Annotated in this window: 51 protein-coding genes, 2 pseudogenes and 1 riboswitch; of the genes and pseudogenes, 50 read left to right on the forward strand and 3 right to left on the reverse strand. The window is 40.8% G+C overall.

Annotated features, from left to right (window positions below; translation table 11 throughout):
• Positions 1-177 precede the first annotated feature (177 nt).
• Together ADI76_RS00465 and ADI76_RS00470 are read left to right on the forward strand one after the other, a co-directional pair.
• Positions 178-642, forward strand: a complete 465-nt coding sequence (locus ADI76_RS00465; RefSeq protein WP_049513898.1) for a MarR family winged helix-turn-helix transcriptional regulator — start codon at positions 178-180, stop codon at positions 640-642.
• A complete protein-coding gene (locus tag ADI76_RS00470) occupies positions 639-1,346 on the forward strand; it encodes a B3/B4 domain-containing protein (protein ID WP_049513900.1) in 708 nt (235 codons plus the stop codon). The genes ADI76_RS00465 and ADI76_RS00470 overlap by 4 nt, the downstream gene beginning before the upstream one ends.
• A 25-nt stretch (positions 1,347-1,371) precedes the next feature.
• Here the strand turns inward: ADI76_RS00470 and ADI76_RS00475 are convergent, their stop codons facing one another.
• Positions 1,372-1,815 carry a GtrA family protein gene (locus tag ADI76_RS00475; RefSeq protein WP_049513904.1) on the reverse strand — a complete coding sequence of 148 codons (444 nt, stop codon included), beginning with the start codon at positions 1,813-1,815 and terminating at the stop codon, positions 1,372-1,374.
• A gap of 28 nt (positions 1,816-1,843) precedes the next feature.
• A riboswitch (PreQ1 riboswitch) is annotated at positions 1,844-1,950 on the forward strand.
• On the opposite strand from ADI76_RS00475, the gene ADI76_RS00480 reads away from it, so the two are divergent.
• From ADI76_RS00480 to pulA, 4 genes are all read left to right on the forward strand, one after another.
• Positions 1,948-2,457: a QueT transporter family protein gene (locus tag ADI76_RS00480; protein WP_003006740.1), complete on the forward strand. Its 510-nt coding sequence runs from the start codon at positions 1,948-1,950 to the stop codon at positions 2,455-2,457. (Overlaps the previous riboswitch by 3 nt.)
• 85 nt (positions 2,458-2,542) lie before the next feature.
• Positions 2,543-4,501, forward strand: a complete 1,959-nt coding sequence (gene ligA, locus ADI76_RS00485; protein ID WP_049513906.1) for an NAD-dependent DNA ligase LigA — start codon at positions 2,543-2,545, stop codon at positions 4,499-4,501.
• Between the two features lie 9 nt (positions 4,502-4,510).
• A complete protein-coding gene (locus ADI76_RS00490; protein ID WP_045759326.1) occupies positions 4,511-5,473 on the forward strand; it encodes a diacylglycerol kinase family lipid kinase in 963 nt (320 codons plus the stop codon).
• A 78-nt stretch (positions 5,474-5,551) separates the two neighbouring features.
• Positions 5,552-7,849: a type I pullulanase gene (pulA, locus tag ADI76_RS00495; RefSeq protein WP_049513908.1), complete on the forward strand. Its 2,298-nt coding sequence runs from the start codon at positions 5,552-5,554 to the stop codon at positions 7,847-7,849.
• 54 nt (positions 7,850-7,903) lie between these two features.
• Here the strand turns inward: pulA and ADI76_RS00500 are convergent, their stop codons facing one another.
• Positions 7,904-10,063, reverse strand: a complete 2,160-nt coding sequence (locus tag ADI76_RS00500) for an LTA synthase family protein (protein ID WP_049474753.1) — start codon at positions 10,061-10,063, stop codon at positions 7,904-7,906.
• A gap of 230 nt (positions 10,064-10,293) precedes the next feature.
• Here ADI76_RS00500 and ADI76_RS00505 point away from each other — a divergent pair, with 230 nt between their 5' ends.
• The 40 genes and pseudogenes from ADI76_RS00505 (at position 10,294) to ADI76_RS00695 (ending at position 42,869) form a co-directional block, all read left to right on the forward strand.
• Entirely contained in the window at positions 10,294-11,457 is a 1,164-nt protein-coding gene (locus ADI76_RS00505; protein ID WP_049513911.1) for a class I SAM-dependent rRNA methyltransferase, read from the forward strand.
• On the forward strand, positions 11,454-12,131 hold the full coding sequence (aroD, locus tag ADI76_RS00510) for a type I 3-dehydroquinate dehydratase (protein ID WP_049513914.1): 678 nt from the start codon (positions 11,454-11,456) through the stop codon (positions 12,129-12,131). The genes ADI76_RS00505 and aroD overlap by 4 nt, the downstream gene beginning before the upstream one ends.
• Positions 12,121-12,993 (forward strand): shikimate dehydrogenase, encoded by an 873-nt coding sequence (gene aroE, locus ADI76_RS00515; RefSeq protein ID WP_049513915.1) that lies wholly within the window; start codon positions 12,121-12,123, stop codon positions 12,991-12,993. Before aroD ends, aroE begins: the two co-directional genes overlap by 11 nt.
• Positions 12,994-13,155: 162 nt before the next feature.
• Positions 13,156-14,229, forward strand: coding sequence for a 3-dehydroquinate synthase (aroB, locus tag ADI76_RS00520; RefSeq protein WP_049513917.1), 1,074 nt, complete (start codon positions 13,156-13,158; stop codon positions 14,227-14,229).
• A gap of 6 nt (positions 14,230-14,235) precedes the next feature.
• Positions 14,236-15,402: a chorismate synthase gene (gene aroC / locus ADI76_RS00525; protein ID WP_049513919.1), complete on the forward strand. Its 1,167-nt coding sequence runs from the start codon at positions 14,236-14,238 to the stop codon at positions 15,400-15,402.
• Between the two features lie 16 nt (positions 15,403-15,418).
• Entirely contained in the window at positions 15,419-16,525 is a 1,107-nt protein-coding gene (locus ADI76_RS00530) for a prephenate dehydrogenase (RefSeq protein ID WP_049513921.1), read from the forward strand.
• A gap of 100 nt (positions 16,526-16,625) precedes the next feature.
• On the forward strand, positions 16,626-16,964 hold the full coding sequence (locus ADI76_RS00535) for a YlbF/YmcA family competence regulator (RefSeq protein WP_003014453.1): 339 nt from the start codon (positions 16,626-16,628) through the stop codon (positions 16,962-16,964).
• Positions 16,965-17,134: 170 nt separating this feature from the next.
• Entirely contained in the window at positions 17,135-18,418 is a 1,284-nt protein-coding gene (aroA, locus tag ADI76_RS00540) for a 3-phosphoshikimate 1-carboxyvinyltransferase (RefSeq protein ID WP_049513924.1), read from the forward strand.
• Positions 18,411-18,896 carry a shikimate kinase gene (locus tag ADI76_RS00545; protein ID WP_049513927.1) on the forward strand — a complete coding sequence of 162 codons (486 nt, stop codon included), beginning with the start codon at positions 18,411-18,413 and terminating at the stop codon, positions 18,894-18,896. Before aroA ends, ADI76_RS00545 begins: the two co-directional genes overlap by 8 nt.
• A complete protein-coding gene (gene pheA, locus ADI76_RS00550) occupies positions 18,887-19,741 on the forward strand; it encodes a prephenate dehydratase (RefSeq protein WP_049513929.1) in 855 nt (284 codons plus the stop codon). Before ADI76_RS00545 ends, pheA begins: the two co-directional genes overlap by 10 nt.
• Positions 19,738-21,054 (forward strand): LCP family protein, encoded by a 1,317-nt coding sequence (locus tag ADI76_RS00555; RefSeq protein WP_049513932.1) that lies wholly within the window; start codon positions 19,738-19,740, stop codon positions 21,052-21,054. The genes pheA and ADI76_RS00555 overlap by 4 nt, the downstream gene beginning before the upstream one ends.
• Positions 21,055-21,116: 62 nt before the next feature.
• A complete protein-coding gene (gene rlmD / locus ADI76_RS00560; protein WP_049513935.1) occupies positions 21,117-22,475 on the forward strand; it encodes a 23S rRNA (uracil(1939)-C(5))-methyltransferase RlmD in 1,359 nt (452 codons plus the stop codon).
• Positions 22,476-22,862: 387 nt separating this feature from the next.
• Complete coding sequence (aac(6'), locus tag ADI76_RS00565; RefSeq protein ID WP_002912789.1) at positions 22,863-23,291, forward strand: aminoglycoside 6'-N-acetyltransferase; 429 nt, start codon at positions 22,863-22,865, stop codon at positions 23,289-23,291.
• A gap of 69 nt (positions 23,292-23,360) precedes the next feature.
• The gene (locus ADI76_RS00570) at positions 23,361-23,948 is read left to right on the forward strand and encodes a Type 1 glutamine amidotransferase-like domain-containing protein (protein ID WP_049513938.1); all 588 of its coding nucleotides are present in this window, start codon (positions 23,361-23,363) and stop codon (positions 23,946-23,948) included.
• Between the two features lie 73 nt (positions 23,949-24,021).
• Positions 24,022-24,513: pseudogene (locus ADI76_RS00575) on the forward strand (phosphoribosylanthranilate isomerase).
• 42 nt (positions 24,514-24,555) lie between these two features.
• Positions 24,556-24,648: pseudogene (locus ADI76_RS11860) on the forward strand (CPBP family intramembrane glutamate endopeptidase); the annotation flags it as partial.
• Between the two features lie 146 nt (positions 24,649-24,794).
• Positions 24,795-25,115 (forward strand): TfoX/Sxy family protein, encoded by a 321-nt coding sequence (locus ADI76_RS00580; protein ID WP_049513941.1) that lies wholly within the window; start codon positions 24,795-24,797, stop codon positions 25,113-25,115.
• Between the two features lie 304 nt (positions 25,116-25,419).
• A complete protein-coding gene (locus tag ADI76_RS00585) occupies positions 25,420-26,463 on the forward strand; it encodes a DMT family transporter (RefSeq protein WP_006596099.1) in 1,044 nt (347 codons plus the stop codon).
• A 176-nt stretch (positions 26,464-26,639) separates the two neighbouring features.
• A complete protein-coding gene (locus ADI76_RS00590; protein ID WP_049513986.1) occupies positions 26,640-27,248 on the forward strand; it encodes a Type 1 glutamine amidotransferase-like domain-containing protein in 609 nt (202 codons plus the stop codon).
• 106 nt (positions 27,249-27,354) lie between these two features.
• Positions 27,355-28,233 (forward strand): aminoglycoside phosphotransferase family protein, encoded by an 879-nt coding sequence (locus tag ADI76_RS00595; protein WP_049513944.1) that lies wholly within the window; start codon positions 27,355-27,357, stop codon positions 28,231-28,233.
• Positions 28,234-28,362: 129 nt separating this feature from the next.
• Positions 28,363-29,139, forward strand: coding sequence for an alpha/beta fold hydrolase (locus tag ADI76_RS00600; protein WP_049513946.1), 777 nt, complete (start codon positions 28,363-28,365; stop codon positions 29,137-29,139).
• 32 nt (positions 29,140-29,171) lie between these two features.
• Positions 29,172-29,909, forward strand: coding sequence for a DUF4336 domain-containing protein (locus tag ADI76_RS00605; protein WP_049513949.1), 738 nt, complete (start codon positions 29,172-29,174; stop codon positions 29,907-29,909).
• Between the two features lie 259 nt (positions 29,910-30,168).
• A complete protein-coding gene (locus tag ADI76_RS00610; RefSeq protein WP_048716237.1) occupies positions 30,169-30,462 on the forward strand; it encodes a hypothetical protein in 294 nt (97 codons plus the stop codon).
• Positions 30,455-30,793, forward strand: a complete 339-nt coding sequence (locus ADI76_RS00615) for a type II toxin-antitoxin system RelE/ParE family toxin (RefSeq protein WP_049513954.1) — start codon at positions 30,455-30,457, stop codon at positions 30,791-30,793. The genes ADI76_RS00610 and ADI76_RS00615 overlap by 8 nt, the downstream gene beginning before the upstream one ends.
• Positions 30,794-30,806: 13 nt before the next feature.
• Positions 30,807-31,244, forward strand: a complete 438-nt coding sequence (locus tag ADI76_RS00620) for a hypothetical protein (RefSeq protein ID WP_049513956.1) — start codon at positions 30,807-30,809, stop codon at positions 31,242-31,244.
• A 172-nt stretch (positions 31,245-31,416) separates the two neighbouring features.
• Complete coding sequence (locus ADI76_RS00625) at positions 31,417-31,617, forward strand: helix-turn-helix transcriptional regulator (RefSeq protein WP_003003382.1); 201 nt, start codon at positions 31,417-31,419, stop codon at positions 31,615-31,617.
• Positions 31,604-32,122, forward strand: coding sequence for a DUF3278 domain-containing protein (locus tag ADI76_RS00630; protein ID WP_037615666.1), 519 nt, complete (start codon positions 31,604-31,606; stop codon positions 32,120-32,122). The genes ADI76_RS00625 and ADI76_RS00630 overlap by 14 nt, the downstream gene beginning before the upstream one ends.
• Positions 32,123-32,209: 87 nt before the next feature.
• The gene (locus ADI76_RS00635) at positions 32,210-32,650 is read left to right on the forward strand and encodes a GNAT family N-acetyltransferase (RefSeq protein WP_049513988.1); all 441 of its coding nucleotides are present in this window, start codon (positions 32,210-32,212) and stop codon (positions 32,648-32,650) included.
• A 185-nt stretch (positions 32,651-32,835) separates the two neighbouring features.
• Positions 32,836-33,855: a DNA/RNA non-specific endonuclease gene (locus tag ADI76_RS00640; RefSeq protein ID WP_049513959.1), complete on the forward strand. Its 1,020-nt coding sequence runs from the start codon at positions 32,836-32,838 to the stop codon at positions 33,853-33,855.
• A gap of 119 nt (positions 33,856-33,974) precedes the next feature.
• Complete coding sequence (locus tag ADI76_RS11520; protein ID WP_193390712.1) at positions 33,975-34,151, forward strand: hypothetical protein; 177 nt, start codon at positions 33,975-33,977, stop codon at positions 34,149-34,151.
• Between the two features lie 396 nt (positions 34,152-34,547).
• Positions 34,548-36,296 (forward strand): glycoside hydrolase family 13 protein, encoded by a 1,749-nt coding sequence (locus ADI76_RS00645; RefSeq protein ID WP_049513961.1) that lies wholly within the window; start codon positions 34,548-34,550, stop codon positions 36,294-36,296.
• Positions 36,297-36,379: 83 nt separating this feature from the next.
• Entirely contained in the window at positions 36,380-36,919 is a 540-nt protein-coding gene (locus ADI76_RS00650) for an RDD family protein (RefSeq protein ID WP_049513963.1), read from the forward strand.
• A 391-nt stretch (positions 36,920-37,310) separates the two neighbouring features.
• Positions 37,311-37,898 (forward strand): Ltp family lipoprotein, encoded by a 588-nt coding sequence (locus ADI76_RS00660; protein WP_003006840.1) that lies wholly within the window; start codon positions 37,311-37,313, stop codon positions 37,896-37,898.
• Positions 37,886-38,221: a hypothetical protein gene (locus tag ADI76_RS00665; protein WP_003006842.1), complete on the forward strand. Its 336-nt coding sequence runs from the start codon at positions 37,886-37,888 to the stop codon at positions 38,219-38,221. The genes ADI76_RS00660 and ADI76_RS00665 overlap by 13 nt, the downstream gene beginning before the upstream one ends.
• A 159-nt stretch (positions 38,222-38,380) precedes the next feature.
• Positions 38,381-38,692 carry a hypothetical protein gene (locus tag ADI76_RS00670; RefSeq protein WP_049513965.1) on the forward strand — a complete coding sequence of 104 codons (312 nt, stop codon included), beginning with the start codon at positions 38,381-38,383 and terminating at the stop codon, positions 38,690-38,692.
• A gap of 160 nt (positions 38,693-38,852) precedes the next feature.
• Complete coding sequence (locus tag ADI76_RS00675; protein WP_239683602.1) at positions 38,853-39,626, forward strand: Ltp family lipoprotein; 774 nt, start codon at positions 38,853-38,855, stop codon at positions 39,624-39,626.
• Between the two features lie 208 nt (positions 39,627-39,834).
• Positions 39,835-40,722 (forward strand): DUF4300 family protein, encoded by an 888-nt coding sequence (locus ADI76_RS00680; RefSeq protein WP_049513968.1) that lies wholly within the window; start codon positions 39,835-39,837, stop codon positions 40,720-40,722.
• 3 nt (positions 40,723-40,725) lie between these two features.
• Entirely contained in the window at positions 40,726-41,139 is a 414-nt protein-coding gene (locus tag ADI76_RS11615) for a hypothetical protein (protein WP_049513970.1), read from the forward strand.
• Between the two features lie 67 nt (positions 41,140-41,206).
• On the forward strand, positions 41,207-42,058 hold the full coding sequence (locus ADI76_RS00690; RefSeq protein ID WP_049513972.1) for a CbrC family protein: 852 nt from the start codon (positions 41,207-41,209) through the stop codon (positions 42,056-42,058).
• Between the two features lie 61 nt (positions 42,059-42,119).
• Positions 42,120-42,869: a CPBP family intramembrane glutamic endopeptidase gene (locus tag ADI76_RS00695; RefSeq protein WP_049513974.1), complete on the forward strand. Its 750-nt coding sequence runs from the start codon at positions 42,120-42,122 to the stop codon at positions 42,867-42,869.
• Between the two features lie 171 nt (positions 42,870-43,040).
• Here the strand turns inward: ADI76_RS00695 and ADI76_RS00700 are convergent, their stop codons facing one another.
• Positions 43,041-43,661 carry a class I SAM-dependent methyltransferase gene (locus ADI76_RS00700; RefSeq protein WP_049513976.1) on the reverse strand — a complete coding sequence of 207 codons (621 nt, stop codon included), beginning with the start codon at positions 43,659-43,661 and terminating at the stop codon, positions 43,041-43,043.
• Positions 43,662-43,817: 156 nt separating this feature from the next.
• Here ADI76_RS00700 and ADI76_RS00705 point away from each other — a divergent pair, with 156 nt between their 5' ends.
• The 4 genes from ADI76_RS00705 (at position 43,818) to glpK (ending at position 47,843) form a co-directional block, all read left to right on the forward strand.
• A complete protein-coding gene (locus ADI76_RS00705) occupies positions 43,818-44,405 on the forward strand; it encodes a TetR/AcrR family transcriptional regulator (protein WP_049513978.1) in 588 nt (195 codons plus the stop codon).
• Between the two features lie 161 nt (positions 44,406-44,566).
• Positions 44,567-45,328, forward strand: coding sequence for a CPBP family intramembrane glutamic endopeptidase (locus ADI76_RS00710; protein WP_049513994.1), 762 nt, complete (start codon positions 44,567-44,569; stop codon positions 45,326-45,328).
• A gap of 151 nt (positions 45,329-45,479) precedes the next feature.
• The gene (locus ADI76_RS00715) at positions 45,480-46,139 is read left to right on the forward strand and encodes an ankyrin repeat domain-containing protein (protein ID WP_049513981.1); all 660 of its coding nucleotides are present in this window, start codon (positions 45,480-45,482) and stop codon (positions 46,137-46,139) included.
• Positions 46,140-46,334: 195 nt separating this feature from the next.
• Positions 46,335-47,843: a glycerol kinase GlpK gene (gene glpK, locus ADI76_RS00720; protein WP_049513983.1), complete on the forward strand. Its 1,509-nt coding sequence runs from the start codon at positions 46,335-46,337 to the stop codon at positions 47,841-47,843.
• Positions 47,844-47,954: the final 111 nt, after the last annotated feature.

Below are 47,954 nucleotides of genomic sequence, written 5' to 3' on the forward strand. Positions count from 1 at the left end.
CTGTAAAAGCTGATGAAATCAGCGTAGTAGAGCCCACTCAACCACTGCGTCTTGCTCGATAATTCAAAAATAATTGAGAGGCTAGGACTTTTGTCCCAGCCTCTTTTTTTTTATCCATTTTGTTGCATTTGCAATAAAAATGTGTTATGCTATTGTCAATAGGAAAGGAGGAGTGAGATGAGTATTTTGCGTGAGATTGGCATCATTGCGCGAGCACTGGATTCTATAGCAAATATTGAATTTCGAGATTTGGATCTGGCGCGTGGTCAATACCTCTACCTGGTGCGAATTGCGGAGCAACCTGGAATGATTCAGGAAGAACTCTCTGAGCTCTTAAAAGTAGATCGCTCAACTGTTGCCCGATCCGTAAAAAGACTAGAAGAACGAGGAATGATTCAACAGCGCCCAAAGGGTGAAAACCTTAAAACAAAGGAATGGGAATTAACTGAAAAAGGTAAGCAGATTTACCCCTTCATTTTAGGGGAGCATCTTTACTCTGAGACAACTGCCTTAAAAGGATTTTCCAAAGAAGAAGTCGCACAGTTAGAAGAGTATCTGATCCGAGTTCGTGAGAATATCACCTTGGATTGGGAACTAGTCAAAAAAGGTCAAAAAAGAAATTATAGTGAGGTAAAGCAATGAAAGTGACAGTCGATCAAGCATTTTGGGATTTATTTCCAACAGCTAGAATTACAGTAATGTCCTTGTATGGTATTGATAATACAGTAGATGAAGCCAAGGATCCTTATTTCAAAGAATTGTTGGACAAGGGTGCCAAGCGAGCATGGGAATTTATCGATGAAGAAAACTATACCCAGAGTGAGTTCGTTCAAGAGTGGCGCCAAGCTTTTAGCAAGTTTAAAACAAAAAAAGGAGCCCGATCTTCAATCGAAGCACTCTTAAAACGGGTTCACCAGGGACGTGAATTCTATCCGATTAATCCTTTGGTGGATCTTTACAATAGCGTTTCTATGGCTTATGCCCTTCCTTGTGGGGGAGAAGATATGGATAAATTGGTGGGTGGACTCTCTCTAGGCCAAGCGAAAGGGGGCGAACCTTTCTTTCCATTAGGAGCTGACGAAGATGCGCCAGCTTTGGAAGGGGAGATCATCTACTACGACCAAGAAGGCGCCGTTTGCCGTTGTTTGAATTGGCGTGAGGCTCAAAGAACCATGCTAACTGAAGATACCAAGGACGCTATTTTGGTCATTGAAGCCATCAACGAGGAGGAGGCCAAACGGGCACAAACAGCCATGCAGGAATTGAAAGATCTAGCTAAGGATTATTTTGGGGTTGAAGGCACCATCTATCAATTAAGTGCAGAGCATGCAAGTATAGAAGTTTAAAAGAATAAGGCTTGAAACAATCGTTTCAAGCCTTGTTTTTATTTTTAAAGACAAAGAGTTTACTAAAGACGTAATTGAGGACCACAATGGCCACTTGTGCAAAGAGGGTTTCGATCAGATTGATCTGGCTCTTGTTATTGTGGACGAATTGACCGATAATTCCTGGGAACTGCTTGACAAAAATCTCGGTCAAGGCCATGTCCAGTACAAAGGTCCCAGAGCGCGCAATTGCAAATCGGATCAAGCGCTGAAACCAGCCCTTTCTTTCTTGTTTAAAGACAATGGTATCATTGGTTGCAAAGGCAAAGAGGATCCCAGCAATGTTTCCAATCGCGGTCGCTAATCGTTCATCACGAGACACTTGATAGATGAAGAGGCGGGTTCCGACGGAAACAATGGTTGTGGCAACCCCAAAAAAGAGATAGGATAAAATCTCATTATCAAAAAATTTTTTAATTAGTGTTTTCATAAATTCAGTCTACCATAAAAGCTCAAAATATGCTATACTTGAAAGGTTGAAGAAATCAAACCTTCAACCCTTGGTGCTTAAGATCCTTTCGCCAAGCATATTACACGCGGGAAAACCGCTAAAGGAGAATAAATGAAACAGTTAACTGCTCGTGATATGGCACAAATTGCCATTGTTGCTGCGATTTATATCGTATTGACCATTACCCCACCTCTCAACGCTATGGCCTACTATGGCTATCAATTCCGTGTTTCGGAAATGATGAATTTCTTAGCTTTTTACAATAAGAAGTACTTGATTGCAGTGACGCTTGGTTGTATGATTGCTAACTTATTTAGTTTTGGATGGATCGATGTCTTTGTCGGTGGAGGTTCAACCTTTGTCTTCTTAGGACTTGGACTCATTCTATTTGGTCGATTCAAAAACAAGTTCTTGTTTGACGGTCTTATTCGCTTGGACCATTTCTTGTTTGCGATTTTCTTTTCCATCTCCATGTTTACGATTGCCTTGGAACTATACTACCTTCAAGGCCAACCATTCTTCTATAACTGGTTGACTATGGGATTGGGTGAATTCGCATCTTTGATTTTTGGAGCGATTGTGATCAATCAACTTTCTAAACGGATCGATTTTACAAAATAGGAAAAGGGAGCTTTGGCTCCTTTTTTTAATGCTAAGAATGCAGTAAATTCAAGGCTAAATTAAGATTTTATGATAAAATAAGAACATGAAAACCAGAATGAAAGAATTAGTGGAATTACTCAATCGATATGCTTACGAGTATTACACAAAAGACGCTCCATCTGTTTCAGATAGTGAATATGATCAATTATATCGGGAGTTGGTGGAACTAGAAACCGCTCATCCTGATGAGATCTTACCAGAGAGTCCAACTCACCGTGTAGGTGGGGTGGTTTTAAAAGGCTTTACCAAATACCAGCACCAGTATCCCCTTTATAGTTTGCAGGATGCTTTTTCGCGTGAAGAATTAGAAGCCTTTGATCAGCGTGTCCGTAAGGAATTTCCTTCTATCAGCTATGTATGTGAGCTGAAAATCGATGGCTTGTCCATTTCCCTCACCTATGAAAATGGAGTCCTCGTAACGGGGGCGACACGTGGGGATGGTTCTGTCGGTGAGGATATTACAGAGAACCTCAAGCGGGTCAAGGACATTCCTTTGGTGTTACCAGAGCCAGTGAACATTACAGTTCGAGGCGAGTGCTATATGCCACGGGCTTCCTTTGATCGGGTCAATCAGATCCGTCAAGAAAACGGCGAGCCGGAGTTTGCTAATCCACGAAATGCTGCTGCAGGAACACTTCGCCAATTGGATACGAAAATCGTGGCCAAGCGAAATCTTGCGACCTTCTTGTATCAAGAAGTGAGTCCCACTGATCAAATCAGTCAGGAAGGCGTGCTTGAGAAACTAGCTCGCTTAGGGTTTGTCGTGAACCAAGAGCGAGTGCTAGCTGAGGATATGGAGCAAATTTGGGACTTTATCCAAAAAGTAGCTCAGTTTCGAGAGGATCTTCCCTATGATATCGATGGGATCGTCATCAAGGTCAATGACCTAGCTGTTCAAGAAGAACTAGGCTTTACCGTAAAAGCTCCTAAATGGGCTGTCGCGTATAAGTTTCCAGCTGAAGAAAAAGAAGCGAAAATCCTATCGGTGGATTGGACAGTTGGACGGACCGGCGTCGTGACGCCAACTGCCAACCTAACTCCAGTCCAGCTAGCAGGAACCACTGTTAGTCGGGCAACCTTACACAATGTGGACTATATTGCTGAAAAAGATATTCATCAGGAAGATACCGTCATTGTCTACAAGGCTGGTGATATCATTCCTGCGGTCTTACGTGTCGTCAAAGATAAACGGGTATCTGATCAAGCATTAGCTATTCCAAGTCATTGTCCGAGCTGCCAGAGTGAGTTGCTTCATTTTGAGGATGAGGTGGCCCTTCGCTGTATCAATCCGCTCTGTCCAGCACAGATTAAGGAGGGATTGAACCACTTTGCAAGTCGAGATGCTATGAATATCACAGGCTTGGGTCCAGCTGTTGTAGAGAAACTCTTCGCAGCTCAGTTGGTAGAGGATGTAGCAGGGATCTATCGTCTGACAGTCGAGGATCTATTGACCTTGGAAGGCTTTAAAGAAAAATCTGCTGAAAAACTCTATGAAGCCATTCAAGCTTCAAAAGAAAATTCAGCTGAGAAGTTGCTCTTTGGTTTGGGGATCCGCCATGTCGGTAGCAAGGTTAGTCAAATCTTGCTCCAAGAATTCCATGACCTCGATCAATTGGCTACAGCTGATCCAGAACGAATTGCCAGCATTGACAGTCTCGGTATGGTCGTGGCTGAAAGCCTCAAGCGTTATTTTGCACAAGAAGGATCCAAGCGCCTATTGCAAGAGCTTAAAGAAGCTGGTGTCAATATGACTTATCTTGGTGAAAAAGTCGCTGCTGATGCGGCCCTCTCAGGAATGACAGTCGTTTTGACTGGGAAGCTAGAGCGACTCACACGTTCAGAAGCTAAGGCAAAATTAGAAAGTCTGGGCGCTAAGGTAACTGGATCGGTTTCCAAAAAAACAGATTTGGTCGTTGCAGGTAGTGACGCTGGTAGCAAGTTAACCAAAGCACAAGAATTAGGAATCCAGGTAGAAGATGAGGCCTGGCTTGAAAGTTTATAGAGGATCTTTATGGTAGAACGAATCAAAAAAGCCCGTTTAATTTATAATCCGACCTCTGGGCAAGAAATTATCAAGAAAAATATAGCGGAAGTCTTGGACGTACTCGAAGATGTGGGCTATGAAACTAGCGCTTATCAAACGACTCCAGAACCATTTTCTGCCCAAAATGAAGCAGAAAGAGCCGCTAAGGCAGGCTTTGATTTAATCATTGCCGCTGGTGGAGATGGTACGATTAACGAAGTGGTCAATGGGGTTGCAGGTCTGGAAAATCGTCCGCAGATGGCCTTTATCCCGACCGGTACCACCAATGACTATGCGCGTGCCTTGAAGATCCCGATGGGAGATCCTGTGGCGGCTGCTCGCATTATCGAAAAGAATCAAACCATTCAAATGGACATTGGTCGTGCCTATGGCAGCAAGTATTTCATCAACATTGCTGCAGCAGGAACCATGACAGAATTGACCTTCAGTGTTCCAAGTAGTGTTAAATCTCGCTTGGGTTACTTTGCCTATGTAGCAGAAGCTGCTAAAATGTTGCCGCGAAACAAGGCTCGTAAGGTGCGGATCGAACACGATAATGGCGTTTTTGAAGGTCCAGCTTCGATGATTTTTGTGGCTTTGACCAACTCCATTGCTGGTTTTGAAAGTGTCGCACCAGATGCTAAGCTCGATGATGGAAATTTTACCTTGATTATCGTCAAGACTGCCAATCTCTTTAACATGTTGTCCTTGATGATTCAGGCTATTAATGGAGGCAAGCATGTGCACGATGAAAATGTAGAATATCTTAAGACCAAGAAGTTGTCGATCGAAATGTTAGGGAAAAATGCTCAACCATTCCGCATCAATCTAGATGGCGAATATGGGGGAGATACTCCAGTTGAATTGGAAGTCTTTCATAATCACTTGGAATTCTTTGCAAATATTGATGAAATCAACAACGATGCTTTGGTTCACACATCTGAAGAATAAAAACAAATAGTTGGAACCATGTACGTGTTTCACGTGCGAATGGTTCCTTCGGTATCAAATTGGAAATAGGAAAATGTTATGCGACAATACCATGTAAAGCTTCATTTTCATAAGCAAAAAGGAAATTATTTTGCCTATGATATGTGGCAATGGCAGGATCAAGTAGAAGGAAAATCAGTCTCTTTCTCCAAGTTAGATTATTTTGGAGTAGAGGGAAATCTGGTATATGAGAGTGAGGAAGCCTTGAGTCGGGGTCATGTCTTGGTTAAAGAGGGAGATTGGCTCACCAAAACCCGTGATTTTGAAATCGAACTCTTACCAGAAGGGCATGTTCGAGAAGTTTGGATTCTCGATGGGGACGATACTGTCTATTATTCTTTGCAAGCTGCTTTGACGAGTCATGCTTATAGTCATCGTCAGCCTCATGCCTACGATATGGCGACCCATGCCAAGGAATTTGACACCAAATGGGCTTATCAAGGCTGGCTTGGTCATCGGGAGGAAGAAGGGGAGTATTGCTTTAAACTATGGGCTCCTACTGCCAAGAAAGTTGAATTGTTGCTCTATCAATCAACAGACTTGGATGCGCCTATTTGGAAGACTATTCCGATGATGCGAGGCAAACAAGAGTCTAGCTACCATCCAGAAAACACCCACGGTGTTTGGATTCTAGATTTTCTAGGAAATTTAAGTGGCATGGCTTATCAATATCGTGTGCATTTTGAACACCAGAATCAAGTGACGCGCGATCCTTATAGCATTGCAACGACAGCCGATGGAATGCGCTCAGCCATTCTCTCAAGAGCAGATCGTCAGTTTGATTGGGGCACTAAAAAAGGCGCCGATGCGACTCCCTGGCGCCTGGACAATCCTTGTCAAGCAGTGATCTATGAGATGCACCTTCGGGATTTGACCAAGTCACCGACATCAGGTGTAGACGAGTCTTTGCGTGGGACCTATCTGGGGGCTTGCCAAGAAGGAACTGTCAATAGCCATGGCGATGCGACTGCCTTTGATTATATCCGTCAGTTAGGGGTCAATGTTGTGCAATTACAGCCGATATCTGATCGCTATAAACAGTACGATGAAGAAGGTCGTGTGACCTACAATTGGGGTTACGACGTTCAGAATTATTCTGCACCAGAAACCAGTTTTTCAACGGATCCATCCAATCCCAAACAAACCATGAAAGAGCTTAAAACTATGATCCGGGCTTATCATGACGCTGGGATTTCGGTAGTCATAGATGTGGTCTACAATCATACCTACTCAACTGAGCATGGTCCTTTCCAAAATACAGTGCCCGATTATTATTACCGGATGGAGCCAGATGGGCGCTTCCAAAATGGGACAGGTGTCGGAAATGAGACGGCAAGTGAGCATGAAATGTACCGCAAGTACATGATTGATTCCCTTACGCACTGGGTCAAAGAGTACCAGATCGATGGTTTCCGCTTTGATTTGATGGGCATTCACGATGTGACGACAATGAATGCTATTCGGGAGGCGATGGATGCTCTGGATCCTCGCATTCTCCTTTATGGAGAAGGTTGGGATATGGGAACCGGTCTCGCACCAGAGGATAAGGCTAAGAAAGACAATGCGGCGCAATTGCCACGTATTGGATTCTTTAACGACACGGAGCGCGATGCTATTAAAGGAGCTGAGGTTTATGGTTCCATCAAACGTGGCTTTGTCAGCCGAAAATCAACAGAGAATATCGTTGCGCGTGCTGTTCTAGGCAGTGCAGAGCTGGGTCATTATTTAAGTCCGAATCAGGTTTTGAATTATGTGGAGGCTCATGACAATTATAATCTCTATGACTTGCTTCAGACCCTCCATCCAAATGAAGAAGTAGCAGGCTTAGTCAAGCGCTCAGAGTTGGCTACGGCCATGAACCTGCTCTTCCAGGGTATGACCTTTATGCAATTGGGTCAAGAGTTTATGCGGACTAAATTGGTAGCGACAGGTCCTGATGGAGAAATCACACCTTTGGATCGTGAGCGGGCCATGAATTCCTACAATGCTCCAGATTTTGTGAATCAGGTCAACTGGGATCTGGTCAGTCAAAACAAGGAATCAATTGCCTATATCCGAAGCTTGATCAATTTGAAGACAAGTCTTCCTGTCTTAGGGCTTGAAAGCTATGATAAAATCTACCAACAAGTCTTTATCCAATCTGCAACTGATTGTAGTGGACTTCTGATATTTGAACTAACAGGAGACAAGAAGTACTTGGTCATCTTCAACGCCAGCGGACTTCCATATTACCTCCAAAATTCAGATAAATTGAAATTGATGGTTGGAAATAGTCGTCATAAACGGCCATTCTATGTGGAGAATTTAACGGCTTCTGTTTTTGAAGTCCTAGACTAAGTTCTTTTTAAAGGAATCACAAAATCCCTGAGTTTAAAAACTCAGGGATTCTTTTTATTTAGAAGAACTGCTACTGGTCTCTGTTGAGGAAGAACTATCGTCTTCTGGGTGCAATTCTTTATAAGTAGGTGCCTTGAAGAGATCAACGGTGGACTGATTGCCACGTTGGTTATAAAGGCTGGTTGATTTGTCACCTTTTTCCTTTTCAATCTTCTTCAATGCCTTGAAGGAATTAGTGTAGGAATAATCATCTGGATTGACTTTTCCAAGATCATTGCCCTTGAAGAAGCGAAGGAGGTCACCGGTCTGGATGCTATCGCTAATCTTCAATTGCAGGTTAGCAGCCTCCCTAATCTTGTCCAGTTCTTCCTTGGTTTTTTCGTCTGGGTTCGTGATTTCCTCACCTGTTTTGGTGTAATAGGTCCTGCCACTATAGCTCGTATACTCAGGAGTCACAAAGTAGTTAGCGGAGCGGAAGGCTACGATTTGATCATGATCTGGTGAGAGCATATCTTGACCAACTTGGAGGAATTTGTTGGATTCAATGCCTAGCAAATGTTCCAAGGTTGGGAGCATATCAATTTCGCCACCATAGGTGTTGATAATGCCTCCCTTGTCCATTCCAGGAATAACTACCATATAAGGAACGCGTTGCAACATGGCATTGTCATAGCTTGACCACGTTTCAGAGTTCTTACCAAGTAGAGGGGCAAGAGCTGGGTTGCGGGAGTTTGAAATTCCGTAGTGGTCCCCATAGAGAACGATGATGGAATTTTTGTAAAGACCAGATTCTTTCAGGTAATCAAAGAAGGCCTTGATCGAAGAATCTAGGTAGTTAGCGGTCGCAAAATAGCCATTGATGGTTTCGTCCTGAGTCTTAGCTAGAGGGAAGCCGAGATCATCTCCTGACAAGCTGGTTGTATAAGGATAGTGGTTGGAAACCGTAATGAACTTCGTATAGAAAGGCTGTTGCAATCTTTCTAGGTATTTAATGGAATCCTTGAGCATGTATTTGTCATTAAGACCATACTGGAAGGAGTTGCTGCTGTTTTGTTTGGTGAAGTAGCTAGCATCAAAGAAGTAATTGTAGCCCCATTGTTTATAAGCAGTATTCCGGTTCCAGAAACTTCCAGCATTCCCGTGGAAAACAGCGCTCGAGTTGTAACCATTTTTTGAAAGAATAAATGGTGCAGCCTGTTGGGTATTGGTTCCACCATAGTTCACCATAAAGGAACCTTGGTTGAGTCCAAAGAGCCCAGTTTCAATCATGGTCTCAGCATCGGACGTTTTCCCTGCCTTGACTTGGTTAAAGACGTTTGAAAAGGCAAAGGTTTCTTTCGAGTGGTAAAGTGAGTTTAAGAAAGGTGTCACTTCATATTCTTTATCGTCTACTTTCAACTTGTAATCGATCAAGAATTGTTGGAAACTTTCCAAGTGAATGTAGATGACGTTACGGCCTTTGGCCATTCCAAAGTATTCAGGATTAGGCTTGGCGTAATGCTGTTGGATATATTCTTCCACCGGTTTTAAATCTGCTTCGGAGGCTTTGGAACGTTCTTTGTTGGCAGCATAGGTCTGATTAGCGCTATAACCCAGAAAGGCTGGTAAGCCTAGGGCACGAACGACATAGTAGTTTGAGAACCCACGAGTCAAGAGCTCAGGTCGGTCAATTTCTGCAAGGAAAAGGTTGGCCGAAAAGAGCATAGCCGATAAAGAGGTAACCGCAAAACTAGCTCGTTTATTGAAGGGACGATTGTCCATACGAATCCATTTCTTAAAGAAGAAGAAAGCTAGAATAGGGAAATCTAGAATGTAGATCACATCCCAAGGGCGGAACAATTCTAAAGCAGCAGCTCCGAGACCGGCAGAAACCTTGCTGGATGCCAACATGGTATTGACCGTTACGAAGTCTGTAAACTCTCGATAATAGATGGAGTTGGAAATCAACCAAATAAATAAGAGAAGGTAGATCCCAAAGGCCAAACTATAAAAGAGCTTGGTTCGTTTAATATAGAGTGCTAGCCCGATGAAGAGCAGACTGATCGGCAATGGGTTGATCACTGCTAGAAAAATCTGATACGGTCCTTGAATGTCTAAGTTAAAATCAACTGAATAGGCCCACATGGTTTTGAACCAATAGAGCAACAGAAGGGTCAAGACAAATCCTAGTCTGGTACTCATGAAATTGAGTATCGAATTCGTAATTTTTTTCACAAAATGTTACTTCCTTGTCTTATTTCCTAAAAATTTTCATATACAAGTATACCACAATTTTATGGAGAAAGAAAAAAATGACTGTAAAGGAGAGGAAAGAAATAGGAAAGATCAGGTATTTATAATCGTAAAAGGCTAAAGGATAAGAGCTTAAATAAAATTGTAAAAAAAGTTCTAGTAAATAAATCCTCCCTTTGTGAAAACCTCAGACTTTTGCTATAATAGAGGGTATGAAAAAACTCACAGTCAGTCGCCAAGTCGCAACAAAAATCAAAGAAGGACAATCCCTTCTTGAAAAGCAAGATTTTGAGTCACTTCCTGCTTTGGATCAAGAGGTTCAATTGCTTTCAGGAGATGGACAATACCTCGGAGTCGGATACTTATCTGAACAAAATAAAGGGATTGGATGGTTTGTTTCACAAGAGTTGGTCGCTTTTGATCAAGACTTTTTTAAAAAGCTTTTCATCAAAGCCAAGCAATACCGTCGTTCTTATTATGCGGATGAAACGACGACGGCCTTTCGTCTCTTTAACCAAGATGGAGATGGTTTTGGTGGCTTTACGGTTGACTTATATGGTGAGTTTGTTGTTTTTTCTTGGTACAATCCCTTCGTATTTCAGATTAAGGAAACCATTCTAGCGACCTTTCAAGAGGCTTTTCCAGAAGTCAGAGGGGGCTATGAAAAGATTCGCTTTAAAGGCTTGGACTATGAATCGGCCCATGTGTATGGTGAAGAAGCTCCGCAAGAATTTTTGATTCTGGAAAATGGGGTCTCTTACCAAGTCTTTCTCAATGATGGCTTGATGACGGGGATCTTTTTGGATCAGCATGAAGTTAGAGGAAGTTTGGTCGATGGCTTAGCTGCTGGACAGTCCTTGCTCAATATGTTCTCTTATACAGCTGCTTTTTCAGTTGCTGCGGCAATGGGTGGAGCAGTTGAGACAACGTCGGTCGATCTGGCTAAGAGAAGTAGAGAATTATCAGAAGCGCATTTTGTGGCAAATGGCTTGGCGCTGGATGCTCATCGTTTTGTCGTGATGGATGTCTTTGATTATTACAAATATGCCAAACGCCATGAGCTAAGCTATGATGTGATCGTACTCGATCCGCCTAGCTTTGCGCGGAATAAAAAACGGACCTTTTCAGTCGCTAAAGATTACCATCGGTTGGTGAGCGAGGCCCTCGAGATTTTAAATCCAGGTGGGACCTTGATTCTCAGTACCAATGCGGCAAATGTGACCAAAGAAAAATTTAAAAAACAAATCGAAAAGGGATTTCAAGGGCGTAAACATCGTTATGTAGCAGAATACGGCCTTCCGGGAGATTTTCGATGGAACAAGAAAGAAGAAAGTAGTAATTACTTAAAAGTATTTACGATTAGGGTGGATGTATGAAGTTAGTTGTTTCGATTATGCCTCGCTCCTTAGAAGAGGCGCAACAACTAGATGGTTCGCGTTACGAGGATGCAGATGTTATTGAGTGGCGTGCGGACTTTTTAGAAAAAAGCGAGATCTTAACTGTTGCTCCTGCAGTTTTTGAAAAATTTGCTGGACGCGAGATTTTATTCACCTTGCGGACTCGAGCTGAAGGTGGAGGGATGGAGCTGACTAATGAAGAATATGTTGGGATCCTGAAAGATATTCAATCCATCTATCATCCGGATTATATCGATTTCGAGTATTATAGTCACCGTGAAGTCTTTGAAGAAATGTTGGAATTTTCAAATCTTGTTCTCAGCTATCACAATTTCCAAGAGACACCGGAAAATATGATGGAGATCTTATCGGAATTGACCAGCTTTTCTCCAAAATTGGTCAAGGTATCCGTTATGGCCCACAATGAACAAGATGTTCTTGACTTGATGAATTATACGCGTGGTTTCAAGACGCTGAATCCTGAGCAAGAATATGTAACCATTTCCATGGGCAAGGTCGGGAAGATTTCGCGCTTGACAGCTGATTTGACAGGTTCTTCCTGGTCTTATGCTAGAGTCGGAGATGAAAGTGCCCCAGGTCAAATTCCTCTTGAAAATATGCGAAGAATTCGGGAGTTATTGAATGAAGATTGACGGATATACTCGGATGGCAGCGGTCATTGCCCATCCCATTCGTCATAGTATTTCTCCTTTCATCCATAATCTAGCCTATGAATTAACAGCGACCAATGCTGCTTATCTAGCTTGGGATATTGCTGAAGAAGACTTAGAAAGCACCATCAGCCAAATTCGTAAGTTAGATATGATTGGGGCCAATATTTCCATGCCTTTTAAGCAAAAGGTCTTTCCTTACTTAGATGAAGTGGATGAGATGGCTCTAAAGATCGGCTCTGTCAATACCATCGTTCACCGTGATGGCAAGCTTAAGGGCTATAATACGGATGGGATTGGTTTCTTTCGTAGTTTACCTCCAGCTTTCTCCATTAAGGGAAAAACAATGGTTCTCTTAGGTGCAGGTGGTGCAGCTTTAGCGATTATTGCACAGGCGATTCATCTAGGTGTAAAACGAATCCTTGTCTTTGTGAGAGAGGAGAGATTAGTTCATTATCGTTCAATCGTTCAGTTGGTTGAAGAAGGCTTTGATTTCTTGATAGAATTGTATGCGATTGAGAAAGATGAAGATGTTCAAAACTCTTTTCATCAAGCTGATCTCATCTTAAATGCCACTGGTGTTGGAATGGATGGTCAGTCTCTTCCAATAGCGAGTCACTTGACCTTTCCCCCACATGCCTTAATCGTAGAGATGGCTTACTATCCGGCAGTGACCCCCTTTCTGCAATTGGCAGTGAATCAAGGAAACCAGAGGGAAAATGGGCTGGGAATGCTCTTTTATCAAGCTGAAGCAGCCTTTGAATTAATGACTGGGAAAGTATTTCCTACAGAGTCTGTATGGGAAGCATTGACAACAGAATATCGCCAATTTGTATGTGACTAAGAGAGGGTTTTACCTTTTCCTATTGAAAAAGCTTTATGAGATTAGAACAGGAACTGATTTTTTAAAAAACAGTCTTGCTCTAGTCTCTTTTTCATTTTGATTGAGACATGTGCCCTATTTCATGATAAGATAGAATCAAAGAAAAACGTGAAGGAGATTCCTATGAACGTATCGGTACCTATTCCAGGACATTCCTATGATATTGTGATTGAAAGAGGTGGTTTTAACCAGGTTGGAGACTGGTTGCGCACTCTTTGGAGCGATAAAAAAGTCGCGATTATTTCCGATAACCGCGTGGCTAAGCTATATGCGTCTATCGTAGAGAAGAGCCTTGAGAAAGCTGGTTTTCAAGTGGTGCGCTTTGAGTTTCTTCAAGGGGAAGCCAGTAAGAATCTAACCACTGTTTCAAAAGTTTATGAATTTCTAGCTACCCAGGGCATGACGCGCAGTGATGGAATCGTTGCTCTTGGGGGTGGCGTAGTTGGTGATTTGGCTGGTTTTGCTGCCTCGACCTATATGCGGGGAATTTCCTTTGTTCAGATCCCGACTAGCTTGACCGCACAGGTAGATTCTTCTATCGGGGGAAAGACGGGGGTCAACACAGCACTTGCTAAAAACATGGTAGGGACCTTTGCTCAACCAGACGGTGTGTTTATTGATCCTGAAGTGTTGAGCACGTTGGGGCACCGTGAATTGATCGAGGGAATGGGCGAAGTCATTAAGTACAGCCTCATCCAAGATACGGAACTTTGGGAAGAATTGGAAGCCATGGATGGTTCTGTCCAGAGTATTTTAGAGCATGCAGAGAGCATCATTTCCCATTCTTGCCTGGTGAAGCGAGACCATGTGGTGGCAGATGAGTTGGACAATGGTATTCGACTGTATCTCAATTTTGGTCATACCATCGGGCATGCCATTGAAGCAACAGCTGGTTATGGTCAAGTTATGCATGGAGAAGCTGTCAGTATGGGCATGGTGCAGCTCTCCCGAGTTGCAGAAGAAAAGGGCTTGATGCCAAAAGGAATCAGCCAACAAATCGAAGAAATGTGCCGGAAATTTGGCCTTCCGGTGACCTATGAGAACTGGGATAAAGAAGCCCTTTATCAAGCCTTGACCCATGACAAAAAGGCGCGTGGGACGAACTTGAAATTAGTAATTGTTCCAGAGTTGGGGCAAGCAGCGATTCATCAAATCCCTCTTCAAGAAATGAAGGATTTTTTAGAAAGAAAGGAATAAGGTCGTATGAGATATTTAACAGCAGGAGAGTCCCATGGGCCTCGATTAACAGCCATCATCGAGGGCGTTCCAGCAGGCCTTCCTTTATCTGAAGAGGATATTAATAAAGAGCTCAAACGTCGACAAGGTGGCTATGGTCGTGGTGCTCGGATGAAAATTGAGAGTGACCGGGTCGAGATCACATCAGGGGTCCGTCATGGCTTGACCATGGGAGGTCCGATTACTCTGAACGTGACCAATTTGGATCACCAAAAATGGCTAGAGATCATGAATGTAGCACCGGTCGAAGAGAAAAAGAAAAATCTGCGTAAGATCACCAAGCCACGTCCTGGTCATGCCGATCTAGTCGGAGGGATGAAATACCGTTTCGATGATCTCCGTAATTCCTTAGAGCGTTCTTCTGCACGTGAGACGACCATGCGTGTAGCCGTTGGTGCAGTTGCTAAACGGATTTTAGAAGAGATCGGCCTTGAAGTAGCCAGCCACATTGTGAATTTTGGGGGAATCGAGATTGCAATTCCCGAGAATCTAACCGTTTCAGAAATCAAGGAAAAGGCAGCGAAGTCGGAAGTTTCGATCGTTGTGCCAGAACAAGAAGAAGCCGTTAAGGCCTATATTGACCAAGTGAAAAAAGATGGCGATACCATCGGGGGAATTGTGGAAACCTTGGTTGGCGGTGTGCCTGTTGGACTAGGATCCTATGTGCAATGGGACAAGAAATTGGATGCCAAAATCGCTCAAGGAGTGGTCTCTATCAATGCCTTTAAGGGTGTTGAGTTTGGCCTTGGTTTTGAAGCAGGTCGCCTAAAAGGTAGTCAAGTTATGGATGAGATCATCTGGTCTCAGGACACTGGATATACCCGTCGCACCAATAATCTTGGTGGTTTTGAAGGGGGCATGACCAATGGTGAGCCCATTCTGGTTCGTGGCGTCATGAAGCCTATTCCGACCCTCTACAAACCTTTGATGAGTGTGGATATTGAAACCCATGAGCCTTATAAGGCAACAGTTGAGCGCAGCGACCCAACAGCTCTGCCAGCTGCAGGTGTGGTAATGGAAGCAGTGGTCGCAATAGTCCTTGCCACTGAAGTGCTTGAAAAATTCTCATCCGATAACTTGGAAGAATTGAAAGAGGCCGTTGCCAAGCACCGGGACTTTACTAAGAATTTTTAAGAGAAAGAGTTTTCCTTTGGAGAAGAAAGTTGTCTATATTGCAGGGTTGGGCTTGATTGGTGCTTCCCTCGCGCTAGGGATTAAGAGAGCTCACCCAAACGTGACCATTCTTGGTTACAATCGTAGTGAAGCCTCTCGAACCATCGCCCTTGAAAGAGGAATGGTGGATCAGGTGACGGATGATTTCGCAGCCTTTGCCCCTTTAGCAGATATCATTATTTTGGCGCTTCCGATTAAGCAAACCAAGTCTTACTTAGAAACCTTAGCTGGCCTGAATTTGAAGGACCAGGTACTAGTGACAGATGCAGGCTCTACCAAGGCAGAAATTGTCGCGCAAGCTGAAAAGGTATTTAAAGACAAAGCTGTGCGCTTTGTGGGAGGGCATCCCATGGCTGGTAGTCATAAGACAGGTGCAGCTTCAGCGGATGCCACCTTATTTGAAAATGCCTATTATATTTTTACTCCTTCTAGCTTGACTAGAAGAGGTGCCATGGAAGAGTTAAAAGAGCTTTTGAGTGGATTGGGATCCCGCTTCATTGAAATCGATGCCGAGGAACACGATCGGGTAACCTCCCAGATCAGCCATTTTCCTCATATTTTAGCATCGACCTTGGTCGAGCAGGCCGCAGCTTATGGAGAAGAGCATGAAATGACCCGACGTTTTGCGGCTGGTGGCTTTCGGGATATGACACGGATTGCAGAAAGTGAGCCAGGCATGTGGACCTCTATTCTCTTGTCCAATCCTCAAGCTATATTAGAGCGGATTGCAGATTTCAAAGAACGTTTGGATCAGGTGGCCGAGACCATTCAAGCAGATAACGAAGAGGCCATTTGGTCCTTTTTCCAAGAAGGGCGCAAGCACCGAAAAGAAATGCAGATCCATCAGCGTCCTGGGCGCGATAGCGCCTATGATCTTTATATCGATGTCCCAGATAAAGAAGGCGTCATTCTTGAGATCCTGAAAATTCTACAAGGGATTTCCTTGGTTAATATTCACATCAATGAAGAGAATCGTGAAGATATCCACGGGATTTTGCAGCTGACCTTTAAAAATGTAGAGGATCAGGAGAGGGCTCAAACATTGATCAGCCGGGCGACATCTTATACCGTCCTTGCTCGCTAGGTCTACAGAAGGATTTGCATCAACATGCTTGCTTCATTTTAGGAATATTGAGGGAAAAGCAGTATAATAGAAGTATCATATCAGTAAAGGAGCCCATAAAATGGCAAATATTTATGATGTAGCAAATGAACTCTCTCGGACCCTTCGAGACCTTCCTGAATACAAGGCTGTCGTAGAAAGCAAGCAAGCGATCGAGGCAAATCCAGAAGCGAAAACCTTGTTTGACGAATACGTCGCTTTTCAAAATCAACTGCAAGGCTTGATGCAATCCGGTCAACTTCCAACAGAAGCTGTGCAACAAGAAATGAAGGACTATATGGAAAAAATTCAAGCAAGTCCGATTGTGAATGAATTTTTCACCAAACAACAACAATTGTCTATTTATCTTGCAGATCTTGAAAAGATCATCTTTGAGCCAATTCAAGATTTATACAAATAGAAAGACTACCAGAGTTGTAATTTCGACTCTGGTATTTTCGTTCGCCACTAGATCAAAAGAAGCTCAAAAAAAGCTTGGAAACATTCGTTATTTGATCCAAATTTTTGACCAAAAATTGAATTCATACCTTAATTATGATAGAATATGAGGAAAAGCATCTGGAGAAGGCAATGAAATTAAGAACCAATAGCAAGGGTCTCAGGGGCATCATTCGTGTACCTGGTGATAAATCCATCAGTCACCGATCCATTATTTTTGGAAGTCTCGCAACAGGCGAAACCAAAGTCTATGATATCTTGCGAGGCGAAGATGTGCTTTCTACAATCCAGGTGTTTCGAGATTTAGGAGTCTCCATCCAGGATGACGGGGATGTGATTCGGATTCAAGGGGTAGGCTTTCAGGGCCTACAAGTTCCGACAGCTCCCCTTGATATGGGTAATTCAGGGACTTCTATTCGTTTGATCTCAGGTGTACTAGCGGGCCAGGATTTTTCAGTGACCATGGTCGGAGACGATAGTCTTTCCAAACGGCCTATGGATCGTGTAGCGATTCCACTGCGTCAAATGGGAGTAGAAATTGCTGGCCAGGGAGAGCGCGATTGCCCGCCTTTGCATGAAAAAGGAACCCATCAGCTACAACCGATTCATTACCGTTTGCCAATCGCATCGGCTCAAGTCAAGTCGGCTCTTATCTTTGCTGCTATACAGGCTGAGGGTAAATCGACGATTATCGAGAAGGAAAAGACCCGTGACCATACAGAGGATATGATTCGCCAATTTGGTGGGGAGATCCAGATAGACGGAAAAACTATTCACATCCAGGGTGGACAAGAGTTCCAAGGTCAAACAGTCATCGTTCCTGGAGATATTTCCAGTGCGGCATTTTGGTTAGTGGCTGGACTCATCCTTCCAGATAGTGTGATCAAGATTGAAAATGTTGGCATCAACCAAACGCGGACAGGGATTCTTGATGTGATCCAGGAAATGGGGGGAGATCTCACTGTTGAGGATCGTGATGAAAAAGCTGTCTCGGCAAGTCTTACTGTCAAGACTTCGTCCTTAAAAGGGATTCGGATTGATGGGGAGTTGATTCCACGCTTAATTGATGAATTGCCGATTATTGCCTTACTTGCGACACAAGCAAATGGTCAAACTGTGATTGCGGATGCTGAAGAGCTTCGTGTGAAAGAAACGGACCGTATCCAGGTCGTAGCAGATAGCCTCAATGCTATGGGAGCCACTGTCGTGCCAACGGAAGACGGTATGATCATCACTGGTCCAACTCCCTTACATGGAGCTGACCTAGAGACCTTTGGAGATCACCGAATTGGGATGATGGCTGCCATTGCTGCCTTATTGGTGAGAGATGGAAATGTGGTGCTGGATCGAGCAGAGGCCATCAACACCAGTTACCCTAGCTTTTTTGAAGATTTGGAGACCTTACTGCATGGCTAAAATTTTACTTGGTTTTATGGGAACAGGTAAAACGACTGTTGGTCGCATTCTTGATCCAAAATTCCATGATATGGATGAATTAATTGTTGAAGAGATTGGTATGTCAATCAATGACTATTTCGCAGTGGAAGGAGAAGCTGCCTTTCGTCGCCGCGAGGCTGAAATGCTGGAACGTTTATTGGAAAACGAAGCAGCCATTATTTCCCCTGGTGGCGGGATTGTCGTCAATCCTCATAACCGTGCCCTCTTGGAAAAAAATCCATACAACATTTATTTGCGCGTGGATTTTGAAACCTTGTACAGTCGCATTCAAAATGACAAAGCTATGCAACGTCCCCTCTTTTTAAACAATACCAAAGAAGAATTCAAGAAGATTTTTGATGGCCGTTTGCCTTTTTATAAAGCGATTGCTACCCATATTGTGGATGTTAAGGACAAAACACCTGAAGAAATTGCGGAGATTATTCGATGCTTGTAGGCTATCTAGGTCCCAAGGGATCTTTTACCCACGATGTGGTGACTCATAGTTTTCCAACTTCTGAACGCATCGCTTATCGAACGATCACAGATGTTATTAAGGCCTATGAAAATCAAGAAATTGATTTTGCAGTCGTCCCAGTTGAAAACTCTATCGAAGGCAGTGTCCACGAGACCATCGATTACCTCTTTCACCAAGGGACCATCCAGGCCGTTGCAGAAGTGGTCTATCCCATCAAGCAACATCTCTTGGTGGCTAGAAAAGATCGGCCTATTCGAACGGTCTATTCGCATCCACAGGCCTTGGCCCAAGGGAAGTCTTTTCTAAGGGCCCATTATCCAGATGTGGCCATGGAAATGACGGCTTCAACAGCCTATGCAGCCCGCTATGTAGCAGAACATCCAGAATTGGAGATTGCGGCTATTGCCCCTCTGGCAGCAGCAAGTGAGTACGGTTTAGAAGTCCAGGCCAAAGATATCCAAGAAATCGAGGATAACTATACGCGGTTTTGGATTTTAGGGGTAAAAGAACCAGCGATTTCAGAAACATTACGTCCAGTCCTTCAAAAAGTTAGCTTGGCTTTAACCTTGCCAAGCAATCTGGCAGGAGCCCTCTATAAGGGTTTGTCCACCTTTGCTTGGCGGGGAATCAATTTAACCAAGATTGAAAGTCGCCCCCTAAAAACAGCTTTAGGAGAATACTTTTTCATTATTGACCTCCTAAATGAAGCGCCTGATCTAGTGCAGTTTGCCTATCAAGAATTAGACAGTCTGGGCATTCAGACAAAAGTCTTGGGTCAGTATCAGGTCTATACCTTAAAAGAAAACGGAAGGAAGAAAAGATGAGTAACGAATCCAACTTTCTATCTCACCATGAGCGAAAGCGATTAGAGTACTTATACTCAAATTTTCATTATTTGAATGAACGAGAACAACTAGAATACAATTATTTGCTCAAAAAAAGCCAAGGAGTTTATGAGGAAACAGAAGCCCTTCAACAGCCTGAAGTAGCTGCTAGTGAAGAAGTGCAAGGGGAGATTGCTGAACCAATTGGGAATCTCCCTGTTTACCAATCACGTAGCAAAAAGTCTAAGAAGAAAGCAGTTGCTGCGACGAGCGTTACACCCAAGAAACCACGGAAAAAGATCCGCGTCAAGCGGATCCTCAAGTGGATTGCCCTCTTTTTCTTGCTCATCATCGGTGGCATGGTCTTCATGTTTGTGAAAGGCCTCAACAGTAAGCCGACAGGTCCAGATGCCAAACCGGCTGTCGTTGAGAAATTTAACGGCAAGAAGTCGCGAGATGGGGTCAATATCCTGATCTTGGGGACAGATGGTCGGATCGGTGAGAAGTCAGATGAGACCCGGACAGACTCCATCATGGTGGTCAATGTCAATAACAAAGAAGGCAAGATCAAGATGGTCAGCTTCATGCGGGACACACTGGTCCATATCGATGGTGTCAGCCAGCAAAATATTCCTGAATATGATGGCTACTACGACCAGAAGCTCAATACTGCCTTCACCATCGGGGAGCAAAATAACAACCAAGGGGCTGAATTGGTGCGTCAGATGCTCAAAGACAACTTTGACATTGACATCCAATATTACGCCATGGTCGATTTCAAGACTTTTGCGACAGCAATCGATACCCTCTTCCCGAATGGGGTCGAGATGAATGCGCAGTTTTCAACGGTTGATGGCGAAAAGGTCAGTGAAGTAGAAGTACCAGATGATTTGAACATGAAAGACGGTGTCGTTCCGCAGCAAACCATCAAGGTTGGAAAACAACGGATGGATGGCCGGACCCTTCTCAATTACTCGCGTTTCCGCAAGGATGATGAAGGAGACTTTGGTCGGACCCGTCGCCAACAAGAGGTCATGTCCGCTATCATGCATCAGATCAAGGATCCAACCAAACTCTTTACGGGATCTGAAGCCCTTGGGAAAGTCTTTGCCATGACGTCTACCAATGTTCCTTTCTCCTTCCTATTGACCAATGGACTTGGACTAGTCGGAAGTGCTGGAAAAGGAATTGAACGAGTGACCATCCCAGAAAATGGGGATTGGGTCGATGCCTACGATATGTACGGTGGCCAAGGCTTGCTCGTCGATTTTGACGCTTATAAAAAGAAATTGTACCAAATGGGACTGAGATGATATAATAAGGGGATAGGAGTTTTGGACTCCACCCCTTTTAATTTGTAGAAAGATAGAAAACGATGTTAAAGAAAAATGAAATTGTAACCGTTGAGATTGTCGATTTGACACACGAAGGAGCAGGAGTGGCTAAGGTCGATGGCCTGGTCTTTTTTGTGGAGAATGCCCTGCCAGGAGAAGTCATCCGCATGCGCGTGCTTAAAGTCAACAAAAAGATTGGCTACGGAAAAGTAGAGGAGTACTTAGAAAAATCCCCTCATCGTAATGAAGAGCTTGATCTTGCCTATTTACGAAGCGGAATCGCCGACTTGGGGCACCTGGCTTATACGGAGCAATTAAAATTCAAGGCCAAGCAGGTCAAGGATAGTCTATATAAAATGGCAGGTATATCTGATATCGAAGTACCCCTGACCTTGGGAATGGACCATCCTGTCCAATACCGCAACAAGGCCCAAGTCCCTGTTCGTCGTGTCAATTGTCAGGTCGAGACTGGCTTCTTTCGGAAGAACTCTCATGATTTGATGCCGATCGAAGATTTCTACATCCAAGATCCAGTCATTGACCAAGTAGTCTTGGCGCTTCGTGATTTGATTCGTCGGTTTGACCTCAAGCCTTATGATGAAAAGGAACAGTCTGGCTTGATCCGCAATCTGGTGGTCCGTCGAGGTCATCATTCAGGAGAAATCATGGTCATTTTGGTCACCACTCGTCCAAAGGTTTTCCGTGTGGACCAGTTGATCGAGCAGTTGATCAAGCAATTCCCAGAAATTGTGTCTGTTATGCAGAATATCAATGACCAGAATACCAATGCCATTTTTGGAAAAGAATGGCGGGTTCTCTATGGTCAAGACTATATTACGGATCAAATGTTGGGTAATAGTTTCCAAATCTCTGGACCAGCCTTTTACCAGGTTAATACCGAAATGGCAGAGAAGCTCTATCAGACAGCCATTGACTTTGCGGAGTTAAGAGAAGATGATGTGGTGATTGATGCCTACTCCGGAATTGGGACCATTGGCTTGTCAGTTGCCAAGCATGTTAAGGAAGTTTATGGAGTAGAAGTCATCCCCGAAGCCGTGGAGAATAGCCAGAAGAATGCTAGTCTAAATGGTATCACCAATGCCCACTATGTCTGTGACACAGCTGAAAATGCCATGAAGAATTGGCTCAAGGAAGGCATCCAACCAACCGCCATTCTGGTCGATCCACCACGCAAGGGCTTGACCGAAAGCTTTATCAAAGCAAGTGCCCAAACAGGAGCTGATCGCATCGCCTATATCTCCTGTAACGTCGCTACCATGGCGCGTGATATCAAACTCTACCAAGAGTTGGGCTATGAATTGAAGAAAGTGCAACCGGTTGACTTGTTTCCTCAAACGCACCATGTGGAGTGTGTGAGCTTGTTAGTGAAACGGAATTAATCCTCAAAAGGTTCACTGAACCTTTTGAGTCCCACAAACACATCACGTGGAGTGTGTAAGCTTGTTGGTAAAATGCAGATAATCCTCAAAAGGTTCCCCGAACCTTTTGAGTCCCACAAACGCACCATGTTGAGGCGGTATCACTACTTGTACGAGCTACATAGTACCGAAGTAGAAGTAGATGCTCCGCCCATGGGATAGCTGTCGTAGAGTAAGGAGTTTATTACGAAATGATACGGCAACAGCGAAGCGCCGAGTGTGTGGCTCTGATCTTCCGATCTGAGACAGTCGAAAAGTAGAAGGGGATGGTATTGGTATCAATCAATGAGTAACAAAGTAACAGCATGATTCGTAATATTTGCTTGTAATTCGCGGAGGAACATCAATATGGATGGAATAACAAAAGATTCTATAAAAACGGCTAAATTAATGAAACAATTATGGCCCCAATTGACAGATAAAGAAGCTATTGATGAAGTAAAAAGATATACGAATGGCAAAAATACTGCAATCTTTACTGAAGTTGAAGGTGACACAATTGTAGGTCTAGCACTATGTTCACTCAGATTTGATTATGTTGAAGGTTGTAAATATAGTCCTGTTGGATTCTTAGAAGGGATTATTGTCGACGAGGAATATCGTTTAAAGGATATTGCTAAAAATCTCTGTACAAAATGTGAGGAATGGGCGAAAAATAAAGGATGTAAGGAATTTGCAAGTGACTGTACTTTAACGAATACGGATTCTATAAGATTTCATCTCAATATTGGATTTCAGGAGGCAAATAGAATTATTCATTTTAAGAAGAAATTATAATTTCAGAATGTGGTCAAAATTTATGTATCTTTAGAAAGTGTGAAGGATTGGACGAACAATTTTTTTTTAATGGGTGGAAATCCGCCGATAAAGAACCATACGATTGTTAATAAAATTGTGTCATCAAGGAAGATCGAAAGGATTGTCATTTTTACAGTTTATCGAGAAAATTGGGAACCGTATATGAAAAAGTATACGGAAGTTTTCCAAAGTCAATTTCCTAATCTAATCACTGATTACTTACTATTGGACACTGAGCAGATTAATTTTGATAGCTATCTAGATGCTGATCTAATTATTATCGGTGGTGGAAATACGGAAAAGTATTTAGCTACTTACGTCAATCAGCAGTTCAAAAATTATATCGATCGTATGCTGAATAAAGGGGCGAAAGTTATAGGATTTTCTGCAGGAGCCCTATTATTAGGAGAAAAAGTCTATGTTTCATCTAATGATCATTCAGATCATCAGATAAAGATAAAAAATGGGTTGGAACTCTTTAGTCAGTTTTTAATTAGTGTCCATTATGATTTATGGAATGATAAAGCTAATAAGGATAGAGCTGAGGAACTCGTTAATGTTCCCATAATCCCACTAAATGACTATTCCTGTCTTGTATTAGATAAACTTGGAAACATCATAGAGAAAATTGACTAGTTTTCATTATCTAAATCTTGTTTTAGGTAACTAAAGTGTAAACGAACATTTATATGAAAGGCATAGAGTAAACATGAGTCTCTTATTTGAAGAATTTAAAACCATTTGTTTCCATTTAAATCGAGTCGGAATTACACCGACACTGATGGGATCTTTGGGATTGGAGTTTAGAACGAAATAAAATTGGGGGCCGTCTGACATTGACATTCATGTGCCTGGTGACCCTAGAGGTTGGGAAGCACCTGATCATCTCAGAATTTATGATTGGGACAAGATAATGAAAGCGATGAAAGACTTAGGCTACGTTTTAATAGATATTCATGAGCATGAATTCCAAAAGGATCGAGTGAGTGTTGAATTTGGAAGTATCGATTCCTTACCTGATTTTGCAGGAGTTTCGGAATCGGATATAGAGCTTATTCACACTGAAGGCATCACTTTTCGTCTTCCAAGTCTGGAGCAGTATCTAAGTATTTACAAAGCTTCTTCTCAAGACTCCTATCGAAATGATCACAATAACAATAAGGATTTTAAGAAGATCGAGTGGCTGGAAAGACATTTGTAAATTATCATATGAAAAGTAGTAAGTTGTAAGACTGGCTGCTATGTTATTTTTATTATCATTTTTATTGGTTATATAATTTATACTATAATGGCGAGTACTAGAATTAGTAAAGAAAAGCAGGTGGAAAAATTGTAAAAGAGCCACAGGGACTTTTCTGGGGTGGATATCACGCATATTTTTCGGATTTAGATGGATATTATTGGGAAGTTTCTTGGGGAGCCAATTTTCAATTTGATGAAAATGGACTATTGAAATTTTAGTAATTAAGGGAGATAGCAAAAATGGCTTCAAGTAAAGAATATTTAGATTTCATTTTAGAACAATTGTCCGAGTTGGAAGAAATATCATATAGAGCAATGATGGGTGAGTATATAATTTATTATCGAGGGAAAATCATAGGTGGAATTTATGATGATAGATTTTTAGTGAAGCCTGTCAAATCTGCAATAGCGTATATGCCGAATGTAGAATACGAATTGCCGTATGAAGGTGCAAAGGAAATACTATTGGTAGATGATGTTGACAACAAAGAATATTTAACCGGCTTATTTAATTCAATGTATGATGAGTTACCTGCACCAAAACCAAAGAAAAAGAAATAATAAAATCTCAGTTTATCTAGGTAATACCATTTAACGATAACTTTATGCGATCGTTAAAAAGCATGTGAATATGTTCTCGGTGACTGCGCATGTCGAGTGTATGAGCTTGTTGGTAAAACGTAGCTAAACCTCTCGCTTTGACATTTCAAGGCGAGATGCTTCAAAGCTCCACTGGAGATTTGAACTCCCCAAACCTTTTGAGTTCTAGGCGAATTCCTGTTTGGATGGAGTGATACTTTGGTTTGGATCTGGGCTGTGATATAGAGGTCATGACCAGAAATAATGAAATAGAGGAGTAAAATTGATGGAGAAAAATAAGCTCAAAGCAATTATGTTTGCCTTTCTGGCAGCTGTTTTTTATGCCATAAATGTACCGATATCAAAGGTTCTTTTGCAGCATGTGGGCCCGACTACAATGGCAGCATTGTTGTATCTTGGTGCTGGGATTGGTATTGGGATGATGTCACTCTTTAATAAGAAGGACAGGGAGAAAGCTGAGAGCCTGACAAAAGCGGAACTTCCCTATATTGTCGGAATGATTGTTCTCGATATTGCTGCACCGATTTTTCTGATGCTTGGAATCAGCTATGGTTCCTCTGCCAATGCATCGCTTCTCGGGAATTTTGAAATTGTGGCGACGACAGTCATTGCCTTGATTCTCTTCAAAGAAGCTGTAACCAAAAGATTATGGGTAGCTATTGGGCTAATCACCCTGTCAAGCATCTTGCTGTCGTTTGAAGGAACAGACAGCTTTCATTTCTCTTATGGTTCTTTGCTGGTGATCATGGCTACCGTTTGCTGGGGACTTGAAAATAACTGCACTAGAGAACTATCATCAAAGAGCACCTATCAAATTGTGATGCTAAAAGGCCTATGCTCAGGTCTTGGCGCTCTGGTCATTTCCCTTATAAAAAAAGAGTCCTTTCCAGGATTTGGCTATATCGCCATTGCCTTGGCTTTAGGTTTTGTGGCTTACGGACTCAGCATTTTCATGTATGTGAGAGCCCAGAATGTTCTCGGAGCAGCTAAAACTAGTGCCTATTATGCTGTCAATCCCTTGATCGGGGCTCTCCTTGCTTTTGTATTTTTAAGTGAATCCTTATCCTGGATGTATGTGATCGCCTTGATCGTGATGGTCATTGGTTCTGCTTTAGTGGTAGTCGATACGTTTATTCGCCAACATGACCATGAACACCAGCATACATTCACGCATAGCCATGGCGGAAGTACCCACACGCATACGGTAAGGCATTCGCATGTCCACAAGCATTATCTAACAGAAGAGAAGCACAGACATCGTCATTCTATCGAGGAACTAGAGTGTCTAGCAGAGGAAAAAGATAGGTAAAAGCAAATAGAAGATAGGCTATTACGAGAGGCTGATATGAAATCAGAATGAGCTGCCTTTGTTCTGAAATTCGGTAGATGCGAAGAGTTTCTGAGAGCTATCGGTAAAACTTGTATGGACAGATTAAAAGTTGGAGTACCATCTTTGCCTCGTTTTTGAGAAAGGACAAAGAAAAAATGGAAGCACAAATTTTTTTGATGGGTGGAAATCCACCGATAAAGAACCATACGATTGTTAATAAAATTTTGTCATCAAGGAAGATCGAAAGAATTGTCATTTTTACAGTTTATCGAGAAAATTGGCAACCGTATATGAAAAAGTACACGGAAGTTTTCCAAAGTCAATTTCCTAATCTAAACACTGATTACTTACTCTTGGACACTGAGCAGATTAATTTTGATAGCTATCTAGATGCTGATGTCATCATCATCGGTGGTGGAAATACGGAAAAGTATCTAGCTACTTATGTCAATCAGGAGTTCAAAAATTATATCGTTCATATGCTGAATAAAGGGGCGAAAGTTATGGGATTTTCTGCAGGAGCCCTATTATTAGGAGAAAAAGTCTATGTTTCACCTAATGATCATTCAGATCATCAGATAAAGATAAAAAATGGATTAGGACTCTTTAGTCAGTTTTTAATTAGTGTCCATTATGATTCCTGGAATGATAAAGCTAATAAGGATAGAGCTGAAGAACTTGTTGATGTTCCCATAATTCCACTAAATGATCATTCATGTCTTGTATTGGATAAACTTGGAAATATCATAGAGAAAATTGACTAGTTTCCATTATCTAAATCTTGATCTAGGTGACTAAAGCGTAGACGAACTGGATAGGTTACTAGTGAAAACTGCAAAAAGTGTTGTGAAATGAATCGGAGAGTGCTTGATGAATTTTATTAGTAAGATAGCCATAAATAAAGGCTGGTCAGATGATAAAAAGTATTGTGTGACAGATCAAAATCAGCAAAAATATTTCTTGCGTGTTTCTGATAAGGAGAAGTTAGATTCTAAAAAATTTGAATTTGATATGATGGAGAAGGTGGCTTCTCTTGGAATTCCGATGTGTAAACCGATTAGCATAGAACTCTGTGATGACGAAGTGCATTCTTTACACGAATGGATAGACGGGAAAGATGCAAGAGAAACCATTTTAACTGTTTCAAAAGAACAACAATACATTTACGGAGTAGAAGCAGGAAGAATCCTCCAAAAAATTCATTCACTCCCTATTACAGAAGTTCGTGAAGATTGGGAGGTCTTTTATAATCGAAAAATTGATGACAAAATCTCCAAATACAAAGAATGTCCCGTTCAATATGAAAATGGTCAGACCTTTATTGAGTTTTTAAATGCAAATCGAGAATTGTTAAAAGATAGACCTCAGGTTTTCCAACATGGAGATTATCATATCGGGAATTTCATGATTGGTGAAGATGGAGAAATTTATGTCATTGACTTTGATCGATTTGATCTTGGAGATCCTTGGGAGGAATTCAATCGTATTGTATGGTCTGCTCAAGTCTCTCCCTCTTTTGCGTCTGGTATGATAGATGGATATTTTGATCATAAGGTTCCGGATTTATTTTGGAAGCTTCTCGCTATCTATATTCTAAATAACCTAGTTGGTGCTCTGCCATGGGCTGTACCATACGGAGCTGAAGAAATATCTGTAATGCAACATCAAGCTAAGGAAATTCTGGAATGGTATGATGATATGAAGCAAATCATTCCTAGTTGGTACTTGACTAAGAACACGGCTGAATAATAAAAGAGCTTAAATATCAATTTGAAGAAATGTCAGGATTTTTTGCTCAGAATCTAACGTATATAACTATCTTTAAAACAGATGATTTTTATCACTACGAGTTAAAGTCTTACAGTAAGGAGTTTAAATATGAAATTCCATGAATTTGGGGATAAGAATTTGCCTTCTATCTTGCTGATACATGGCGGTGGCAGTTCTTGGTGGAATTATCTTCGTCAAGCACGGATTTTGTCAGAAGACTACCGTGTTATTCTACCCACTTTGAATGGCCACGGTGAAGAATATCAACTCGATTATGTTTCTACTGAAGATTCTGCTTTGGAGGTCCTAGACTATGTCAAAGCAAACTGTGGTGGGAAGGTGTTTGCGATCGGTGGTGTTTCACTGGGTGGTCAAATTGCCATGGAACTTTTGTCCTTAGACAGCGAGATAGCTGAGAAGGCCATCATAGATGGAAGCCTCTGTATTCCTCAACCAAGGTTAGCTAAAATCAGCATCTTTCTAGTAGCTCTATTTGGTAAACTGATGTTCAGTAAATTCTCTTGTAAACTTCAATTAAGCATGATGAACAAACTCTATCCTAAACTGGCTTATCCAGAGGAGATAAAAGCATATTATTTGGAGGATCTGCCAAGGACGCCTATCAAAACATTAGTGACTATTTACAAAACCTATATGGGGCGTTACAAGATGAAGGATACGATTTCTGCTAGCAAGGCGCAGGTTCTGTATATCTATGGTGAAAAAGAATTGAACTGTGTGAAAGCATCAGCGAAATTATTTCAGCAGCTACATCCCAACACGATCTTGTATGAAGCAAAGGGTTATAATCATGGCTTTTTGTCGGCTTACCTGCCCCAAGAGTGGATTAAGTTGGTTGTCCCATTTTTGGAGAATAACGATTGATTATACTTTATTAATTTAGAAAGCAGAGTTCCATGGAAGTCAAAAAATATAGTCCCCTCAATTCCTTAAAAAAGATAGCAGATAATCTATGGGTTGTGGATGGGGAAGAAGTACTGATGGATTTCAAATTCTTCAAAGTGCCTTTTTCAACTAGAATGACAGTTATCCGTCTACAGAATGGTGGTCTTTGGGTGCATTCACCGACAAAGCCTAATGACAATTTGCTTTTTGAAATCAAGCAATTAGGTGAGGTAAAACACCTTATTGCACCCAATGTCTTACATTATAGTTATATAGATGAATGGCATCAACTATTTCCTGAAGCAAAAGTTTGGCTAGCTAGTGGTGTTCAAAAGCGTGCCAGAAAATCGGGAATGAGTTTGTATTATGGTCAGGAATTAAGCAAGGCCAATTGGAACGAGGAAATTTGTTTTACAACATTTGAGGGAAGTTTTTACGTGAAAGAGGTTGTTTTTTTCCATACTGAAAGTTCAACTCTAATTTTAACGGATCTTATTGAAAACATAGAAACAGAAAATTTATCGATTTTTGAAAAGCTACTGTTAAAAATAGGTGATAATCACTATCCAAATGGTAAAACACCAAGAGATTTAAGAATGACTTTTTTATTTGGTAAAAAACAAGCATTGAAGAGTTATCATAAAATAAAGAAATGGGAACCTAAGAATATTATTATTTCTCATGGACCGTGTATCATTGGACAAACAAAAGAGATGTTAAACCAAGCGTTCTTTTGGCTAGAGAAATAGGAATTTACTATAAAGAAATTAATAAAATATATCTAATATAATTGACTACAATTACTTGGAGTTGTTAAATTAAGATGTGGAATCTACTTAAATTGTTGATTCTAAGAGGTATCAGTTGACACGAGAGAAAGAATATAGATTAGCTATCGGTATCTCTTAATTAGATTTAGTGAAAGAAGAATCCATTTTTCACTTGAATCCCTTCTCTTTCGTATGGTAGAATGTATATACAAATTGTATGTACAAAGGAGAGGTAGAAATGGCAAACACGAAAGCAGTGAATTTTCGCGCAGATGCGATGTTTTACCAAAAAACAAAAGAGGTACTTGCAGATCAAAAAATTTCGGTGTCAGATGTCCTAAATGCAGCACTTCGAAAAATTGCCAACGGGACTGTGGATCCAAGAGAATTTGTTTCAAGTGATTTGCAGGACACGCAGTATCAAGTGGCCTTTGAGGATTTGAAGAAGGAGATTTTAGTTGGGCATCAGGAAATCGCTCAAGGGAAAGTCACTTCTGTAGCCGATGTGAGAAAGGAATTTGGTCTTGACTAAGTTGAAACGCTATCAGGTCTTTCTTGCAGATCAGGCTAAGCAGGACTTGCGTGGCATTCACGACTATATTCTTGTGAATTTTTATAGCCAGCAAGCTGCAGATGGCAAAGTTGATTTGCTATTAAGTGCTCTTGAGACCCTAGAACTGTTTCCAGAAGCCTGTCCTCTGGTATCAAGCCGGGGCTATGGTGAGATGACGAATGATGGGAAACCCTATCGTTATATGCCAATAGAGAACTATCTCGCATTTTATTATATTGAGAAGCATACAGTGTATGTTTCTCGTATACTCAGTGCAAAGCAGGATTGGGTCAAGATTTTTTATAAGTAGGATGAGGACCCCCATGTTAAAATCGAATAAGCTAATTATTTTTTTAATTTCTCTACCTTTTCTGATGGTCATTGTTTTCTATTCTCTTAGTGAGCATCCTGGATACAGTGATGATGGGAATTTCGTCAGAAATCATGAGGCTGCTATTAAGAGTGAGATCATCGCACACTTAGCCCAGGAAAAGCAGGACATAGGATCTGTAACCTTATTACCAAATACTGCTAGGGGCGAGTATGATAATGGTGGTGATGTGAGTGGACATTACCATATCTATTTTACAGCCTACGTCAATCATAATCGCGAGCGAACGATAAACGTAGAACTATTCTTCCCCGATGCCAGCATTCCCCCATTTACCTTGTTTCCTCCCAACCCTTATAAAGACAAGGGAAAAAAGATGTCCAATTGGTTGATGGGGAATATTGAAGTATCGGAAGAAACCTCTAGATAGTATATAAAAGAAATCACAACGATAGCTTCAGACGTCTATCGTTTTTTAATGCTTTTAAAGTTGAGAAAATAGTTTTAGGAAATGATGTCAAATATAGTTGACATCCGGCAACTAGTATTGTAAAATAAATGTATCAAATATATTTGACACATTTACATTTAGGAGGTGCCAAGTGAACCGTGTGAAAGAATACAGAGTCAATCTTGGACTTTCTCAATTGGCTTTGGCAAAAAGTATTGGAGTTTCCAGGCAAACGATTAATATGATTGAGAATGGGAAGTATAACCCTTCCCTAGATCTCTGTATCAATCTAGCAAAAGAGCTTGGGACGGATTTGAATTCTTTATTTTGGAGGATCGATGATGATGAATAAAAACTGGCAATTGAAATGTGTGAAAGCTTTCTACGATATTACAGGTGAGCTTGACGAATACAAGGAAAAAGAATTGAGTACTTTTGGGAACAACATGTACATGCTCTTTATGTCGGGAATTATCCTTGGATTCCTGCTCAGTTTCATGTTTAATACGGATTATGTCAGTGTGATCACGTTTTTAGTATTTTGCTACTCCCTGTACCAACAAGAGCAAGTGATTCATCGTTTGGAACTCGACATCTATGAGGTTTCAGAAGATGAAGTAGGAGAGGCAAAGAAAAAGATGCTAAAAAGAACTTTCCTTCAAACCTTGATTGTGATGGGACTAGCTATTTTTGTTGCGATTGGTCTTTGGAGAACAGGATTGCTACAAGAAAATAAGATAAGCTTTGAAATGTATTTCACTTTTATTTTCCCTCTTGTCATTGGGCTGATTACCATGATTAGTTTCTTGAGTAATTTCATTGCAAATAGAAGAAAAATCAAAGTGATCCGGGATTAGATCCATCAGAAATAAGACCGGTTATTTTTCTGATAAGATAGAGCTAAATGGAAATAGAAACCATTTATGATGAAAGAAAAAGTAAGAATGAATAGAATAGTAGACGAACAGATCACTCTTATTCCTTATTATAGGAATGATGCCATCTCCCTTCTTTGGTATCAGGATAGTGAGGTTTGCAAACAAGTGGATAATACTGATCAGATTTACGATGTAACAAAACTTCATAAAATGTATGATTACCTAACTTCACATGGTTCGTGCTATTATATCCAATATGAGGGAGTGTTGGTTGGAGATGTGACACTTCAAGATAACTCGGAACTTTCAATAGTGGTCAGCAAAGAGTATCAGAATTTACAGATCGGAAGACGATGTATTTCTGAAATGATACAGTTGGCCAGAGAGAAAAAAATGGTTAAGGTAACCGCTCAAATTTATCCTTTTAATACTCAAAGTCAAAGAATGTTTTTGGCTTTGGGATTTCAGAAAGTAGATGAAGAGTGGTATGAATATAAGTTGATTTAGGAAAGTTGTGTATCATATTATGTATTAAAATAATAGTCCGTATTTTATATACTAAAGAATATTAAAGTAAAAACAAACTCATTATAAAATCTAATTGAAATAGGAGAATAAATTGCCTATCTTCTATGTCTGTAACCGTTTTTTCTGCTATAATATCACTAGATAGAAATGTGGGAGTTTCAATCATGGTTACAAAACGGTTTTTGAAAAATGTTATTGTTACGCTGGTCTCGGTTTTTATGTCCTTGGCCGTTGTTCAAGGGGCTCAAGCTCAGCAAACGGGCCTCGATTACCAGAGCCTTCATCTACTGCCTTTTAATGGCAGTAAGCAGCTTGTACTGGGGGATTTTGATCATTTAGGTCGTGCGACCTCAGCCCATATTCAGCTTCAGGACAAGGATGAGCCAAAGAAAAAAAGAGAACCACGTCTCAACTATAATCCGGTTGGCTGGCACAATTATAAGATTGCTTATGGAAACAAAGGGAAGAAGGCCTGGCTGTTCCATAGAGGGCATCTGATTGGTTATCAATTTAGTGGACTGACCGATGAAGGGAAAAATCTGGTTCCTCTAACTGCCTGGACCAATACGGGGAATTATAAAGGGACAGCGGATAGTAATGTGGAGGGCATGCTCTACTACGAGAAACGACTCGATAGCTGGCTGGCCACCCACCCCAATTATTGGCTGGATTATAAGGTGACGCCTGTCTATACGGGGGATGAATTGATTCCTCGGCAGGTGACCTTGCAATATGTAGGAATTGATCGAGATGGCAACCTTCTACCAATCAATTTAAGTAGTCCCAAAGAGTCAGTAGATGCTTATGGGATTACCACCGTTACCTTGGATAACTACTCTAAGAATGCGACCATTGACTATCTGAAGGGGACTGCCAAGCCATCTTTAGTGCCGACAGAACCAAGTAGTCAACCTCAACCTGCTAGCCCTTCTGTAGAGACGCAACCAAGTCAAGCCCCTCAACCGAGTCAAGCAGTAGAGCCAGCTCAGCCAGTCCAACCTGTCGAACCTGTAGCACCAACTCGTCAACTGGCTCCAGTAGTTTATGTAGCCAGAAATGGGAGTGCGGATGTTTATTGGTACTCTTTGGACAGTATGCCTCGCAATACTAATTTTTCTAAGGTGGTTCAGATGTCAGAAGAGCAAGCGCTAAGTCTTGGAAAGCGGCATACAAGTAAGGAATGAAGATCAGTTATTTTGATAATGAGAAAGCCCATTTGCTGGGCTTTTTGTGTAGGGTAAGTACTAAATAGGAGAACTAAAATGATTTAAAATATGCTATAATAATAGGACGGAGGTAGAATATGACCTTAGATGTAGATAAAGAAAAAATGATGATTATGGGTGTGATTTTTGACAACAAAAAGGTTTTTAAGAGTGTCTGGTTTGCTCTGAGCACCAATATGATTGAAGGATGGCATCCCACGGTAGAAGACGTGGAGCGACTGAGAGAAGAGGCCATTCTGGAGAGCTTAAACTAGAATGATCTATTTTTGAACCATAAATGTAGGTTTAATTTTCTGAGTGTATGAATAATTGCGTTAGTAAATTTTAAACAATACGAATAACACTTGAATTATCTAGTAAAAACTGTACAATATAATTAATAGGACCGCCCACCTCTCTTTGATGTGACAAGGCGGACATTTTGTATAAAAATATTGAAATAACTATTTAAGAATAATTCAATAAAGATCTTATAGCCCAAATACTGGGCTTTTTGTGTGCAATACAATCTTATAAAGTTAGTAGTCTAAAATTATCTCTCTCAACATATTGCAAACGTTTTTATAAAGTAGTATACTAGAAATAGTTTATGGAATCGTTTGCATAAAACGGTAAATGATGAAAAGAGAGTATAGTAGGAGACGAGACAGATGGAATTAACAGCTATTTATCATCGGCCTGAATCGGAGTATGCCTATCTTTATAAAGATGGCCAGCTCCACATTCGCATCCGGACCAAGAAAGAAGATATCAAACGGATTGTCTTACACTATGGGGATCCCTTTATTTTTATAGAAGATCTTTATGAGGCAACTAAGGAAATGGACAAGGTGACGACAGACGACCTCTTTGATTATTGGCAAGTGTCGGTATCTGTCCGCCATGCACGGATCCAGTACCTCTTTGAATTAGAGGACACAGCGGGAGAGAAGATCTTGTACGGAGATCGAGGTGTGGCAGCCTACACCAAGAAGAACCTGGACTTTGTCATGAACGGCTTTAAGCTTCCTTTTATCCATGAGATTGATGGGTGTGCTGTTCCGGATTGGGTGGCGCAGACGGTTTGGTATCAGATTTTTCCTGAGCGCTTTGCAAATGGGAATCCAGCTATTTCGCCAAAAGGTGTTCGTCCTTGGGATGCCTCTATTGCTCCTCAAGTATTGGATTTCTTTGGTGGAGATTTACAAGGGATCATCGATCATCTAGATTACTTGCAGGAGTTAGGGATTACAGGGCTCTACCTTTGCCCGATTTTTGAATCTCCGAGTAACCACAAGTACGATACCATTGACTATTTTGAAATTGATCGACATTTTGGAGATAAGGAGACCTTCCGCCAGTTAGTGAAAGAGGCCCATGTGCGTGGGATGAAGATTATGCTGGATGCCGTCTTTAACCATATTGGTTATGATTCACCCCAATGGCAGGATGTGGTCAAATACGGGGAAGATTCGATTTACAAGGACTGGTTCCATATTAAAGAGTTCCCTGTCTCCTCAGAAAATCTGTGGAATAGTCGCGACTTATCTTACCATACTTTTGCCTTTGCGGGCTTTATGCCTAAGCTCAATACGGCTAATCCTGAGGTGAAGGCCTATCTCTTGAAGGTGGCGACTTACTGGATTGAAGAGTTTGATATCGATGCTTGGCGACTGGATGTGGCCAATGAGATCGACCATCAATTCTGGCGGGATTTCCGTAAGGCGGTCTTGGCCAAGAAGCCGGATCTCTATATCCTCGGGGAAATCTGGCATTCGTCCCAACCTTGGCTCAAGGGCGATGAGTTCCATGCGGTGATGAACTATCCCCTCTCTGAAAGTATCAAGGATTATTTCCTGCGGGGGCATAAGGAGACCCAACGCTTCATTTGGGAGATCAATAGCCAGTCTATGTACTACAGGCAGCAGATTTCTGAGGTTATGTTTAACCTCTTGGACTCGCATGATACAGAGCGCATCTTGACGACGGCAAAAGGAGATCTCCAGTCTGTCAAGTCTGCTCTCGCCTTCCTTTATCTGCAACGGGGTACGCCATGTATTTATTATGGAACGGAGCTAGCCCTCATCGGTGGTCCAGACCCTGATTGCCGCCGTGTCATGCCATGGGAGCGCGTGGCAGCTGATAATGACATGCTGAACTTTATGAAGGAATTGATCCAGCTCCGAAAAGAAGTAGCAGGCATGATTCAGTATGGTAAAGTGAGTCTGGAAGAAGTAGAACTAGATGTAGTAGCAGTAGAGTGGCAGCATGAAGGTAACATGCTCAAAGCCTACTTTAACCAGTCGAAGAAAGATGTTGTCTTAGAAAGAGGACAGGCAGATCTGATGAGTCTTGGAAGCATTTCTGATGATCGCTTGATCATTCAGCCAAATGGCTTTGTTATTTATAGGGAAAATTAGTAAGAAAGAAGACTGGAATTTAGGTATTTCAGTCTTCTTTTATAAATGGTTTCTTTATTCGTAACCATATATTATAATAGGAGATGAGAAAGGGGGAGACGGTGATGAAGATGTTAGCAATCAATCCTATTTCGCTTAAAAAAAGAATGATAGAATTTCTATTCGATTATCTTTTCATTCTAGCTTATTTAGTTCTTCTGTTTATAGGTTCGATGCTTATTTACATCATTTTTTTTAATGGTGTCCCAGAGTTTACAGAAATTCAGTCGCAGTGGCTTGTATTTTTAACCTCTATTTTGCCAATCACGCTTCTTTTCACATTCTTGGATTATAAAAATGATGGCAGTTTTGGGAAGGTAAAAGCGGGACTTGAACTGGTCTACCAGAAAAAAACAGTGCAGGCAAGCTTAATCAGAAACACCATTAAATTTTTACCTTGGCAAATCGGTCATATGGGCACGATTCATGGTTTCTATAGTGAGTTTGATGTGTTATCCATTAGCCTCTCTATTTCGGCGACTCTCCTCGCAGTTTTGCTACTGGCAATGACAATGTTTAGAAATGATAAGAGGCATCTAGGAGACCTGCTAGCCCATACGCAAGTGCAACTAAAAGGTGACTAGGATGAAATGTTAGGCTGTCGATAAGAAAAAATGGAAACATAGCTAGGAAATAGGGCTATGAATGAGACTCTAGAATTCACAAATCTTTGTATGGTAAGAGACGGCGATAGAGTTCTTGTTATGGATCGTGAGAAAGAGTCTAGGCAAGGAATGACATTGCCTGGTGGTCCTGTCACAAATGTTGAGTCTTTTATGGAACCAACTCATTTTTTAACATCATTAAGAATGAGTTGCTATATTTAAACAGGGATTAATAAAACCGTTATTGAAGGATTCTATAGGAATTGTTTTGAGTGACTGGAGAAGTTAATTCTCCTAGTGTTGAGTGACAATATTGTTTTATTAAGCACAAAATAACAAATTAGACTAAAAACAAGTAAAGGTATACATTATGAAAAAATTTTTTATATTTATTTTTGCGATGTTTGGATTGATGGTGGGATTTGTAGCTATTGTGTTAAGTGGTTATTATAGAGATTATGAAAAATTTCATAATAGATCAAGCTTTCCAGAACCGAAAGAAAATTTACTAGTACCAGTAAGTACAAGGGCATATGCAAAAGCTAAATCTTGGTCAGAGAAATCTCCTTTATCGAAGCAACAAATTAAAAATTATCTTACTAAGTATGGCAGGTATTCAGAGTATACTTCCCAGTCCGCTGTCAATAAGCTTAATATAGACTGGAAAGAGCAGGCTGTTTTAAGAGCAAAATCATATCAAAAGTTTCATTATTCAAAAGAAAAGTTAGTTGGGCAACTTGTAGATGTTGATCTATTTACTCCAGAAGAGGCTGACTATGCTATAGAAAAAGTTCATTTCGATTGGAAAGAGGAAGCTGTGAAAGAAGCGGAATCTTCTGCAAACGGTGGCAATATTTCGAAAGAAAGGTTATTAGAAATACTTGTTGAAAATAGAAAATTTACTCAAGAGGAAGCGGAGTACGCAATAGAACATGCTCAAGTAGATTGGTTAAATTAAACAATAATTTTACTATTGATTTGAAGAACTTAAAAGAGGCTGATGAATCTAAAATAGCTACGATAGAAAGTAATGAAAAGTGGCATAATGAAAATAAGGACACAATTTCTATTTATGATCGCTATTTGAACAGTGATGATTACAAAACAAGTCCAATGAAAAATATTCAAGATCAACTGAAAACATTTTTGATGGACCATCACTACTATGAGGTCGCTATTCCGCTGATTAGACAATTTAGTAAGAGTTACGATCATTATTATAAAAAACTAACTGAGGCAAGTGACTATTATTTAAAGCAAAAGGGTGATGCTCCACAGTAAATCGGAAATTAATATCCTTCATAAGATTTTACGATTAAGAGATAGAGTGAGGGATGACTTGCCCTTGCTCTATTTTTCGGTTCCTTTAGTTGTAGTTTTCACTACATAAGTGTATAATGTGCTCTTAGATAAACAAAATAGGAGAATGAGGAGTTTTAAATGGAATTAAAAGATTTTACAGAACAAGAACAAGAACAAATCAAGCAAGGATTGAGCACAGCTGAGATTTCTGATAAAGAAGCAGGTAAGAAGTTGCTGGCTCTTGTACCGCAAGAATGGATCAAACGCATTCCTTTCTTTGTCAGAGGGCATGCGACGACCAAGACAGTTGAGCGTGTAGCCAAGCAACACCCTGAACTTTATGCCGTGGCCAAACGCCAAGGAGACCTTCCTGAAAAAGAAGAGGAAGAGCTCCGCAAAATTATGACAGGCATTTTTGAAGAAAAGATGAACAAACACAAGATTAAATAATCCTTTATAATACTTTGTTATTTTTTATCTCACATAGAATGAGTGATTGCAGTTGAAATGCAGTCACTTTTTTATTTACTAGCCATAGAGACTTTTACACTAGTAAATAAAAATGAACAATATTTCATGATATAATACTAATGAAAGCAGTTCCAGAGGGATGAAAGATTCCATTGGAGAAAAACAAGTAAAGGTATTCATGATGAAAAAATTTTTGATAGTTATTTTTACAATTTTTGGATTGTTTGTAGGATGGATAGCTTTTATGGTATATAGTTATGAAAGAAGTTATAATGAATGGAAAAGTTCCTATACGGGAAAAATAGTAACTAATTCTGAAAAAAATTACTCTACCTCAAGTGATGGAAATAAGGATGATTTCGAATCATCAAAACAAGAATACGCTTCTTCAAGTGATAGAAAAAATAAGGATGATTTAGAATCATTAATGAATATGTTTATGAAAGGACTATTTCCTCCAACTTTACTATATCCAGAATATACAAGGGCATATGAAAAAGCTAAATCTTGGTCAAAAAAGCATTTATCGCAGCAGCAAATTAAAATTTATCTTACTGAGTATGATAGGTATTCAGAGGATGCTACTCAGTACGCTTTAAATAAGCTTAATGTAAACTGGAAAGAGCAAGCACTTTTAAAAGCAAAATCAAATCAAGAGTTTCATTATTCGAAAGAAAAATTAGTTGAACAACTTATAAATATTGACAAATTTACTCAAGAAGAGGCTGACTATGCCATAGAACAAGGTCATTTCGATTGGAAAGAGGAAGCTGTGAAAAAAGCGGAATCTTCTGCAAACGGTGGCAACATTTCGAAAGAAAGGTTATTAGAAATACTTGTTGAATATAGAAAATTTACTCAGGAAGAAGCTGAGTACGCAATAGAACATGCAAAAATAGATTGGTCTGATTAAACGATAATTTTAATTTTGATTTTTGTAACATATTAAAGAGCTGGACAGTCTGCCAGCTCTTTTTGCTACTTATAAACTTTCCTCATTTCGTGAAAAATAGTTGGAGCTAAGTCCGTTTTAAACTATAATATAGGATAAGGAGATTCGATAGGAAAAAGAAATGTATCATGTTACAAAACATCTTAGTATAGAGAAAAGGAATCAATCTATGAAACCATCTAAAAAAATCATGCTCCTTACTAGCTGTGCTTTGGCGATCTTTGCTTTAGCGGCTTGTGGGACCAACCAAAAGCAATCCAAGGAAAAGAAGGAAAGCTCTACTGTTCAGCAGTCCCATTCAGACAAGGAGCACTACAAGGGAACATACAGCAACCTCAATAGCAAGGCTAGTGTCGAAGAAGTGCGGGCTCTCTTTTCTGCTTATTTGGATAAGGAAAGTGTAGACAAGTTTCTTGGTCTAGTAACGGACTATGATAGCATTGTTGGCTCTGTTGGCTTGACGGGTGACTTCAGCAAGTTTAAGAAAACAGACTACAATGTCGAGAAGATCAGTGACTTGTGGACCAAGCAGAAGGGCGATTTCGTCGGAACCAACTGCCGGATCAATAGTTATACCTTGCTGAAGAATCGCATCGGGATTCCTAAGATGAAAGCGGATAGTGAACTCTTGTTCGTGGACAATGATGCCATTGACAAAGGGAAGATCTTCGATGAGGCAGACAAGGAAGCTTTTAACATTCTGTATTCACGGGTTCCGACAGAGGCGACAACGGATGTCAAAGTCCATGCCAAGAAGATGGAAGAGTATTTTTCTCACTTCAAGTTCAATGATAATGCCCGCATGCTTTCCGTTATCGTTCATGATAACCTAGACGGAAATACCCTTTTTGTAGGGCACGTCGGTGTCTTGGTCCCTGCCAAGGACGGCTATCTCTTTGTTGAAAAGCTAACCTTTGAAGAGCCCTACCAAGCCATCAAGTTTGCGACCAAGGAAGATGTCTACAAATACTTGGAAACCAAATACCAAGATTACACCGGTGAAGGTCTAGCTAAGCCCTTTATCATGGACAATGAAAAATGGGTTGAAATGAAATAGAGGATGAAGGGGAGCGTGTTAGAGTTTAGAAAGATGATGATGTATACTCCATTTATATATGTGCTAGTTTTCTTACTCATTTTCAATTTTTTCCTTATCCTGAGAAGAAGGGCAACCGCGAGACGTAGTGGCGGTCCCTTCTTTGCGCCCTTCCATATTAACCATGGCATCTTCTACATTCATGTGTCTCTGTGTTTCAGTCGGCGAATGATCCCACTGAAAGAAATCAAGCAAATCACGTACGCAATTTTTCGTGGTCGCGCCGGTGGTGGGAGTCGCTATGCTTTCTATATCGAACTCAGAAATGGAAAGACCATTCCCTTCTTTTTTGGTAAAAGTAAACAGAATGAACTGTTGGTTGAAAAACTCAAGCAAAATGCTGGTAAGTATGGGTTTAAAGTACATTTTCAACGCTAGAATACAATCACCTGAAGGAAACAAAACTAGGATTTGATTCTCTGTAAAAACGAAAGTGAGCAATTCTATGAACGATTCTATGAAAGAATATATCCACTTAAAAAAGCAGTTCCAAGCGCAAGATAAGGATTCATCCAGCGTGCTGGCTCTCTATGAATTTGCGGATCGGATGACCGTACTGGAAACTCCAGAAGCTAAGCAGGTCTTGGTGGATGTCTACCAAGAGTTGGGATTATATGCCAGTGCCTATGCTCTCTTTTCAGAGTTAGTAGACAAGTCTGATCGCAAGCAAGTTAAGAAACTTTTCACCTTAGAAAAGATGAGTCTAAGTCATGGAGATCGCTTTGCTCTCCCTCGTCCCTTGACCGAAAAAGAAAAAGAGGCTCATAAGGAGAAAGTCAGTGAATTGCCAACCTTCCGCTATTATCCGGATCCACTAGCGACGGGTTCCTTTAAGGAAGGGGAGCCTAAGACCTGCCCTTCGTGTGGGGAAGACCACACCATCTATTATGCGTTGAGACCCTATTGTGTGAAGGAGCTAAGTCATCTCTGTCCGACTTGTATTGCTACTGGTCGTGCTGCCCAGAAGTTTGAAGCAGAGTTTATCCAAGATGCCGATTGGCAAGGGGTCATGGATAAGGAAAAAGACCAGGTCCTATTATGTCAAACTCCTGGCTATAGTAGTTGGCAGGGCGAATATTGGCTCTCTTGTTGCCAAGACTACTGTGCCTATCTGGGGACAGTTGGCACTCGTGAACTGGAAGAAATGGGCATAGGAGAGCAAGTTTTGGAAGAATATGAGGCACGTGATGAATTTCAGGATGTAGCTGAATACTTAGTCAAGGATGGTTCCATGTGCGGCTATCTCTTTCGATGTCTCCATTGTGAACAATACCATCTTTGGGTTGATGCGGATTAGTGGGAAGCTCCAAATCTAATAGAGTCATGAACTAGATGAAAGAATAGAAAAGGAATCACGAATGAGTAGAAAGCAAGCCCTATCTATGTATTTGTTAGGAACCTTTGGTCAAGTATTAGGAGTCAGCCTTTTGGTTTGCTTTTTAAGAGTAGGAGGAGTGAAGGTTGATTTTACATCACCAATTGGGATCATCACTATTATTGTAGGTGGTTTGTCATCAGCTTTGTGGGGCAGTCTTGCAAGCATTAGTTACCATCAATCTAGTTTTAAACAAGTTCTCAAAGATTTTTTTCAAGTCAAAGACAGTTTAGCTAATTATTGTTTGGTGCTTGTTTTCTTGCTGCTCGACTTTTTCCCATCTATCTTAGGTGGTAAGATTATCACTCAATCGTTGGTCTTGCCAGTGGTGCTCTCTTTCAAGGCCCTTCTTTTTGGTGGGATTGAAGAAATTGGCTGGCGTTATTTCTTTCAACCAACTTTGGAGGAAAGAATACCTTATCTTTCAGCTACTTTGATCACCTTTTTAGCCTGGTCTAGCTGGCATTTGTTATACTTCTACATTGATGGTTCTTTAGCTGTCATTCAGTTGTTTCCGTTTCTAGTTGGACTGCTAACTAACTGTTTTATCTTATCGGCCTTGTATCATAAAACGCAAAATTTATGGATCTGTGTTATGACCCATGCGTTGATCAATGCTTTATCCCAACTGTCATCAACTGAGAGCGTATGGCTATCACTTGTGATTAAGGTGTTGATAATCCTTCTTGCCATAAAAATTGCTAGTAGCAGTATGGAGAAAGCTAAATCCTAAGCTGGCTTGATTTCCATTGCTTCATATAGTTATAAATCAAAAGAGCAGTTATTTTGAACTGCTCTTTTGATATGGCTTTAAGGTTTTAGTAAAAATCTAATGAACTCGTCATCTTTTCCTTTGCCCTAAATACTTTTAGTGTGAATTCAAGCTCAACAAGTAGAGTAGGAGCTATTTGGTCGCTATTTGACTCTTATTTTTTTCACTTTTCGTTACAATATATAAAACCCATTTGTAATTTTGCCTTTCTTCAATCTTTGAAAAGCCAATACTTGTTAATAACTGACTCAATTCAGAACTTGTTCCATAATCTGTCATATGATACTTAATTTTTTCTTTTTCGGAAGCAATAATCAGAGTAGAATGATTGGACATGACTCGATAGATTTCCTGAAAGCTTTGTTTTAATTCTTTCCAGAAAATATGGGTCTGAATGGCAAAGACAAGATCAAAATAATGATTTTGGTAGGGAAGGTTTTCAACATTTCCAACCATCAGCTGGACACTATCGTTTTCTATTGACTTTAAAAGCATCCGTTTAGCAGTTTGATAAGACTCCTTGGAAATATCAATGCCATGAATGTCAAGATTTTTATCTAAAGCAAGTAGGTTTTTGATAGTGCTACCACCGCCATAACCGATTTCTAAAATCCGACTATTATCTGAAATGGTAGTCTGTTTGATTGCCCAAAGACTGAATTTCTTAAAATAGGACGACCAGATGTTGGTAATCACTCGGCCAACAAAACCACTCGGATTTCTAGATTGCTTTATAAGATATTGAATGAGCATGTTCCTCCCCTTTTCTCTATAATAAAGTTTGAAATATCATTAATTAAATTTCAAACTTTATTATAGAGAAAAGTAGTCAGAATAGCAAGAAAAAATGAAATATACAGGTATATATTTTAAACTTATGCTACAATTGGTAGTAACTGAGGTGTTCATATGAATCAATATCAAAAGACGACTGAGAAAAAGAAGCAAGCGATTATTCAAGCAGCTTTGCATCTGTTCAAAGAAAAAGGTTTTAAGGAAACGAGTATAAAATCTATTGCAGAGGTAGCGAAAGTATCACCTGTTTCTATCTACAATTATTTTGGGAGCAAAGATAATTTGGTGGCTCTCTGTGCTAATGACTTGTTTGAAGAAATAACCCAGCAAGCCGAGGATATTTTAAAAAGTAATCTAGCTTTTAATACAAAATTAGACCAGGCTTTAGACCTATGTCAGGAGAAAATGAGTCAGCAAATCTCGGACTATTTTCAAGATAAAATGGTGAGAGATCCCGCTTTCTCAAGTCTCCTAACGAAAGCGATAACCGCAAAAAAACGGGACATTTATCGCACTTATATTAATCTAGGGAAAGAAGAGGGGCTGATTTCTAGAGACTTGTCAACAGAGCTTATTTTAAATGTCATGGATGCTCTCAATAGTGTAGGAAATCAGTTAGCCCATAGTGATAATTTAGAAACAGACGTTAAGCAAATCCATCAGATCGTTTTGTACGGTATTTTAGGAAAAAAGAAATCATGATTTTCCTTATTCTATGATTGTTCACAGCTAGCAGCATCCCATCCCAATTAGTTGTATATTCACATGTAAGAGTGTAAAATCTACTATATAAAGATAAAGAGGAGTAGGTTATGGACTTAAAAGATTTTACAGAAAATGAACAGGAGGAAATCGAGAAAGGTTTGAGCAAATTTATTTCAAAACAATCAGTCGCTATCTGGTATGCACTGACTTCCCTCCTTGCTACCTTTCTAGTAGGGCAAGTTATCCTTTGGTGTTTCCCAGATGGAAGTAGTATGGGGGCCTCACTCCTGTTTATCCTAATGAACTTGATTCCCATGATAACGGCTCTTTGCTTTTCCATCGTCTTAGATGAAACTAAATCCCTGGGAGAATTTTTCAAAAAGGTCTTTCTTCAAAAAGAAAGTAACCTGGCCTGGATCCTAGCTTTCTTCATTCCCATCATTTATTATGGGATTTCCATCCTGCTCATGAATGTTCGCTTTACTGGGAACTCCCTCTTGGCCTTCTTCTTCTATTTCCCTTGGACCTTTTTATATGGAGGTCTAGAAGAAGTAGGTTGGCGTTGGTTTTTACAAGAGCATCTTTTCTTTAGCAAGCACTTTATATCTAAAATGATGGTTCTTTCCCTTGTCTGGTTTCTCTGGCATATTCCCATCTATCAACTCCCTTGGATTACAGCAGGTTCGTCTAACTATCTCATCTTTTACTTGATGATTTTAGGGAATACCTTCCTATTTGGAGCGCTCAAGGAGTACTCGAAAGGTGCTGTTCCTTGTATCCTCGCTCACATGCTGATCGATAGTCTGGCTGTCCTTATGCTGGTTCAGAGTTCTCTTCCTCAGATTATCCTTCTAGTTATTTTCGAAATCCTGCTAGCCTCTTGGCTAGTGGCTATACGAAAATCAGAAAATAGAGTTTAACCTCTTTCTGTGAGAGTTTGTCTTATTTTCCCTTTAGGACTTCAATGTAGAGTCCATAAAATGGTATAATCAGTTTAACGAAGAAACTAGAGGTAGGACCATAGTTTTAACACAGTCTGATATTTATTTACTAGGTAAGGGGGGAAAGACCATGCAAAAAACCTTTCAGTTATTGCGAAGAGGAGATATAGAGGGAATCCGTCAGATATTGGATAAAAAGCCTGAAGAAGTCAATGCTATTTCGGGTGACAAACCTAAAAGAGATCAGGGACAGTCGCTCCTTCAAGTCGCTATTAAATCGGGACATTTAGATATTGCGGACTTACTCATTGATAGAGGGGCAGATCTTAACTTTATTGAAGAACCGACAGAGCTGAATCCATTTTGTCAACCGGTCATCCAAACTGCCGGTGGAAGAGCTGTATTTGACTGCAGGCGCATGATCAAACGTTGGAATGGTCAATATGAGATGTATTCGTCTAAGGAAAAGGCTGACCAATCCTTCAAGGTTTTTAAAAAAATGTTAGAACTTGGAGCAGATATCTCTCAGAAGGATAGTCATGGGGGAACTTTATTGCAAACTATTTTAATAGAAACCAAGGAAGTTCTGCCATCTTATTATTGGAAAACAAAAGAAACGAGCGATAATGTCCTCATTACGGATGAATTACGTCATGACTTAAATCGTATTTATGATCTCTTGATTCGTTACGGTGTGACATCGGAAGAGATTTCTGCCTATCATAAGATTCCTCTCAAAGAACTTTACCAGGACAGTCCGACCATGGAGTTCTTAAATCGGTTAGATTAGAGCAGATCTTGATAAGCATTTGAAATACTAGGAAGAGCCTCAGGGCTCTTTTAATTTGATCTGATAGAGTTAGAAGCAGAAGGAAAATTTTGACTGTAATTTATTAAAAAAATGGATACAAATCCTAGATGAAATAGAGTATACTAGTTTATGAAAGAACAAGATGTTTAAGTACCTTATTTAGGAGGACAGTTTATGTTACCAGAAACCTATATCATGGCGATTGACCAGGGAACCACTAGTTCGCGGGCCATCATTTTTAACAAAAAAGGCGAGCAAGTTAGCTCTAGCCAAAAGGAATTCACTCAGATTTTTCCGCAGGCTGGTTGGGTGGAGCACAATGCCAATGAGATTTGGAACTCTGTTCAGTCGGTGATCGCTGAAGTCTTTATTGAAAGTGGCATCAAGCCCAATCAAATCGAGGCAATCGGTATTACCAATCAACGGGAAACGACAGTTGTTTGGGATAAGAATACGGGTCTTCCGATTTACAATGCTATTGTCTGGCAATCACGGCAAACTGCTCCACTGGCTGAAGAGCTCAAAAACCAAGGCTATGTAGAAACCTTCCACCAAAAGACAGGTTTGGTCATCGATGCTTACTTTTCAGCAACTAAAGTTCGTTGGATTTTGGATCATGTTAAAGGAGCACAAGAGCGTGCTGAAAAAGGAGAATTACTCTTTGGGACCATTGATACTTGGTTGGTCTGGAAGCTGACGGATGGAGCAGCCCATGTGACAGACTATTCCAATGCTGCCCGTACCATGCTCTACAATATCAAGGATCTGAAATGGGACGATGAAATCTTAGAAATCCTCAACATTCCTAAAGCCATGCTTCCTGAGGTGCGCTCAAACTCTGAGATTTATGGCAAGACAGCGCCTTTCCATTTCTACGGTGGACAAGTGCCGATTGCGGGGATGGCAGGAGACCAGCAAGCCGCGCTCTTTGGCCAATTGGCTTTTGAACCTGGTATGGTTAAAAATACCTATGGAACTGGTTCTTTCATCATTATGAATACGGGTGAAGAGATGCAGTTGTCAGAAAATAATTTGCTTACGACGATTGGTTATGGGATCAATGGCAAGGTTTACTATGCACTAGAAGGTTCTATCTTTATCGCTGGGAGTGCTATTCAATGGCTTCGTGATGGTCTGCGTATGATCGACAGTTCTCCTGAATCGGAAGCCTATGCTCTGAAGTCCCAGAACCAGGATGAAATCTATGTGGTCCCTGCCTTTACGGGTCTTGGAGCCCCATACTGGAATCAAGAGGCGCGTGGTTCTGTCTTTGGACTTACCCGAGGAACGACCAAGGAAGACTTTATCAAAGCAACCCTTCAATCCATTGCCTATCAAGTTCGCGATATCATCGACACCATGCAGGTAGATGCCAAAACTCCTATCCCTGTCCTAAAAGTAGACGGAGGAGCAGCGAAAAATGATTACTTAATGCAGTTTCAGGCAGATATTCTTGGAATTGCGATTGCTCGTGCCAAAAACTTGGAGACGACGGCTTTAGGAGCAGCCTTCCTAGCAGGTCTGACAGTAGGCTATTGGAAGGACTTAGATGAATTAAAATCTCTTCATGGAGCAGCTCAAATCTTTGAACCCCAGATGGATGAAGCTCGCAAAGAGAAATTGTACAAGGGGTGGAAGAAAGCAGTCAAAGCCACTCAAGTATTTGCAGAGTCTGATGACTAAAGGAACTCATCAAAAGAATAGTTTATGAGAGAGTGGGACAGAAATCGATCATTCGTTAGAATTCGATTTCGTCGTCCCACCTCCGCACAGTTGAGTAGGGCTGTAAAAGCT

Source organism: Streptococcus parasanguinis (genome assembly GCF_001074805.1).
Lineage (GTDB): Bacteria > Bacillota > Bacilli > Lactobacillales > Streptococcaceae > Streptococcus > Streptococcus parasanguinis_A.

Coding starts and splice junctions, on each gene's coding strand:
- ADI76_RS00695 (WP_049513974.1), top strand. CDS start 42,120: ATGAGTAGAAAGCAAGCCCTATCTATGTATTTGTTAGGAACCTTTGGT.
- ADI76_RS11615 (WP_049513970.1), top strand. CDS start 40,726: ATGAAGGGGAGCGTGTTAGAGTTTAGAAAGATGATGATGTATACTCCA.
- ADI76_RS00580 (WP_049513941.1), top strand. CDS start 24,795: ATGGCTTCAAGTAAAGAATATTTAGATTTCATTTTAGAACAATTGTCC.
- aroD (WP_049513914.1), top strand. CDS start 11,454: ATGAAGTTAGTTGTTTCGATTATGCCTCGCTCCTTAGAAGAGGCGCAA.
- ADI76_RS00535 (WP_003014453.1), top strand. CDS start 16,626: ATGGCAAATATTTATGATGTAGCAAATGAACTCTCTCGGACCCTTCGA.
- ADI76_RS00490 (WP_045759326.1), top strand. CDS start 4,511: ATGGTAGAACGAATCAAAAAAGCCCGTTTAATTTATAATCCGACCTCT.
- aroE (WP_049513915.1), top strand. CDS start 12,121: ATGAAGATTGACGGATATACTCGGATGGCAGCGGTCATTGCCCATCCC.
- glpK (WP_049513983.1), top strand. CDS start 46,335: ATGTTACCAGAAACCTATATCATGGCGATTGACCAGGGAACCACTAGT.
- ADI76_RS00590 (WP_049513986.1), top strand. CDS start 26,640: ATGGAAGCACAAATTTTTTTGATGGGTGGAAATCCACCGATAAAGAAC.
- ADI76_RS00675 (WP_239683602.1), top strand. CDS start 38,853: ATGAAAGATTCCATTGGAGAAAAACAAGTAAAGGTATTCATGATGAAA.
- ADI76_RS00595 (WP_049513944.1), top strand. CDS start 27,355: ATGAATTTTATTAGTAAGATAGCCATAAATAAAGGCTGGTCAGATGAT.
- ligA (WP_049513906.1), top strand. CDS start 2,543: ATGAAAACCAGAATGAAAGAATTAGTGGAATTACTCAATCGATATGCT.
- ADI76_RS00610 (WP_048716237.1), top strand. CDS start 30,169: ATGGCAAACACGAAAGCAGTGAATTTTCGCGCAGATGCGATGTTTTAC.
- ADI76_RS00715 (WP_049513981.1), top strand. CDS start 45,480: ATGCAAAAAACCTTTCAGTTATTGCGAAGAGGAGATATAGAGGGAATC.
- ADI76_RS00645 (WP_049513961.1), top strand. CDS start 34,548: ATGGAATTAACAGCTATTTATCATCGGCCTGAATCGGAGTATGCCTAT.
- aroC (WP_049513919.1), top strand. CDS start 14,236: ATGAGATATTTAACAGCAGGAGAGTCCCATGGGCCTCGATTAACAGCC.
- pheA (WP_049513929.1), top strand. CDS start 18,887: ATGCTTGTAGGCTATCTAGGTCCCAAGGGATCTTTTACCCACGATGTG.
- ADI76_RS00605 (WP_049513949.1), top strand. CDS start 29,172: ATGGAAGTCAAAAAATATAGTCCCCTCAATTCCTTAAAAAAGATAGCA.
- pulA (WP_049513908.1), top strand. CDS start 5,552: ATGCGACAATACCATGTAAAGCTTCATTTTCATAAGCAAAAAGGAAAT.
- ADI76_RS00505 (WP_049513911.1), top strand. CDS start 10,294: ATGAAAAAACTCACAGTCAGTCGCCAAGTCGCAACAAAAATCAAAGAA.
- ADI76_RS00705 (WP_049513978.1), top strand. CDS start 43,818: ATGAATCAATATCAAAAGACGACTGAGAAAAAGAAGCAAGCGATTATT.
- ADI76_RS00585 (WP_006596099.1), top strand. CDS start 25,420: ATGGAGAAAAATAAGCTCAAAGCAATTATGTTTGCCTTTCTGGCAGCT.
- ADI76_RS00640 (WP_049513959.1), top strand. CDS start 32,836: ATGGTTACAAAACGGTTTTTGAAAAATGTTATTGTTACGCTGGTCTCG.
- ADI76_RS00545 (WP_049513927.1), top strand. CDS start 18,411: ATGGCTAAAATTTTACTTGGTTTTATGGGAACAGGTAAAACGACTGTT.
- ADI76_RS00555 (WP_049513932.1), top strand. CDS start 19,738: ATGAGTAACGAATCCAACTTTCTATCTCACCATGAGCGAAAGCGATTA.
- aroA (WP_049513924.1), top strand. CDS start 17,135: ATGAAATTAAGAACCAATAGCAAGGGTCTCAGGGGCATCATTCGTGTA.
- rlmD (WP_049513935.1), top strand. CDS start 21,117: ATGTTAAAGAAAAATGAAATTGTAACCGTTGAGATTGTCGATTTGACA.
- ADI76_RS00630 (WP_037615666.1), top strand. CDS start 31,604: ATGATGATGAATAAAAACTGGCAATTGAAATGTGTGAAAGCTTTCTAC.
- ADI76_RS00650 (WP_049513963.1), top strand. CDS start 36,380: ATGAGAAAGGGGGAGACGGTGATGAAGATGTTAGCAATCAATCCTATT.
- ADI76_RS00470 (WP_049513900.1), top strand. CDS start 639: ATGAAAGTGACAGTCGATCAAGCATTTTGGGATTTATTTCCAACAGCT.
- ADI76_RS00620 (WP_049513956.1), top strand. CDS start 30,807: ATGTTAAAATCGAATAAGCTAATTATTTTTTTAATTTCTCTACCTTTT.
- ADI76_RS00600 (WP_049513946.1), top strand. CDS start 28,363: ATGAAATTCCATGAATTTGGGGATAAGAATTTGCCTTCTATCTTGCTG.
- ADI76_RS11520 (WP_193390712.1), top strand. CDS start 33,975: ATGACCTTAGATGTAGATAAAGAAAAAATGATGATTATGGGTGTGATT.
- ADI76_RS00680 (WP_049513968.1), top strand. CDS start 39,835: ATGAAACCATCTAAAAAAATCATGCTCCTTACTAGCTGTGCTTTGGCG.
- ADI76_RS00670 (WP_049513965.1), top strand. CDS start 38,381: ATGGAATTAAAAGATTTTACAGAACAAGAACAAGAACAAATCAAGCAA.
- ADI76_RS00700 (WP_049513976.1), bottom strand. CDS start 43,661: ATGCTCATTCAATATCTTATAAAGCAATCTAGAAATCCGAGTGGTTTT.
- aroB (WP_049513917.1), top strand. CDS start 13,156: ATGAACGTATCGGTACCTATTCCAGGACATTCCTATGATATTGTGATT.
- ADI76_RS00635 (WP_049513988.1), top strand. CDS start 32,210: ATGAATAGAATAGTAGACGAACAGATCACTCTTATTCCTTATTATAGG.
- ADI76_RS00475 (WP_049513904.1), bottom strand. CDS start 1,815: ATGAAAACACTAATTAAAAAATTTTTTGATAATGAGATTTTATCCTAT.
- ADI76_RS00465 (WP_049513898.1), top strand. CDS start 178: ATGAGTATTTTGCGTGAGATTGGCATCATTGCGCGAGCACTGGATTCT.
- ADI76_RS00690 (WP_049513972.1), top strand. CDS start 41,207: ATGAACGATTCTATGAAAGAATATATCCACTTAAAAAAGCAGTTCCAA.
- ADI76_RS00570 (WP_049513938.1), top strand. CDS start 23,361: ATGGGTGGAAATCCGCCGATAAAGAACCATACGATTGTTAATAAAATT.
- ADI76_RS00480 (WP_003006740.1), top strand. CDS start 1,948: ATGAAACAGTTAACTGCTCGTGATATGGCACAAATTGCCATTGTTGCT.
- ADI76_RS00660 (WP_003006840.1), top strand. CDS start 37,311: ATGAAAAAATTTTTTATATTTATTTTTGCGATGTTTGGATTGATGGTG.